The sequence below is a fragment of the Pandoraea sp. LA3 genome, assembly GCF_022696215.1.
Taxonomy (GTDB): Bacteria; Pseudomonadota; Gammaproteobacteria; order Burkholderiales; family Burkholderiaceae; genus Pandoraea; species Pandoraea capi.
Genome location: NZ_PTPY01000010.1, coordinates 1 through 44,794 on the forward strand (window position 1 = coordinate 1; position 44,794 = coordinate 44,794).

Annotated in this window: 38 protein-coding genes and 1 tRNA gene; 31 read left to right on the forward strand and 8 right to left on the reverse strand. The window is 62.5% G+C overall.

The genetic code is table 11. The features are described 5' to 3' along the window. The 12 genes from tuf to C5N93_RS00250 all read left to right on the forward strand — a co-directional run. Positions 1–969, forward strand: a 969-nt coding sequence (tuf, locus tag C5N93_RS00195; RefSeq protein WP_242557839.1) for an elongation factor Tu, incomplete at its 5' end; no start/stop codon positions are given. Positions 970–1,033: 64 nt separating this feature from the next. Continuing rightward, positions 1,034–1,109 (forward strand) — tRNA-Trp (locus C5N93_RS00200). Between the two features lie 22 nt (positions 1,110–1,131). Next, positions 1,132–1,512: a preprotein translocase subunit SecE gene (gene secE / locus C5N93_RS00205; RefSeq protein ID WP_069343891.1), complete on the forward strand. Its 381-nt coding sequence runs from the start codon at positions 1,132–1,134 to the stop codon at positions 1,510–1,512. A 1-nt stretch (position 1,513) separates the two neighbouring features. Further along, positions 1,514–2,071, forward strand: coding sequence for a transcription termination/antitermination protein NusG (gene nusG / locus C5N93_RS00210; protein WP_069343892.1), 558 nt, complete (start codon positions 1,514–1,516; stop codon positions 2,069–2,071). Positions 2,072–2,215: 144 nt separating this feature from the next. Then, positions 2,216–2,647, forward strand: a complete 432-nt coding sequence (rplK, locus tag C5N93_RS00215) for a 50S ribosomal protein L11 (protein ID WP_039393782.1) — start codon at positions 2,216–2,218, stop codon at positions 2,645–2,647. Continuing rightward, positions 2,647–3,342, forward strand: a complete 696-nt coding sequence (gene rplA / locus C5N93_RS00220; protein WP_069343893.1) for a 50S ribosomal protein L1 — start codon at positions 2,647–2,649, stop codon at positions 3,340–3,342. Before rplK ends, rplA begins: the two co-directional genes overlap by 1 nt. 321 nt (positions 3,343–3,663) lie before the next feature. Continuing rightward, positions 3,664–4,161 carry a 50S ribosomal protein L10 gene (gene rplJ, locus C5N93_RS00225; protein ID WP_010804162.1) on the forward strand — a complete coding sequence of 166 codons (498 nt, stop codon included), beginning with the start codon at positions 3,664–3,666 and terminating at the stop codon, positions 4,159–4,161. Between the two features lie 60 nt (positions 4,162–4,221). Then, a complete protein-coding gene (gene rplL, locus C5N93_RS00230) occupies positions 4,222–4,599 on the forward strand; it encodes a 50S ribosomal protein L7/L12 (protein ID WP_042113450.1) in 378 nt (125 codons plus the stop codon). Between the two features lie 105 nt (positions 4,600–4,704). Continuing rightward, positions 4,705–5,058, forward strand: a complete 354-nt coding sequence (locus tag C5N93_RS00235; protein ID WP_242557840.1) for a hypothetical protein — start codon at positions 4,705–4,707, stop codon at positions 5,056–5,058. A gap of 43 nt (positions 5,059–5,101) precedes the next feature. Continuing rightward, complete coding sequence (gene rpoB, locus C5N93_RS00240) at positions 5,102–9,208, forward strand: DNA-directed RNA polymerase subunit beta (RefSeq protein ID WP_069343894.1); 4,107 nt, start codon at positions 5,102–5,104, stop codon at positions 9,206–9,208. A gap of 27 nt (positions 9,209–9,235) precedes the next feature. After that, positions 9,236–13,447: a DNA-directed RNA polymerase subunit beta' gene (rpoC, locus tag C5N93_RS00245; RefSeq protein ID WP_069343895.1), complete on the forward strand. Its 4,212-nt coding sequence runs from the start codon at positions 9,236–9,238 to the stop codon at positions 13,445–13,447. Between the two features lie 255 nt (positions 13,448–13,702). Then, complete coding sequence (locus C5N93_RS00250) at positions 13,703–15,127, forward strand: mannose-1-phosphate guanylyltransferase/mannose-6-phosphate isomerase (protein ID WP_242557841.1); 1,425 nt, start codon at positions 13,703–13,705, stop codon at positions 15,125–15,127. Between the two features lie 156 nt (positions 15,128–15,283). Here the strand turns inward: C5N93_RS00250 and C5N93_RS00255 are convergent, their stop codons facing one another. Continuing rightward, complete coding sequence (locus tag C5N93_RS00255) at positions 15,284–17,329, reverse strand: TonB-dependent siderophore receptor (protein ID WP_242557842.1); 2,046 nt, start codon at positions 17,327–17,329, stop codon at positions 15,284–15,286. Positions 17,330–18,003: 674 nt separating this feature from the next. Between C5N93_RS00255 and hpaH the strand changes: the two genes are divergently transcribed. The 8 genes from hpaH to C5N93_RS00295 all read left to right on the forward strand — a co-directional run bounded on the left by hpaH (position 18,004) and on the right by C5N93_RS00295 (position 24,821). Beyond that, complete coding sequence (hpaH, locus tag C5N93_RS00260; RefSeq protein ID WP_242557843.1) at positions 18,004–18,813, forward strand: 2-oxo-hept-4-ene-1,7-dioate hydratase; 810 nt, start codon at positions 18,004–18,006, stop codon at positions 18,811–18,813. A gap of 91 nt (positions 18,814–18,904) precedes the next feature. Beyond that, complete coding sequence (gene hpaI / locus C5N93_RS00265; RefSeq protein ID WP_242557844.1) at positions 18,905–19,693, forward strand: 4-hydroxy-2-oxoheptanedioate aldolase; 789 nt, start codon at positions 18,905–18,907, stop codon at positions 19,691–19,693. Between the two features lie 70 nt (positions 19,694–19,763). Continuing rightward, positions 19,764–21,239, forward strand: a complete 1,476-nt coding sequence (locus tag C5N93_RS00270) for an aldehyde dehydrogenase family protein (protein WP_242557845.1) — start codon at positions 19,764–19,766, stop codon at positions 21,237–21,239. Positions 21,240–21,322: 83 nt separating this feature from the next. Continuing rightward, the gene (locus C5N93_RS00275; protein ID WP_069343901.1) at positions 21,323–22,186 is read left to right on the forward strand and encodes an extradiol ring-cleavage dioxygenase; all 864 of its coding nucleotides are present in this window, start codon (positions 21,323–21,325) and stop codon (positions 22,184–22,186) included. Positions 22,187–22,198: 12 nt separating this feature from the next. Then, the gene (locus C5N93_RS00280; protein WP_242557846.1) at positions 22,199–23,161 is read left to right on the forward strand and encodes a fumarylacetoacetate hydrolase family protein; all 963 of its coding nucleotides are present in this window, start codon (positions 22,199–22,201) and stop codon (positions 23,159–23,161) included. Between the two features lie 4 nt (positions 23,162–23,165). Further along, complete coding sequence (locus C5N93_RS00285; protein WP_242557847.1) at positions 23,166–24,149, forward strand: 2-dehydropantoate 2-reductase; 984 nt, start codon at positions 23,166–23,168, stop codon at positions 24,147–24,149. A gap of 46 nt (positions 24,150–24,195) precedes the next feature. After that, the gene (locus tag C5N93_RS00290; protein WP_242557848.1) at positions 24,196–24,486 is read left to right on the forward strand and encodes a nucleotidyltransferase family protein; all 291 of its coding nucleotides are present in this window, start codon (positions 24,196–24,198) and stop codon (positions 24,484–24,486) included. Continuing rightward, the gene (locus C5N93_RS00295) at positions 24,483–24,821 is read left to right on the forward strand and encodes a DUF86 domain-containing protein (protein ID WP_242557849.1); all 339 of its coding nucleotides are present in this window, start codon (positions 24,483–24,485) and stop codon (positions 24,819–24,821) included. Before C5N93_RS00290 ends, C5N93_RS00295 begins: the two co-directional genes overlap by 4 nt. A 57-nt stretch (positions 24,822–24,878) precedes the next feature. Here the strand turns inward: C5N93_RS00295 and C5N93_RS00300 are convergent, their stop codons facing one another. Continuing rightward, the gene (locus tag C5N93_RS00300) at positions 24,879–26,183 is read right to left on the reverse strand and encodes an MFS transporter (protein WP_242557850.1); all 1,305 of its coding nucleotides are present in this window, start codon (positions 26,181–26,183) and stop codon (positions 24,879–24,881) included. Between the two features lie 123 nt (positions 26,184–26,306). Continuing rightward, entirely contained in the window at positions 26,307–27,503 is a 1,197-nt protein-coding gene (locus C5N93_RS00305) for an amino acid aminotransferase (RefSeq protein ID WP_242557851.1), read from the reverse strand. A 159-nt stretch (positions 27,504–27,662) separates the two neighbouring features. On the opposite strand from C5N93_RS00305, the gene C5N93_RS00310 reads away from it, so the two are divergent. Beyond that, positions 27,663–28,595 carry a LysR family transcriptional regulator gene (locus C5N93_RS00310; RefSeq protein WP_242557852.1) on the forward strand — a complete coding sequence of 311 codons (933 nt, stop codon included), beginning with the start codon at positions 27,663–27,665 and terminating at the stop codon, positions 28,593–28,595. Positions 28,596–28,941: 346 nt separating this feature from the next. Continuing rightward, positions 28,942–32,340 (forward strand): autotransporter outer membrane beta-barrel domain-containing protein, encoded by a 3,399-nt coding sequence (locus C5N93_RS00315; protein WP_242557853.1) that lies wholly within the window; start codon positions 28,942–28,944, stop codon positions 32,338–32,340. 103 nt (positions 32,341–32,443) lie between these two features. Here the strand turns inward: C5N93_RS00315 and C5N93_RS00320 are convergent, their stop codons facing one another. Further along, positions 32,444–32,956: a hypothetical protein gene (locus C5N93_RS00320; protein WP_242557854.1), complete on the reverse strand. Its 513-nt coding sequence runs from the start codon at positions 32,954–32,956 to the stop codon at positions 32,444–32,446. 332 nt (positions 32,957–33,288) lie between these two features. Between C5N93_RS00320 and C5N93_RS00325 the strand changes: the two genes are divergently transcribed. The 3 genes from C5N93_RS00325 to C5N93_RS00335 all read left to right on the forward strand — a co-directional run bounded on the left by C5N93_RS00325 (position 33,289) and on the right by C5N93_RS00335 (position 34,807). Beyond that, positions 33,289–33,732, forward strand: coding sequence for a DUF302 domain-containing protein (locus tag C5N93_RS00325; protein ID WP_242557855.1), 444 nt, complete (start codon positions 33,289–33,291; stop codon positions 33,730–33,732). A gap of 47 nt (positions 33,733–33,779) precedes the next feature. Next, positions 33,780–33,971 (forward strand): hypothetical protein, encoded by a 192-nt coding sequence (locus C5N93_RS00330; protein WP_242557856.1) that lies wholly within the window; start codon positions 33,780–33,782, stop codon positions 33,969–33,971. 125 nt (positions 33,972–34,096) lie between these two features. Then, entirely contained in the window at positions 34,097–34,807 is a 711-nt protein-coding gene (locus C5N93_RS00335) for a dienelactone hydrolase family protein (protein WP_242557857.1), read from the forward strand. A 367-nt stretch (positions 34,808–35,174) separates the two neighbouring features. On the opposite strand, the gene C5N93_RS00340 is transcribed toward C5N93_RS00335, so the two are convergent. Then, complete coding sequence (locus tag C5N93_RS00340; protein ID WP_242557858.1) at positions 35,175–35,483, reverse strand: DUF4148 domain-containing protein; 309 nt, start codon at positions 35,481–35,483, stop codon at positions 35,175–35,177. 151 nt (positions 35,484–35,634) lie between these two features. On the opposite strand from C5N93_RS00340, the gene C5N93_RS00345 reads away from it, so the two are divergent. Beyond that, positions 35,635–36,033 carry a CopD family protein gene (locus C5N93_RS00345; RefSeq protein WP_242557859.1) on the forward strand — a complete coding sequence of 133 codons (399 nt, stop codon included), beginning with the start codon at positions 35,635–35,637 and terminating at the stop codon, positions 36,031–36,033. A gap of 139 nt (positions 36,034–36,172) precedes the next feature. After that, a complete protein-coding gene (locus C5N93_RS00350; protein WP_242557860.1) occupies positions 36,173–36,964 on the forward strand; it encodes a helix-turn-helix transcriptional regulator in 792 nt (263 codons plus the stop codon). Here C5N93_RS00350 and C5N93_RS00355 read toward each other — a convergent pair. The 3 genes from C5N93_RS00355 to C5N93_RS00365 form a co-directional block, all read right to left on the reverse strand. Then, positions 36,912–37,634, reverse strand: a complete 723-nt coding sequence (locus tag C5N93_RS00355; RefSeq protein ID WP_069343914.1) for an HAD family hydrolase — start codon at positions 37,632–37,634, stop codon at positions 36,912–36,914. The two genes, C5N93_RS00350 and C5N93_RS00355, sit on opposite strands and share 53 nt — an antisense overlap. Before the next feature lie 308 nt (positions 37,635–37,942). Next, positions 37,943–39,247 (reverse strand): hypothetical protein, encoded by a 1,305-nt coding sequence (locus C5N93_RS00360; RefSeq protein WP_242557861.1) that lies wholly within the window; start codon positions 39,245–39,247, stop codon positions 37,943–37,945. A 129-nt stretch (positions 39,248–39,376) separates the two neighbouring features. After that, on the reverse strand, positions 39,377–40,771 hold the full coding sequence (locus C5N93_RS00365) for a PLP-dependent aminotransferase family protein (protein ID WP_242557862.1): 1,395 nt from the start codon (positions 40,769–40,771) through the stop codon (positions 39,377–39,379). Positions 40,772–41,149: 378 nt separating this feature from the next. On the opposite strand from C5N93_RS00365, the gene rpsL reads away from it, so the two are divergent. The 4 genes from rpsL to C5N93_RS00385 form a co-directional block, all read left to right on the forward strand. Then, positions 41,150–41,524, forward strand: coding sequence for a 30S ribosomal protein S12 (rpsL, locus tag C5N93_RS00370; RefSeq protein WP_010804142.1), 375 nt, complete (start codon positions 41,150–41,152; stop codon positions 41,522–41,524). Between the two features lie 126 nt (positions 41,525–41,650). Beyond that, positions 41,651–42,121, forward strand: a complete 471-nt coding sequence (gene rpsG, locus C5N93_RS00375; protein ID WP_017232357.1) for a 30S ribosomal protein S7 — start codon at positions 41,651–41,653, stop codon at positions 42,119–42,121. Between the two features lie 117 nt (positions 42,122–42,238). Beyond that, positions 42,239–44,341 (forward strand): elongation factor G, encoded by a 2,103-nt coding sequence (fusA, locus tag C5N93_RS00380; RefSeq protein ID WP_069343917.1) that lies wholly within the window; start codon positions 42,239–42,241, stop codon positions 44,339–44,341. A gap of 82 nt (positions 44,342–44,423) precedes the next feature. Next, the coding region (locus C5N93_RS00385; RefSeq protein WP_242557863.1) for a GTP-binding protein at positions 44,424–44,794 on the forward strand (371 nt) is incomplete at its 3' end.

Consider the following 44,794-nt stretch of genomic DNA (forward strand, 5'->3'; position numbering starts at 1 on the left):
CGCCACTACGCACACGTTGACTGCCCGGGCCACGCCGACTACGTCAAGAACATGATTACCGGTGCTGCCCAGATGGACGGCGCTATCCTGGTTTGCTCGGCCGCTGACGGCCCGATGCCGCAAACGCGTGAGCACATCCTGTTGGCCCGCCAGGTTGGCGTGCCGTACATCATCGTGTTCCTGAACAAGTGCGACATGGTCGACGACGCCGAGCTGCTCGAGCTGGTCGAAATGGAAGTGCGTGAACTTCTGACCAAGTACGAGTTCCCGGGCGACGATCTGCCGATCATCAAGGGTTCGGCCAAGCTGGCGCTGGAAGGCGACAAGGGCGAACTGGGCGAAGTGGCCATCATGGCCCTGGCCGATGCACTGGATTCGTACATTCCGACGCCGGAACGTGCAATCGACAAGACGTTCCTGATGCCGGTGGAAGACGTGTTCTCGATCTCGGGTCGCGGCACGGTGGTGACGGGTCGCGTTGAATCGGGCGTGATCAAGGTCGGCGAAGAAATCGAAATCGTCGGTATCGTTCCGACGGTCAAGACGATTTGCACGGGCGTTGAAATGTTCCGCAAGCTGCTCGACCAAGGTCAAGCAGGCGACAACGTCGGTATTCTGCTGCGCGGTACGAAGCGTGAAGAAGTTCAGCGTGGTCAGGTTCTGGCCAAGCCGGGCTCGATCAAGCCGCACACGGACTTCACGGGTGAGGTATACATTCTGTCGAAGGATGAAGGTGGTCGTCACACCCCGTTCTTCAACAACTACCGCCCGCAGTTCTACTTCCGTACGACGGACGTGACGGGTTCGATCAGCCTGCCGGAAGGCAAGGAAATGGTCATGCCTGGCGATAACGTTTCGATCACGGTCAAGCTGATCGCTCCGATCGCCATGACCGAAGGTCTGCGTTTCGCAATCCGCGAAGGTGGCCGTACTGTCGGCGCCGGCGTGGTTGCAACGATCGTAGCTTAAGCCGGTACCTTAACGGTCCGCGCTTACGGGGTCAGCTTTTGGCGGCTGGCCCCTCTGCTGTTTTAGGGGTATAGCTCAACTGGCAGAGCGTCGGTCTCCAAAACCGAAGGTTGGGGGTTCGATTCCCTCTGCCCCTGCCAAACAACTGTCTGCAAGCTGGAAATGGCGAATTCTCCCGTAGAAACTGTACGTACGACTGGCGACAAGCTGCTGCTGGCTCTGGCCGGGCTGCTGGTGATTGCTGGCGTCGTGGCGTTCTACGCCCTGGAGCAACAGGCACTTTATGTGCGTGTCGCTGCCATCGTCGTCGTTCTGGCAATCGCAGCTTTTGTGGCATTGATGTCGCAAACCGGCAAGGGCTTCATGGCCTTTGCTAAAGATGCGTATCGGGAAGTGGGTAAGGTCGTTTGGCCAACCCGTAAAGAGGCCGCCCAAACGACCGCGATTGTTTTCGTGTTCGTCATCGTGATGGCGCTGTATCTGTGGATCAGCGACAAAACGATCGAATGGGCCGTGTTCTCTTTGATTCTTGGCTGGAAGTGATATGTCTGATACCGGAGCTGCACCGAGCAAGAAGCGCTGGTACGTCATTCATGCCTACTCCGGCATGGAAAAAAGCGTAGCCAAGCAACTGCAAGAGCGCATTACGCGTGAGGGCATGCAAGACTACTTCGGCCAGATTCTTGTGCCGACTGAAGAAGTTGTTGAAACCACGGCTGGCCATAAGAAGGTCACCGAGCGTCGTTTCTTCCCCGGCTACGTGCTGTGCGAGATGGAAATGACGGACGAATCGTGGCACTTGGTGAAGAACACCCCCAAGGTCACCGGTTTTATCGGTGGTACGGGTAACCGCCCGATGCCGATTCGTCAGGCAGAAGTCGACAAGATCATGTCGCAAATCAAGGATGGGGTTGAAAAGCCGCGTCCCAAGACGTTGTTCGAAGTGGGCGAGCTGGTTCGAGTCAAGGACGGTCCTTTCACGGACTTCAATGGCTCGGTGGAAGAAGTGAACTACGAAAAATCCCGCCTCCGTGTTTCCGTCACCATCTTCGGACGGGCAACTCCAGTAGAACTGGAGTTCGGACAAGTCGAAAAGATCTAAGAATAAAATGCGCCGGCGCGACGTCCGGCGCGTTTTTGCGTTGGTGACACCCGTCGCCGAGGAGCGTCAGTAGCCAGTTTGCCGGCGAAAGCGCGCTATGACTCAACCCCGAATATGCGCCACATATTCGTTACGGAGTAAACCATGGCAAAGAAAATCATCGGCTTTATCAAGCTGCAGATTCCTGCAGGTAAAGCCAACCCGTCGCCCCCCGTGGGCCCGGCCCTGGGTCAGCGTGGCCTGAACATCATGGAGTTCTGCAAGGCGTTCAACGCCCAAACGCAGAGCCTCGAACCGGGTCTGCCGATTCCGGTGGTGATCACCGCTTTCGCAGACAAGAGCTTCACGTTTGTCCTGAAGACTCCGCCGGCAACGGTGCTGATCAAGAAGGCTGCCAACCTGCAAAAGGGTTCGGCCAAGCCGCACACCGACAAGGTGGGCAAGATCACCCGCGCACAAGCGGAAGAAATCGCGAAGACCAAGATGCCTGACCTTACCGCCTCCGATCTGGACGCCGCGGTTCGCACCATCGCTGGCAGCGCACGTTCGATGGGCATCACGGTGGAGGGTCTGTAATGGCTAAGATCTCTAAGCGTCAACAAGCACTGGCCGCCAAGGTCGACCGCAACAAGCTGTACCCGGTCGGCGACGCTCTGGCCCTGGTCAAGGAATGCGCAAGCGCCAAGTTCGACGAGTCGATCGACGTCGCCGTCCAGCTGGGCGTGGACGCGAAGAAGTCGGACCAAGTGGTTCGCGGTTCGGTCGTTCTGCCGGCAGGTACCGGTAAGTCGGTTCGCGTGGCTGTTTTCGCCCAAGGCGAAAAGGCTGAGCAAGCCAAGGCTGCCGGCGCTGAAATCGTCGGTATGGAAGACCTGGCCGAGCAGATCAAGGCCGGCAACATGGACTTCGACATCGTGATCGCTTCGCCGGACACGATGCGTATCGTCGGTACGCTGGGTCAGATCCTCGGCCCGCGCGGCCTGATGCCGAACCCGAAGGTCGGTACGGTGACCCCGGACGTGGCCACGGCTGTGAAGAACGCCAAGGCTGGTCAGGTGCAATTCCGCGTCGACAAGGCCGGTATCATCCACGCCACGATCGGTCGCGCTTCGTTCGAACCGGCAGCACTGCAGCAGAACCTTTCGGCCCTGCTGGAAGCCCTGACGAAGTCGAAGCCGGCTTCGAGCAAGGGTGTCTACCTGCGCAAGATCGCCTTGTCGAGCACGATGGGCGTTGGCGTGCGCGTGGATCAGGCCAGCCTGTCGGCCTAAGCGACATCATCGCAATCGCAGGGTGATGGCGTCCCCTGCGATGGCTGAGATCCTCGAGATCGAAAGCCTGTAGCAAAAGACTTTGGGCGGAAGCGGCTTCTTTGGAAATCGCTTCCGGTTATCAAAGACCGTTGGCGGGAATGGGCATTCACTGACGCTCCCTTAATACGCCAGCCAACGCAGATGGCGAACCCGAACAAGTTATGCAGTCAAGCCGTCGTGCCAGGGAAACCGGGTGCGGGGGTTGAAACTCCAGACATGTCGGTAAGCCGTTAGTGGAACGGCATCACCATGAGGTGATGTCAATTTTGGAGGTTAACCGTGGCACTTAATCTTGATGATAAGAAAGCCGTCGTGGCAGAAGTTTCGGCGCAAGTCGCCGGTGCTTCGACCATCGTTGTGGCTGAATATCGCGGAATCACGGTTGGCGATCTGACGAAGCTTCGCGCCAATGCGCGTCAGCAAGGCGTCTACCTGCGCGTTCTGAAGAACACGCTGGCACGCCGCGCGGTGGAAAACACCCCGTTTGCTGACCTGGCTGAGCAGATGACCGGTCCTCTGATCTACGGTATCTCGACGGATCCCGTAGCCGCTGCGAAAGTCTTGAACGACTTTTCGAAGGGCAACGACAAGTTGATCTTGAAGGCCGGCTCGTACGACGGCAAGGTGATGGACAAGGCAGGCGTGCAAGCGCTGGCCTCGATCCCGAGCCGCGACGAACTGCTCGCGAAGTTGCTGGGTGTCATGCAAGCGCCGGTTTCCGGCTTTGCTCGCGTCCTGGCTGCCGTGGCAGAGAAAAAGCAAGCGGAAGCTGCTTAATTCTCTCTTCGGTTACACGATCGCTGACTTCGGTCCGAACACAATCTAGGAGTTTTACAAATGGCAATCACGAAAGACGAAATCATCGAAGCCGTAGGCGCGATGTCGGTTATGGAACTGAACGACCTGGTCAAGGCGTTCGAAGAGAAGTTCGGCGTGTCGGCTGCTGCCTTGGCAGTTGCTGGCCCGGCTGGTGCTGGCGGCGGTGCTGCTGCTGCTGAAGAGCAAACCGAATTCAACGTCATCCTGGCAGAAGTCGGTGCAAACAAGGTCGGCGTCATTAAGGCCGTCCGCGAAATCACCGGCCTGGGCCTGAAGGAAGCCAAGGATCTGGTTGATGGCGCTCCGAAGGCTGTCAAGGAAGGCGTCGACAAGGCTGCTGCTGAAGAAGCCAAGAAGAAGCTGGAAGAAGCCGGCGCCAAGGTCGAAGTTAAGTAATTCGGCTCTGCGCGTAGGGAAGGCTGGCGACGAAATGTCGTCAGCCTTTTTGTGCTTTCAGGAGATGCAAATCCCAAAATCGGGAATTCAAATTCGATAGCTGGCGTGAAGCTTCGCCAAGTTGTTGAAATAACAGTGGTTTCGCCCCATATCGAATGGTTGGCAATGTTTCAAACGCGTGTTCCGTCACCGGGATGTGCGGCTGCGGCAAGTTCACCGCAGAAAAGTGGCAACCGAGAGGCCAAAGAAAAAATCGCGACGGCAAGCGTGCAAACGCCCGTAACGGTTTTCTCTTTGTCTTCTGAAGCGACTGCAGAAGGCAAGTTTGGTCGGGCGACGGGCAACACAGGCATCCGTCGCCGTCAGCCAGCGGTTGGTAGCGGCCAACCACCAAGCTCGTTGCTCCGCGGCAAGCCCGCCGTGGGGGACGTCTGGTCTCAGTCGATGAACACCCGTTGACGATGCCTGCCGTCGTCGTCAGCGTAGTGATTCGGAGATCGTAATGCACTATTCCTTCACCGAGAAGAAACGCATTCGCAAGAGTTTTGCGAAGCGTCCGACCGTGCACAAGGTGCCGTTTTTGCTGGCCACCCAGCTCGCCTCGTACACATCGTTCTTGCAAGCCGAGGCGCTTGCATCGGAGCGGAAGCCGGAGGGTCTGCAAGCAGCCTTCTCCTCCATTTTCCCGATCGTTTCTCACAACGGGTTCGCACGCCTTGAGTTCGTCAGCTATTTGCTGGGCACTCCCGCGTTCGATGTCAAGGAATGTCAACAGCGTGGCCTGACCTTCTGCTCGGCCCTGCGCGCCAAGGTTCGTCTGGTGATTCTCGACAAGGAATCGCCGAACAAGCCGGTAGTCAAGGAAGTGAAGGAACAGGAAGTGTACATGGGCGAAATTCCGCTCATGACCTCGACGGGTTCCTTCGTCATCAATGGCACGGAACGTGTCATCGTCTCGCAGCTGCACCGTTCGCCGGGCGTGTTCTTCGAACACGACAAGGGCAAGACGCACAGCTCGGGCAAGCTGCTGTTCTCCGCGCGTATCATCCCCTACCGCGGCTCGTGGCTCGACTTCGAATTCGATCCGAAGGACATCCTGTACTTCCGCGTTGACCGCCGTCGCAAGATGCCGGTCACGATCCTGCTCAAGGCGATCGGCCTGACGCCGGAACAGATCCTCGCGAACTTCTTCGTGTTCGACAACTTCAAGCTGATGCCGGAAGGCGCGCAGATGGAGTTCGTGCCGGAGCGTCTGCGTGGTGAAGTCGCACGTTTCGACATCACGGATCGCGAAGGCAAGGTCATTGTCCAGAAGGACAAGCGCGTCAACGCCAAGCACATCCGCGATCTGGAGAACGCCAACACCAAGTTCATCTCGGTGCCGGAAGACTATCTCCTCGGCCGCGTGCTCGCGAAGAACGTGATCGATGGCGACACCGGCGAAGTGATCGCCAACGCCAACGACGAAATCACCGAAAGCGTGCTGGTCAAGCTGCGCGAGTCGGGCGTGTCGGACATCCAGACGCTGTACACGAACGATCTGGATCAGGGTTCGTACATCTCGGCCACGCTGCGTATCGACGAAACCGCCGACCAGACGGCCGCGCGTATCGCGATCTATCGCATGATGCGCCCGGGTGAGCCGCCGACCGAAGATGCGGTCGAGGCACTGTTCAACCGTCTGTTCTACAGCGAAGAAGCGTACGACCTGTCGAAGGTGGGTCGTATGAAGTTCAACCGCCGTGTCGGCCGTGACGAAGTGCTCGGACCGATGACGCTGGAAGACGACGACATTCTCGCGACCATCAAGATCCTGGTGGATCTGCGTAACGGCCGCGGCGAAGTCGACGACATCGACCACCTGGGTAACCGTCGTGTGCGTTGCGTCGGCGAACTGGCCGAGAACCAGTTCCGCGCCGGTCTGGTGCGTGTCGAGCGCGCTGTGAAGGAACGTCTGGGTCAGGCCGAGTCGGAAAACCTGATGCCGCACGACCTGATCAACAGCAAGCCGATTTCGTCGGCCATTCGCGAGTTCTTCGGTTCGTCGCAGCTGTCGCAGTTTATGGACCAGACCAACCCGCTGTCGGAAATCACGCACAAGCGTCGTGTTTCCGCACTGGGCCCGGGCGGTCTGACGCGCGAGCGTGCAGGCTTCGAAGTCCGCGACGTGCACCCGACCCACTACGGCCGCGTGTGCCCGATCGAGACGCCGGAAGGTCCGAACATTGGTCTGATCAACTCGCTGGCACTGTACGCCCGCCTGAACGAATACGGCTTCCTCGAGACGCCGTACCGCAAGGTGGTGGACGGTAAGGTCACCGACCAGATCGACTACCTGTCGGCCATTGAAGAAGGTCGTTACGTGATCGCTCAGGCGAACGCGTCGATCGGCGCCAGCGGCGAACTCACCGACGAACTGGTGTCGTCGCGTGAAGCCGGTGAAACGCTGATGGTCACGCCGGACCGCATCCAGTACATGGACGTGGCGCCGTCGCAGATCGTCTCGGTCGCTGCCTCGCTGATTCCGTTCCTCGAGCACGATGACGCGAACCGCGCATTGATGGGTTCGAACATGCAGCGCCAGGCCGTGCCTTGCCTGCGTCCGGAAAAGGCGGTCGTCGGTACGGGTATCGAACGTACGGTGGCTGTCGACTCGGGTACGACCGTGCAGGCGTTCCGTGGCGGTGTGGTCGATTACGTCGACGCAGGCCGTGTGGTGATTCGCGTGAACGACGATGAAGCCGTCGCCGGTGAAGTCGGCGTGGACATCTACAACCTGATCAAGTACACGCGTTCGAACCAGAACACCAACATCAACCAGCGCCCGATCGTGGAAGTGGGCGACAAGGTGGCGCGCGGCGATGTGATCGCCGACGGCGCGTCGACCGACCTGGGTGAATTGGCGCTCGGTCAGAACATGCTGATCGCGTTCATGCCGTGGAACGGCTACAACTTCGAAGACTCGATCCTGATCTCGGAACGTGTCGTTGCGGAAGACCGTTACACGTCGATCCACATCGAAGAACTGAACGTGGTCGCTCGCGACACGAAGCTCGGACCGGAAGAAATCACGCGCGACATCTCGAACCTGGCTGAAGTGCAACTGAGCCGTCTGGACGAGTCGGGCATCGTGTACATCGGTGCGGAAGTCGAAGCTGGCGACGTGCTGGTGGGCAAGGTCACGCCGAAGGGCGAAACCCAGCTCACGCCGGAAGAAAAGCTGCTGCGCGCGATCTTCGGCGAGAAGGCTTCGGACGTGAAGGACACCTCGCTGCGCGTGCCGTCGGGCATGAGCGGTACCGTCATCGACGTGCAGGTGTTCACGCGTGAAGGCATTCAGCGCGACAAGCGTGCTCAGCAGATCATCGACGATGAACTGAAGGGCTATCGCCTGGACCTGAACGACCAGCTGCGTATCGTGGAAGGCGACGCATTCCAGCGTCTGGAGCGTTTCCTGGTGGGCAAGACGGCCAACGGCGGTCCGAAGAAGCTCGCCAAGGGCACCAAGATCACCAAGGAATACCTGGCCGATCTGGATCGCTACCACTGGTTCGACATCCGTCTGGCGGAAGATGAAGGTGCGCAACAGCTCGAGCAGATCAAGGAATCGATCGAGCAGAAGCGTCACTCGTTCGACCTCGCCTTCGAAGAAAAGCGCAAGAAGCTCACGCAAGGCGACGAACTGCCGCCGGGCGTGCTGAAGATGGTCAAGGTGTACCTGGCGGTCAAGCGTCGTCTGCAGCCTGGCGACAAGATGGCCGGCCGTCACGGTAACAAGGGTGTGGTCTCGAAGATCGTGCCGATCGAGGATATGCCGTACATGGCCGATGGCCGTCCGGCAGACATCGTGCTCAACCCGCTCGGCGTGCCGTCGCGGATGAACGTGGGTCAGATTCTCGAGTCGCACCTCGGCTGGGCAGCGAAGGGTCTGGGCTGGCGTATCGGCGAAATGCTGCAAGCGCACACCAAGGTCCAGGAAGTTCGCAAGTTCCTGACGAAGATCTACAACGAGAGCGGTCAGCAAGAAGATATCGACAGCCTGTCGGACGACGAAGTCATGTCGCTCGCTCGCAACCTGCAGAACGGTGTCCCGTTCGCGACGCCGGTGTTCGATGGCGCGCATGAAGAGGAAATCCGTCGCATGCTGGATCTGGCGTTCCCGGATCACATCGCGAAGGAACTCGGCATGACCAAGTCGAAGAACCAGGTCACGCTGTTCGACGGTCGCACTGGCGAAGCCTTCGAGCGTACGGTCACCTGCGGCTTCATGCACATGCTCAAGCTGCACCACCTGGTCGACGACAAGATGCACGCACGTTCGACCGGTCCGTACTCGCTGGTGACGCAACAGCCGTTGGGCGGTAAGGCTCAGTTCGGTGGTCAGCGCTTCGGTGAAATGGAAGTGTGGGCACTGGAAGCTTACGGCGCATCGTATGTGCTGCAGGAAATGCTGACGGTGAAGTCGGATGACGTGACGGGCCGTACGAAGGTGTACGAGAACCTCGTCAAGGGCGATCACGTGATCGATGCCGGCATGCCGGAATCGTTCAACGTGCTGGTCAAGGAAATCCGTTCGCTCGGTATCGATATCGACCTGGAGCGCGGTTAATCGCGTTCAGGCAAATAGGAGAAAGCAATGAAAGCTTTGCTCGATCTATTCAAGCAAGTCCAGCAGGACGAACAGTTCGACGCGATCAAGATCGGTCTGGCTTCGCCGGACAAGATCCGTTCGTGGTCGTTCGGTGAAGTGAAGAAGCCGGAGACGATCAACTACCGGACTTTCAAGCCCGAGCGCGACGGTCTGTTCTGCGCAAAGATCTTCGGTCCGATCAAGGATTACGAATGCCTTTGCGGCAAGTACAAGCGTCTGAAGCACCGTGGCGTGATCTGCGAGAAGTGCGGCGTTGAAGTGACGCTGGCCAAGGTGCGTCGTGAGCGCATGGGCCACATCGAACTGGCCTCGCCGGTCGCGCACATCTGGTTCCTGAAGTCGCTCCCGTCGCGTCTGGGCATGGTGCTCGACATGACGCTGCGCGACATCGAACGCGTGCTGTACTTCGAAGCGTATGTGGTCCTCGAACCGGGCATGACGCCGCTCAAGCGTTGCCAGATCATGACCGAGGAGGATTACTACAACAAGGTCGAGGAATACGGCGACGAATTCCGTGCCGAGATGGGCGCGGAAGGCGTGCGCGAGCTGCTGCGCTCGATCGACATCGACCAGCAGGTCGAGCATCTGCGCGCCGAGCTGCAAGCCACGGGCTCGGAAGCCAAGATCAAGAAGTACGCCAAGCGCCTGAAGGTCCTTGAGGCATTCCAGCGCTCGGGCATCAAGCCCGAGTGGATGGTGCTCGAAGTGCTGCCGGTGCTGCCGCCCGAACTGCGCCCGCTGGTGCCGCTCGACGGTGGCCGCTTCGCGACCTCGGACCTGAACGATCTGTATCGCCGCGTCATCAACCGTAACAACCGTCTGAAGCGTCTGCTCGAGCTCAAGGCCCCGGACATCATCGTGCGCAACGAAAAGCGCATGCTGCAAGAGTCCGTGGACTCGCTGCTCGACAACGGCCGTCGCGGTAAGGCGATGACCGGTGCGAACAAGCGTCCGCTCAAGTCGCTGGCCGACATGATCAAGGGTAAGAGCGGTCGTTTCCGTCAGAACCTGCTGGGTAAGCGCGTCGACTACTCGGGCCGTTCGGTGATTACCGTGGGCCCGACGCTCAAGCTGCATCAGTGCGGTCTGCCGAAGCTGATGGCGCTCGAACTCTTCAAGCCGTTCATCTTCCACAAGCTGGAAGTGATGGGCGTGGCCACGACCATCAAGGCCGCGAAGAAGGAAGTCGAGAACCAGACGGCGGTGGTGTGGGACATCCTCGAAGATGTGATCCGCGAACATCCGATCATGCTGAACCGCGCACCGACGCTGCACCGCCTGGGTATTCAGGCGTTTGAGCCGGTGCTGATCGAAGGCAAGGCAATTCAGCTTCACCCGCTGGTTTGCGCGGCGTTCAACGCCGACTTCGACGGTGACCAGATGGCCGTTCACGTGCCGCTGTCGCTCGAAGCGCAGATGGAAGCGCGTACCCTGATGCTGGCCTCGAACAACGTGTTGTTCCCGGCTAACGGCGATCCGTCGATCGTGCCGTCGCAGGATATCGTGCTGGGTCTGTACTACGCGACCCGCGACAAGATCAACGGCCGCGGCGAAGGCCTGTCGTTCATCGACGTCTCGGAAGTGCTGCGTGCGTACGACAACAAGGAAGTCGAACTGGCTTCGCGTGTGAACGTGCGTATCACGGAGTACACGGTCGATCCGGAAACGGGCGAGAAGACGCCGAAGATCACGCTGTACCCGACGACCGTCGGCCGCGCGATCCTGTCGGAAATTCTGCCGCCGGGCCTGCCGTTCTCGGTGCTGAACAAGTCGCTCAAGAAGAAGGAAATCTCGAAGCTGATCAACACGGCGTTCCGCCGCTGCGGTCTGCGCGAGACGGTGATCTTCGTCGACAAGCTGATGCAGTCGGGCTTCCGCCTGGCAACGCGCGCCGGTATCTCGATCTGCGTCGACGACATGCTCGTGCCGACGAAGAAGGAAGAGCTGATCGGCGAAGCGTCGAAGAAGGTCAAGGAATACGACCGTCAGTACATGTCGGGTCTGGTCACGGCGCAAGAACGTTACAACAACGTCGTGGACATTTGGGGTGCTACCGGTGACGCCGTGGGTAAGGCGATGATGGAGCAGCTCTCGAAGGAAAAGACGACCGACCGCGATGGCAACACCGTGGATCAGGAGTCGTTCAACTCGATTTACATGATGGCCGACTCCGGTGCTCGCGGTTCGAGCGCCCAGATTCGCCAGCTCGCCGGTATGCGTGGCCTGATGGCCAAGCCGGACGGCTCGATCATCGAGACGCCGATTACCGCGAACTTCCGCGAAGGCCTGAACGTGTTGCAGTACTTCATCTCGACCCACGGTGCACGTAAGGGTCTGGCTGATACGGCACTGAAGACGGCAAACTCGGGTTACCTGACGCGTCGTCTGGTCGACGTGACGCAGGATCTGGTCGTGGTCGAAGACGATTGCGGCACGAGCAACGGCGTGGTCATGAAGGCGCTGGTCGAGGGCGGTGAAGTGGTCGAAGCCCTGCGTGACCGTATCCTGGGTCGCGTGGCCGTGTCCGACGTCGTGAATCCGGAGACGCAGGAAACGGTGTACGAAGCCGGCACGCTGCTGGACGAAGACGTCGTCGAAATGATCGAAGCGCTGGGTATCGACGAAGTGCGCGTGCGCACGCCGTTGACCTGCGATACGCGTTTCGGTCTGTGCGCCGCATGCTATGGCCGCGATCTGGGCCGTGGTACGCGTGTGAACGTCGGCGAAGCGGTCGGTGTGATCGCCGCGCAGTCGATCGGCGAACCGGGCACGCAGCTCACGATGCGTACGTTCCACATCGGTGGTGCGGCATCGCGTGCGGCAGTGGCCTCGTCGATCGAAGCCAAGTCGAACGGTACGGTGCGCTTCACGGCGACCATGCGTTACGTGACCAACGGCCGCGGCGAGCAGATCGCGATCTCGCGTTCGGGTGAAATCCTGATCACGGACGATCATGGCCGTGAGCGCGAGCGTCACAAGGTGCCGTACGGCGCCACGCTGCTGCAACTGGATGGTGCGCAGGTCAAGGCCGGCGCCCAACTGGGTACGTGGGATCCGCTGACGCGCCCGATCATTACCGAACACGGCGGCTTCGCCAAGTTCGAGAACGTCGAGGAAGGTGTCACGGTTGCCAAGCAGATCGACGATGTGACGGGTCTGTCCACGCTGGTCGTGATCGATCCGAAGCGTCGTGGTCCGGCGTCGAAGAACGTGCGTCCGCAGGTCAAGCTGCTCGACGAGAATGGTGTGGAAGTGAAGATCCCGGGTACCGATCACGCAGTGACGATCGGCTTCCAGGTGGGCGCACTGATCACCATCAAGGACGGTCAGCAGGTGCCGGTGGGCGAAGTGCTCGCACGTATCCCGACCGAAGCGCAGAAGACCCGCGACATTACCGGGGGTCTGCCGCGTGTGGCCGAACTGTTCGAAGCACGTGCACCGAAGGACGCCGGCATTCTGGCCGAAGTCACGGGTACGACGTCGTTCGGTAAGGACACGAAGGGCAAGCAGCGTCTGGTCATTACCGATCTGGACGGCAACCAGCACGAGTTCCTGATTCCGAAGGAAAAGCAGGTGCTGGTGCACGACGGTCAGGTGGTGAACAAGGGCGAAATGATCGTGGACGGCCCGGCCGACCCGCACGACATCCTGCGCTTGCAGGGTATCGAAGCGCTGTCGCGCTACATCGTCGATGAAGTTCAGGACGTGTACCGTTTGCAGGGTGTGAAGATCAACGACAAGCACATCGAGGTGATCGTTCGCCAGATGCTGCGTCGTGTGCAGATCACCGACAACGGCGATACGCGCTTCATCATCGGCGAACAGGTCGAGCGTTCGGACATGCTCTACGAGAACGACGCCATGAATGCCGCGGACAAGCGTCCGGCGCAGTACGACAACGTGCTGCTGGGTATTACGAAGGCATCGCTGTCGACGGACTCGTTCATCTCGGCCGCATCGTTCCAGGAAACGACGCGCGTGTTGACCGAAGCCGCCATCATGGGCAAGAAGGACGACCTGCGTGGCCTGAAGGAAAACGTCATCGTCGGCCGTCTGATCCCGGCAGGTACGGGTCTGGCGTATCACAAGGCCCGCAAGGCCCGCGAAACGTCGGATCGCGAGCGTCACGACCAGATCGCTCTGGAAGAGGCGTTTGCCCCGATCCCCACTTCGGTGGAAGAGCCGACGGCAGAGTAAGCCAGACGGTAGTTCCCGGAACGGCGGCGCTTGCGAAAGCGGGCACCGCCGGACTGGCGCAAGGCATCAAGAGAACGGCACCCTTTGCGGGGTGCCGTTTTTCTTTTGCGCGACGGTAAAAGTGATCGCGACTGACACGTGCGCGACATTCGGATGTCGTCGCAATGTTATTTTAAGTACTTGAAGTAACGATATAATTTCCGCTTGCTCAAAGCGATGTGACGTAGTTTTCCAAGACCTTCTACGATCCGGAATATGGCAATCACTCCTGTCATCCTGTGCGGCGGTAGCGGTACCCGTCTGTGGCCTCTGTCGCGCGCCAGCTATCCCAAGCAATACCTCGCGCTTGCCGGTTCCGACACATTGCTCCAGCAGACGGTCAAACGCATCGGCACGCTGGGCGGCGCTGCCGCACCGCTGGTCATCTCCAACAACGAGCAGCGCTTCCTCGTCGCGGAACAATTGCGCGCCATCGATACGACGCCGGGCGCCATCGTGCTCGAACCCGTCGCGCGCAATACGGCGCCGGCGGTGGCCGCAGCCGCGCTGATCGCGCTGCGCCAGGACGCCGACGCCACGCTGCTCGTGCTGCCGTCCGATCACGCCATCGCGAACACAGCGAAGTTCCACGAAGCGGTGCGTGCTGCGAAGACGCTTGCCGACGATGGCTTCCTCGTGACCTTCGGCATTCCACCGACGTCGCCGCACACCGGTTACGGCTACATCCGACGCGGTGCCGCCACGCAAGCGTGCGCGAGCGGTTACCGGATCGACCAGTTCGTCGAGAAGCCCGACGCTGCCAAGGCGGCCGAGCTGATCGCCGCCGGCAACTGCTACTGGAACAGCGGCATGTTCATGTTCAAGGCGTCGTCCTATCTGGCGGAGCTCGAACGTCTCGCACCGGAAATGCTCAAGCAGGTCACGGCTGCCGTGGACAAGGGCGCGGTCGACATCGACTTCTTCCGTCTGGACAAGGCGAGCCTGGAGGCCTGCCCGTCCGACTCGATCGATTACGCCGTGATGGAGAAAGCCCGTCACGCCGCCGTGGTCGACGCCGAAGGGCTCGGATGGAACGACATCGGTTCGTGGTCGGCGGTCGCAGAGATTGCCGAGCAGGACGAGAACGGCAATAGCCTGATCGGCGACGCCATCGTGCACGGCGTGAAGAACAGCTACGTGCGCAGCGAGAGCCGGATGGTCGCGGCCATCGGCGTGGAGAATCTCGTGATCGTCGAGACGCCGGACGTCGTGATGGTCACCTCGAAGGACCACGTGCAGGACGTCAAACGCGTGGTCGAGAAGCTCGTTGCCGACGGTCGCTCGGAGTCGGTCTTCCACCAACGGGTGTTCCGTCCGTGGGGCGACTATGAAGGCATCTGTGTGGGCGATCGCTTTCAGGTGAAGAAGATCGTGGTGAAGCCGGGCGCGTCACTGAGTTTGCAGATGCACTTCCACCGCTCGGAGCACTGGGTGGTCGTGAAGGGCACGGCGCGCGTGGTGAATGGCGACAACACGATTCTGCTCACGGAGAATCAGTCGACGTACATCCCGGTTGGCACGACGCACCGTCTCGAGAACCCCGGCAAGGTGCCGCTGGAGCTGATCGAAGTCCAGTCGGGGGCATACCTCGGCGAAGACGACATCGTGCGCTTCCAGGATGATTACGGCCGCACGAAGTAACGGGCAGTCATTGCGCGTCATCGCGAAGTCATTCCCGGCAGCGGACAAAAGCAAAACGGCTCACGCAATGTGAGCCGTTTGTCCGTGAGGGAGCGTGAGCGGTTGTGAGTCAATCGGCATCACGCCCGCCCGCCGATACCTCTGGATACCTCCCGATCAGAACCCGAAGTGCCCTTGCACGTAGACCATGCGCGGCGCACCGACCATGCGGCCTGCGTTGCCGTCGACGTTACGCGTGTAGTAGCGCTTGTCGAAGACGTTGTTCAGGCCCACGGTGACATCGGCGTTCTTGTAGAACGGGATCTTGTAGTTCGCTTGCAGGTTCCACAGGCGGAAGCCCGGCACCTTCCCGTTGCTGCCGTCGGCCGATTCGGCTTCGGTGTTGGCGAGGTCCGAGTACTGCGAGCTCTGGTGCGTGGTCGAGACGTTGAACGTCCACTGGCCGATCGTGTAGCGCGCGCCGAGCGTGTCGGTGAAGCGCGAGTAGAACGGCACATCCAGACCGGCGGTCGCGCCCGACTTCTGGATCGCACGCGTGTAGGTGAAGTTCGCGTACACGTTCAGGCCGCGCAGCACGCTGTCGCGATCGAAGGTGTAATCGATGGCGGTTTCGATACCGTCGTGGTTCGTCGCGCCGATGTTCTGGAAGGTCGCGGGGACGATGCCCGGCACTTGCAGAATCTGGTTGTCGAACTTCATCTTGAACGCGGTGAGCTCGGCCTTCCAGCGGCTATCCGTCCAGCGCGTACCGATTTCATACGTGCGGGCTAGTTCCGGCTCCAGCGGGTTCGTCGCCGACATCGAGTTCAGCTGCGTGTTCTGCACCGGACCGAACGAGGTGCTGTAGTCCGCGAAGACCGTCCACGCGCTGTTCACCAGATACGACAGGTTCACCGACGGCAACGCCTTGTTGTTATCCGAGCGGAAGGTGGCGTTGCTGGCGTTGTCCACGCGTTGCGAGTTGATGATTTCGTAACGCACGCCCGGCGTCAGACGCCAGTTGCCCCACGCCATGCGATCGTCGATATAGAACGCGTTCGCGCTGGTGTAGTTGTTGAACGTCTGCGTGGCCGAGTTCTTGCCGGTGGCGAGCGTGGTGGTCCAGTTGTTGTCGTCGCCGCGCTCATGGATGTAGCGATAGCCCACGGTCACGTCGTGCGCCGTCGGGCCGAAGAATAGACGCTGCGTGAAGCGCGGCTCGAAACCGAACGTTTCGTAGTTACGCGGCTGGTGCGTCGTCGACGTGAACGTCGAGTTGACCAGCGTGCTCTGGCGATAGCTCGAGTTGAAGAACGTGCGGACTTCGAATTCCTGCGTCTCGGAGATCGTATTCAGATAACCGAAGTCGACGCCGGTGCGGTTGCCGCTCCAGTAGTCGTTCGGACGCGTGTTCTGGAACGGATCGGCGTTGAATTGTGCGACGGTCAGGCCGCCGGGCGTCTTCGACTTCACGTCGTAGTACGAGAGCTTGCCGTACACCTGCTGGCTCGGCGTGATGTCGTAGCGCCATTTCAATGCCACGTCGTTCACGCGCTCGTCGCTGCCCTTGCGCCAGTCGCGGCCGGTCATGCCCGAGTACAGCAGCGCCAGGCCCAGACCGTTGTCCATTTGCGTGCCGAGGAACGCGCTGTATTGCGTATTGGCGCCGCCACCGGCGGTGTAGATGTTCTCGCGCACCGTGGCGTCTGCCGTCAGGCCCGGCGTATTCGGGATCGAGCGGGTCTTGAAGTTGATCACGCCGCCCACGTTTTGCGGACCGTAGCGAACGGCACCGCCACTGCGCACGACGTCGATGCTCTCGATGTTGAACAGGCTGACCGGCGCGAACGACAACTGCGGCTGGCCATACGGCGCGACCGCCATCGGAATGCCGTCGAGCAGCACGGTCGAGCGCGGCGTGTAGCGGCCGGTGAGACCACGCACGCCGATGTTCAGCGAAATCGCGCTGCCGGCGGTGCCCGAGTTGTCCGTCGACTGCACGCCCGGGATGCGACGCATCACGTCGCCGATGCTCGTGGCGCCCGATTCTTCGATCTGTTCCTTCTTCACGACCGTGCGCGCGCCGGGGAACGTCTTCGCGCTGTTGTCCAGCCCCGTGCCGAGCCAGTCGCCCGAGACATTGACGGCGCCGAGTTCGACATCGGCCTTCGCTTCGGCGGCGGTCGTCGCCTGCTGTGCATGGGCGGTGCCGAGCGTTGCCATGAGCAAAGCCGCAGCGCAGGCAGTCGCGCGGGGCAGACGGGTGTGGGCGGTAAAACGATGAATCCCCTGGACGCGGGCGATATGAGGGGTATCGGCGGCCGCAGGAGCACGGCGACTTACGGACATCTTCATCTTGGCTGACCTTCGTGACTGCAAGTGTGTGGCGAGCGGGCCGCTGGCAAAGACGCGCTAAGACGTGGTGCCGCGGCAGTCGGATCGTTATACGTCGTGACGTAATGCGTTGTAATAAAGCGTCGCGGATTATAAATGCAAATCACTCTCATTTTTAATGGGTATGGGCGAATGCAGGTAGCTATTAGTCGCGAGTCATGGGTGAGGGGGCAGGTGTCGTCGAGAAAGCACGACGTTATCGTTGAAAGGGCTTCAAAGACCGCGAGAAGTCGGACGAAATGGGGGTGATCGGTTTTATCGAACCTGATTCAACGAACAGATTAGGGTGTGGCGGCGTTGCGACAGTGGGGGTATCGAGGGGCGATCCGGACACCACTGGAGGGCATCCGATTATCCAGTTTTGCTTATCAATCGCCCAGAATCGATTGATTGTGGGTGGCGCAGCGGGCCGCAAGAATAGGGGACTGTTCAGACGTGAAAGTCGGACGATAAGGTCGGACAAAAACGTCGGACGAAAAACCAAGACAACCGGAGACAGCGCGATGCCCAGGCTCGACCCTGCGATTCATCAGTCCCTTGCCCGCGAGTTGCACGAGGCCGAGCGCACCCGCACGCCGGTGATGCAGTTCTCGCGTCGCTATCCCGAGATGACGATTGCCGACAGCTACGCGATTTCGCAGGCGTGGCTGGCGTTGAAGTTCGCCGAGGGGCGTCGCGTGATCGGGCACAAGATCGGCCTGACGTCGCGCGCGATGCAAGTGGCCGCGCAGATCACCGAACCCGATCACGGCACGCTGCTCGACGACATGCTCGTTGCCGACGGTGCCACGCTGGAAGCGGCCCGCTTCATCGTGCCGCGTCTCGAAGTGGAACTGGCGTTCATTCTCGCCAAGCCGCTCAAGGGGCCGGGCGTTACGTTGTTCGATGTGCTCGACGCCACCGCGTGGGTCACGCCGGCGCTCGAACTCATCGACGGACGCATCGAACTGTTCGACCGCGAGACGAAAGCGCCGCGCAAGGTCTTCGACACGATTGCCGACAACGCGGCGAACGCCGCCATCGTGCTCGGCGGGCGTCCGGTCAGACCCGACGCCATCGACCTGCGCTGGGCGGGCGCGCTGCTCTACCGCAACGGGGTGATCGAAGAGTCCGGCCTGAGTGCGGCGGTGCTGAACCATCCGGGGAACGGTATCGCGTGGCTCGCCAACAAACTCGGCGCCTTCGACGAAGGATTGCAGGCGGGAGAGATCGTACTCGCCGGATCGTTCACGCGCCCGGTGGCATGCGCGGCGGGGGACGTCTTCCACGCCGACTACGGCCCGCTCGGTGCCATCGGCGTGCGCTTCGTCTGACGACGGATTCCGGCCAGGGCCCCTCGTCGGGGACGGCCATTTTGACGCTATCGGGCACACCGATCCCATCGAGTGCCATGGAGCCAACCTCATGAAAACACCCCCGAACGCATTCAAGCAGGCATTGGCGCAGGGCCAGCGACAGATCGGCCTGTGGATGGGACTGGCGACGCCTTACGCCGCCGAGCTGTGTGCCGGCAGCGGTTTCGACTGGCTGGTGATCGACGGCGAGCACGCGCCCAACGACCTGCGCACGACGCTCGCGACGTTGCAGGCCGTCGCCCCCTATCCGACGCACCCGGTGGTGCGTCTGCCGCATGGCGACGCCGCGCTCATCAAGCAGGTGCTGGAAATCGGCGCGACGACGTTGCTCGTGCCGATGGTCGAGTCCGCCGCGATGGCGCGCGATCTGGCCAGCGCCACACGGTATCCACCGCAGGGCACGCGCGGTGTGGGCAGCGGGCTGGCGCGCTCGTCGCGCTGGAATCGTTACGAGGACTATCTGCACGCCGCGAACGACACGACATGCCTGCTGGTGCAGGTGGAGACCGCCGACGCTCTCGCGCAGGTCGACGAGATCGCCGCCGTCGACGGCGTGCACGGCGTCTTCATCGGCCCGGCGGATCTGGCGGCGTCGATGGGCTATCTCGGTCAGGCGACGCACCCGGAAGTGCGCAAGACCATCGAGGACGGTATCGCCCGCATCCGTCGCGCGGGCAAAGCGGCGGGAATCCTGTGTGTCGACGAGACGCTGGCGCGTCACTACCTCGACCTCGGCGTGACGTTCATCGCCGTGGGCATCGACACGACGTTGCTGGCGAGCGCGAGCCGCGCGCTGGCCAGCAAGTTCACCGACGGCGCCCGCGACGCAAGCGCGTGAGCGACAGGCGGATGGTGGTGCAGGACAGCAAGCGCCATCCGACTCCCAAGCCCTTTTAACGAGACATGGCATGAGCACTCCCCCTATCGAGATCGTCGGCGTACCGGTATCGCCGGATCACTATATCGACGGCCGTCGCGTGGCGTCCGACGAGACATTCGCGTGTGTCTCGCCCATCGACCAGACACTCCTCGGCGAGATCGCGAGCGGCAATCAGGCGCATGTCGACGCGGCAGTGACGTCGGCGGCCGCAGCGTTTCCCGCGTGGGCGGCGCTCGGTGCGGCGCAACGTCAACCGTATCTCCAGCGCTTCGCCGAGGCCATCGGCCGCCGTGCAGACGCCTTCGCCACGCTGGAGAGCGCCGACGCCGGGGTGCTGCGTTCACGCATGGCGCACGGCGTGGTGCCGCGTGCCATGCAGAACATCACGTGGTTCGCCGAGCACGCGCTCACGTTGCAGGACCGTGTCATCGAGACGCCACAGGCGCGCCATCTCGTGCGTCATGACCCGGCGGGCGTGGTCGCCGTGATCACGCCGTGGAATTCGCCGTTGATGCTCGCGACGTGGAAGATCGGCCCGGCGCTCGCATCCGGCAATACGGCGGTGCTCAAAGCGCCGGAGTGGGCGCCGCTGACGTCGTCGTTACTCGCCGATTGCGCACAGGAAGCCGGGCTGCCGCCGGGCGTCTTCAACCTGTTGCAGGGTGCGGGGGCGACGACGGGGGCGGCGCTGGTGAGCGACGCGCGTCTCGCGCGCATCTCGTTCACGGGGTCGGTCGCGACCGCGAAATGGATCGCGAAGACGGCCGCTGCGAATCTCGTGCCGTGCAGTCTGGAACTCGGCGGCAAGTCGGCGTTCATCGTACTGGCCGACGCAGATCTCGACGCCGCCGCCGCCACCGCCGCGCTGATGTATCGCAATGCCGGTCAGGTGTGCCTCGCGGGCACGCGGTTGCTGGTGCATGCGGACGTCGCCGCGGCGTTCACTGCGAAGCTGCGCGACGTGGTGGCGAACCTCGTCGTGGGCGATCCGCGCGATGCGGCGACCGAGGTCGGCCCGATCATCCACATGCGCCAGCTCGAACGGGTGCAGGGATTCGTCGAGCGCGCAGTGGCCGGCGGGGCACGCGTGTTGTGGGGCGGTGCGCCGCATTCCTTCGGTGCGCAGTACTTCGCGCCGACGTTGCTCACCGATCTGCGTCAGGACGACGAGATCGTGCAGCAGGAGGTCTTCGGCCCGGTGCTCACGTTGCAGACATTCACGAGCGACGAGGAAGTCGTGGATCTCGCCAACGGCACCGACTACGGGCTGGGCGGCGTCTGCTATGGGGACGAGGCGCATGCCATCGCGATTGCCGGGCGTGTTCGCACCGGCTTCATCTGGATCAACAGCTTCGGTATTCGCGATCTGGCCGCGCCGTTCGGCGGCATCAAACGCTCCGGTGTCGGGCGCGAAGGTGGCGACTGGAGCTTCGAATTCTTCTGCGACGTGAAGGATGTCGTCGTACCGAAACAGCCGTTCAAGGCCAGCTTCAGCCATCGCTGATCTGCGTGGTCATCGGGCTTCTATCGGGCCGCAGTCACACGTGTGCGACGGCCCGCAAAACAACAGGATGAGAGGAGAGCACTATGGGACAGATCGTCGGCGCGGCGCTGGTGTCGCATCACCCCGGCCTGATGCAGTGTGAGGAGTTTCGTGTGTTGCAGGGGGCGGGAGCGGATTCCGATCTGATCCCCGGCTACGCGCGCGTGCGGGAGCGCATCGCGGCGGTGCGCCCGGACGTCATCGTGATCTTCGATTCGCACTGGTTCACGACCGGCTATCACCTGATCGACGGCGGGCCGCGGTACTCGGGCATGTACGTCTCGGACGAGATGCCGTGGTATCTGCACGGCGTGCCGTACGACTATCGCGGCCACCCGGAGCTGGCACTCGCCATCGACGGCGTGGCGCGAGAGCGCAGCGTGCGGGCGCGAGCGGTGCAGCATCCGGATTTGCCGCGTCACTATCCGACGATCAACGTCATCAAGCAGATGCGGCTCGATGCCTGGCCCATCGTGACGGTGAGTTCGTGCCAGAACTGCGAGACGCATCACTTCCTGCAATCGGGCGAGGTGATCGGGGAAGCGATTCGTCGCAGCGATCTGCGTGTGGTGATGCTGGCGTCGGGCGCGTTGAGTCACAAGTTCAACGGTCTCGACTGGAAGCCCAATCACCCGCGCATCTTCCATGAGAGCAATGTGTCGCGTCCGGAGAACATCGAGAGCGACAAACGGGCTATTGAAGCGTTTCGCGAGGGGCGTCATGACCGGATTCTGGCCGACTGGGATACGGATTACCGGAAGCGTCCGTGGGAAGCGCACGGCGCGCATTACTTGCAGATGGTCGGTGCGCTTGGCGGCGCCGATTGCCGCAGTGCGGGCACGGTGCTGTCCGATTACGAGAACGCGCGTGGCACGGGCAACGTGCACATCTGGTTCGACACCGTTTGACGAGGCGCGACGATGGACTTCGAATTTCCGTTACAGGCACTCCCCGAGGTGATGCGCGGCCCGCGTGTCGAGCGTCGACGCATTCTGCTCGGCGGCAGCGCGTTCTGGGGCACGATCGTCGAGGCTGATGACGCACGAGGCGACCGGCAGGGCATGCTGCGGCTCGACGACGGTCGTCTTGTTGATCCGCAAACGGTGACACATCTGCCGCCCGTGGATCCGTCGAAAATTATCGCGGTGCATATCTCGTATCGCTCGCGTAGCATGGAGACGCGTAACAAGCCCAAGCCCACGGACACGCCGACATACTTCACCAAACCGCCCACATCGCTGAACGGTCACGGCGGTCAGATTCTGAAGCCGGCGGATTGCCGGTATCTGAACTACGAAAGCGAGTACGCCGTGGTGATCGGGCGGACGTGCCGTAACGTGTTGCCCGATGAGGCGTGGGATTACATCGACGGTTTCTGCCCGGCGCTAGACATGGGCTTGCAGGACTTTCGCGACACCGATCAGGGCTCGATGCTGCGGGTGAAGGGCGCGGACACGTTGCTGCCCATCGGGCCGGGTATCGTACGCGGGGTGAACCTGTTCGAGCAGACGTTGCGCACGTATCGCAACGGACGCGTAGTGCAGGAAGCGAACATCGGCGATGAGACGATCTGGGGCCCGCATTACGTGATCGCGGACATTGCGCGGCACATCACGCTGGTGCCGGGCGACGTGATCCTGATGGGCACGCCGTGCCACTCCCGCTCGGTGGATGCGGGTGATCTGGTGGAGTGCGAGATCACCGGGCTGGGGCGTCTCTCGGGGCGGGTGGTGCAGATCGATGCGCCCCGGGCGGCGGCGCTCGGGGTGGGGCATCCGCCGGGCGACAGTCCGGAAGTGCGCCGGGTGGCGCTGGGTTTCGACGAACGTGTGCCGGAGCGATTCAAGGAGAACTATCGTCTCGCGGCACAACAACCGGAGTGAACGGATGAAGGTGACGATCATTGGCGCAGGCGCCATCGGTGGCCTGATCGGGCAGAAGCTTGCCGCGACGGGAGAGGCGCAGGTGAGCGCACTCGCGCGCGGCGCGACGTTGGCGGCGCTGCGCGAGCGCGGCTGGCGCGTGCGGCAGGGCGAGTCGCTCGCCACGGCGCCCGTGGCGGCGGCGCACCCGCTGGAGGATGCAGCGAAGCTGGGCGAGCAGGATCTGGTGGTGATTGCGGTGAAGGGACCGGCACTGGCGCAGGTCGCCGCGTCGGTGGTGCCGTTGCTTGGCTCGCAGACGTTGGTGCTGCCGGCGATGAACGGGGTGCCGTGGTGGTTCTGCAAGGGGGTGGCGCCGTTTGGCGACGCACCGTTGACGAGCGTGGATCCGGACGGCGCGATCGGCGCGGCCATACCGCTGGCGCACGTGATCGGTTGCGTGGTGCACGCGAGCGCCTCGACGCCGGAGCCGGGGCTGGTCGATCACAAGATGGGCCAGGGGCTCATCATCGGCGAGCCGGGCGGTGGCGGCAGCGAGCGCGTGCAGCGGCTCGCGGGCTTGCTGACGCGGGCGGGGTTCGAGGCGAAGGCGTCGGAGAATGTGCGGCTGGACATCTGGTACAAGCTGTGGGGCAATCTGACGATGAACCCGGTGTCGGCGATCACGGGCGCGACCATCGACCGTCTGCTGGACGACCCGCTGGTGCGCGAGTTCTGTTCGGCGGCGATGCGCGAGGCGGCGGTGATCGGGGCGAAGATCGGTTGCGCGATCGACCAGTCGCCGGAGGACCGTCATCAGGTGACGGCGAAGCTGGGCGCGTTCAAGACATCGATGTTGCAGGATGTGGAAGCCAACCGCCCGATCGAGCTCGACGCGCTGGTCGGCGTCGTGCGCGAGATCGGCCAGCGCGTGTCGGTGCCGACCCCGAACATCGACGCCCTGCTCGGCCTCACCCGCCTCTTCGGACGGATGCATGGGTTATATTGACGGTTATCGCCGGTAAGGTGAGTCAGCCACGCAAGTGAGGTGAGCTATGCGACCGTCAGTTCTGTTGAAACGCCATTGCGTTGCCGTCCGCGAAGCGGCACGCCGTTATCGCACGTCCAATCCCAGGGTCTTTGGGTCCGTTCTGCATGGCACGGATCGCGACGATAGCGATCTCGACATTCTGGTCGATGCCTTGCCGGGGACGACACTCTTCGATCTGGGCGGCTTGCAGGACGAACTGGAGTCCATGCTCGGCATCCACGTCGACGTGTTGACCCCGCTGGATTTGCCCGTCAAATTCAGGGACTCTGTGTTGGCAGAGGCACGGCCGGTATGAGTCAGACGCGTTTGCCGGATTATCTCGATCACATGCGTCAGGCGGCTGCCGACGCATGTGATTTCGTTGATGGTCTGTCGAAGGAAGACTTCCTCCATGACAAGCGGACGCAGCAAGCTGTTGTGATGAGTCTGATTATCATCGGCGAAGCGGCGACCAAGGTCATGGACCAGCACAGCGAGTTCGCCCAATCCCATCCCGACATTCCCTGGCGTGCGATGCGCGGCATGCGTAACCGCATCGCTCATGGGTATTTCGACATCAACCTCGATGTGGTGTGGGACACTATTCAGATCGCATTGCCAGATCTTCTCCAGCATCTCAAAGCGCTCTAAGGGCACCGTTGCGGTGCCCTTCTTCATTTCTTACGCCCTCTCTGTTGCCTTAGCCATTTAACGCACGCCCGTATGCCGGTACACCTGGCTCAGTGCGATCAGGCCCGCGGCGGCGGCGGCCATCATGTAGAAGCTCGGGGCCAGCTTGCTGCCCGTCGCGGTGATGAGCCACGTCAGGATGAACGGGGCGAAGCCGCCGAAGCACGTCACCGACAGGTTGTACGACAGCGACAGGCCCGTCGTGCGTGTCTTCACCGGGAAAATCTCCGAGGCCAACGCCGGCAACGGTGCGAAGTAGATCGTCATCAACACGCCCAGCAGCGTTTGCAACGCGAGCATCATGCCGAAGCTCGGGTGCGTGGTGAGCAGCCAGAACATCGGCCAGATCGACACCAGCAGCAAGGCCGCAGCGATCATCATCGGTTTCGCACGTCCCACACGGTCCGACCACGCACCCACGATCGGTGACAGGACCATCTGCACGATGCCCGTGGCGAGCGTCGCCGCAAATGCCACCGACGCCGGCAATCCCAACTGCTTGATCGCATACGTCGGCATGTACAGCACCAGATACGTCGACACCGTCGCCACGACGACTGCGCCCACGGCCAGCAGCAGACGCATCTTCTGATGCCCCAGCGTGTCGCGCAGCGGCGTCTGCGTCGGTTCCGACTCCAGAAACTCCGGCGTCTCGCTCACATGGCGGCGGATGTAATAGGCCACCGGGCCAATCATCAGACCGAACAGGAACGGCACGCGCCAGCCCCAACTCTGCATCTGCTCCGGCGATAACGTGCTCGTGAGCACCGCACCGAAGCCGGCGGCCAACAGTGTCGTCAGCCCCTGACTCGCGACCTGGAAGCTCGCGAAGAAGCCGCGCCGTTGCGGCGCGTGCTCGGCAAGAAACGCCGTCGCGCTGCCGAACTCGCCACCCGCCGAGAAGCCCTGAATCATGCGTGCCAGCACGATGCCCATCGGGGCGAGTACGCCGATGGTCTCGTAAGTGGGCATGAACGCGATGATCGCCGTGCCGGCCATCATCAACAGGATGGTGAGCGTCAGCGCTTCGCGACGCCCCCGACGATCGGCATAGACACCAATCACGATGGCGCCCAGCGGACGCATGAAGAACGACACGCCGAAGGTGCCGAGCGTCAGTAGCAGCGATGTCGTATCGTCGTGCGCAGGAAAGAAGAGTCTGGCGATCGTGACGGCGAAAAAGCCGTACACCACGAGATCGAACCATTCCAGCGCATTGCCGATGGACGCCGATATCACCGCACGCCAGGTGTGCGAGGTGGAGGAAGTGGCGGACGTGGCATCTCGATCAATGCCAGCGCCCGTAGCCGAAGCAGTATTCATGTCGTCTCCAATCTTGCAGTCTTGTTTTATGTCGCGGTCACCCGCGTGGGGTCTGCATGCACTGTGGTGGCGGGCATGCGCGCCGTGTGTTGCCCGATGGCCGCGTCAGGTCCGGCAGTGGCGTCACCGCGTCAGCACATGCGCGATGGCCTGCGCCACGGTGTCGACGTTGCGCGTGTTGAGCCCGGCCACGCACATGCGCCCCGAGCGAAGCAGGTAGACGCCATGCGTCTCACGCAACGTGTCCGCCTGGTCCGCCGACAGCCCCGTGTAGGTGAACATCCCGCGCTGCGAGACATAACGCGAGAGCTTCTCGCCGCTCACATGCGGGGCGAGACGCGCGTGAATCTGCGAGCGCATCGTGGCGATGCGCGTGCGCATGCCGTCGAGCTCGGTCTCCCACGCGCGTCGCAGCGAGGGTGTCGTGAGCACCTGGGCGACGAGCCGCGCGCCGTGCGTGGGCGGATTGCTGTAGTTCGCCCGAACGGTGCCCATCAACTGACCGAACACGCGCGACGCTTCGTCCGCCGTCGCGCAAACCACGGACAGCGCGCCGCAGCGCTCGCCGTACAACGAGAAGTTCTTCGAAAAAGAGTTGGCGACGACGGTCGGCACGCCCGCGTTCGTCAAGGCGCGCACGGCGAAGGCATCGGCGTCGAGCCCTTCACCGAAGCCCTGATAAGCCATGTCGACGAACGCAATCAGTCCGCGCTCGCGCAGCACCGGCACCAGCGCCTGCCACTGCGCAGACGACAGGTCGACGCCGGTCGGGTTGTGGCAGCACGCGTGCAGCAGCACGATGCTGTGCGGGGGCAACGTGCGCAGCGTGTCCATCATGGCGTCAAAGCGCAGACCGCCCGTCGCTTCGTCGTAATACGGATACGGCTGCACGGGAAAGCCCGCGCTCTCGAACACCACGCGGTGGTTGTCCCAGCTCGGATCGCTGATCCAGACGGTGCTCTGCGGGAAGTAACGCTTGAGGAAGTCCGCGCCCACACGCAAGGCCCCGCCGCCGCCCAGCGTCTGCAACGTGGCGATGCGCTGCTCGCGACGCGCGGCGCTGTCTTCACCGAAGACGAGCGCCTGCACTGCGTGGCGATAGGCCGGCGTGCCTGCCATCGGCAGGTAGGGGCGGGGCCCGATGTCCGAGAGCACCGCCGACTCGGCTTCGCGTACCGCCTGCATTACCGGCAGACGGCCGTCGTCGTCGAAATAGATACCGATCGACAGGTTGACCTTGTGCTGGCGGGGATCATGGCCGAACGCTTCGTTCAGGCTGAGGATGGGATCGCCGGGATAGGCGTCGACGTGGGAAAACATGGGGTCTCGCTCCGTCTCGATGCTGGGTTGGCTCAGCAGGTAGGGTCTGTCGGAAAACGCCGTGAGGAATTTTGAAAATCGATTGTGGGCGACGCCCCTTTGCGGAACAATCAATCGATTCTGGTCCATTCGTAAGTGAAACTTGATAATCGAAACGCCATGCCCCTGACCCGTGTGACGCTGCGCCAGTTCGAAGCCCTGGTCGCCATTGCCGAATTGCATAGTTTTGCCGAGGCGGGCAATCGCCTCGGCCTCACGTCGTCTGCCGTGAGTCAGTTGGTCGCCGAGCTGGAATCGGTGATCGGCTTTCGGATCTTCGACCGCACCACGCGACGGGTGGCGCTCTCGAGCGCGGGACGGGATTTTCTGGCATCGGCCGAGTCGGTGCTGCGGCATGTGCAGGCGGCGGAGAAGACGGCCGACGACCTGCGCAATCGCGCCGCCGGTATCGTGCGTGTGGGCGCGCCGCTGGTGCTCGCGAGCATGGCGTTGCCGGTGGCCATTCGCGAGTACACGGCGTCGCGTCCGAAAGTGGTGGTGCGGGTCGTCGATACGCCGGTCGATGCGCTCATCGATCACGTTGCCAACGGCGATCTCGATATCGCCATCGGACCCAATCGGGCGACGGGGGCGCACGTGGCCGGCGCGCCCGCATTCGACAGTCCCTGGGTGCTGTGGTGTGCGCCGTCGCATCCGCTCGCGCAACGCAAGCGTGTGCGATGGACGGACCTGCGCGATACGCCGCTCGTGGCTGCCGGACGCGATCACGAGCGCAGCGTCGCGCAGATGCGGCTGTCGGCGCCGCCCGATGCGCGCATCACATCCATCGATGTCGTCGATAACGTGACAACGGCGCTCGGCGTGGCCTCGCAGGGGCTCGCCGCGACGCTTACGCCCGGTTACGTGGCGGCGCTCGCGCCATCGTTCGGGCTGGTGATGCGCCGCGTGATCGCGCCGGAGACGATTCGTCAGGTGTGCGTGTATCGTCCGTTGTCCCGGGCCGCGTCACCGGCAGCGGAAGGCTTCGCCGAGTTCCTGCTGGCGTGGCTGCCGCAGTGGAACGCAACGATCATGAAAACGCCGCGCGAATAGCGAATCGGCGTCGTGCGGCCTCTCAATGATTCGACTCAACGCCGAGGCGAGAACGCCACATTTCGGTAATTAAAATTACGATAATCATGCCGAAATGAAAAATATAAATCACTGATTCGCGGCGCGATTGGCGCTTGTGGCATTTCGATGTGCCGTCGCGCTGTAGTTTTCCAGGCAAGTGGTTTAGTGTTTACCCACGAAGCCACGTTCAATGCCGCGCGATTCCACGCGATTCCGTGTGTACTGCTTCGTACTACTTCCGATGTGTCCGCTTGTCTCCCTTCCCCAAGGAGTTAAAGTGACTCACGCAACGTGCGAATGCTTGCCTCGCCGCCGACCGCTGGCGATGGCTGTCTCTCTGGTGTTTCTCTCCATCGGTACTGCCCGCGCGCAGACCTACCCACTGCCGGAGATCACGTCGGGCACCACGCTGACCTACGAGCAGTATTACGACGGCAATGTCGTTCCGGTGGGCGTGATCCAGGGCAGCGTGACGATTCACCCGGTGCCGCCGTACCCGGCACAACTCGGCGGAGCGGGGATCTCGGTGTTCCGTGGCGCCACCGTCACGATCAATCCGAATCTCGGCACGCCGGGGCAGGTGTCGGTGACGTCGGACTTCCGGTCGGGCGCGCCGAACGATGCGCTCTATATTGCGCATGGCACCGTGAACATCGTGGCCAGTTCGACGGGCGTGTTGCTCACGGGTAACGGCACGTCGGTGCATGGTGTCTACATGCCGGAATCGTCTTCCGGTAATTCGCTGCTCACCGGGTCCAACGTGACCATCGTCACCAACGGGCAGACGGCGGACGGCATGCGGCCTTACGGCGCCACGTCCACCATCAATCTCAGCAACACGTCGATTACCGTCAACGGTCAGGACAGCTGGGGCGTGCGTTCCTGGGGCGGCAGCAACATCACGCTCACGAATTCAACGGTGACGGCGAACGGCGCGAAGGTCGCAGGCGGAGGGGGCGTGCAGGTCTATAACGGCTCGATCGCCACCCTCAATGGCAATTCGACGATCTCCACCGGCGTGGATGGCAACCTCGGATTGAATGCCGAGTCCGGCGGCACGCTCAACACGAACACCGATCCGGGCACGGCAGGCACGGTCACTGTCAGCACGACCGGGGCGGGCAGTCATGCCGTGCGTATCGGTACGGCATCGGGCAATCTCAACCGGCTGAGTCTGTCGACTACACAGAACGCCACGTACGGCTTGCTGGTGAACGGCACGTCGACGGTCACCGGTTCGCAGATCGCCGTGAACACGCTCGGGACGTCGGCTTACGGCATGTGGATCTCCGGCAGCACGACGGCCACGCTGAACGGCGGCTCCATCACCACCCAAGGACAGACGGCGTACGGCCTGCTCGCCGGCAGCGGGGCGGCGACGGTGAACGTGTCCGACTTCGCCATTGCGACGCATGGCACACAGGCCTACGGCATTTATGGGTGGACGGGGAGCACGACGAACTTCGCGGGCGGATCGATCACCACGGATCAGGCGAGCACCTACGGCATCTATGCCAACGCGGGGACGGTCAATCTGCTGCGCAGTAGCGCGACCGGCGCAGGAACCTCGATTACGACGGCGGGTACCAATGCTTACGCGGTGCGCATCCAGAACGGTGGGCTTTTCAACGCGACGGGCGCATCGATTCGGGCGACGGGGGCCGGAACGGCGGCCATCGTGTTCGATGCACCGCAGACCATTACCGGCGTGACGGTGTCGGCGCCGACGCCCGGCCTGCCGACACTGCCCGCCACCACGCCGCTGGTGCCGTCGAGCGATCCGCCGCCCCCGCTGGCCATCGTCACCCCGGTGCCCGCCGCGCCGACCGACCTGGGCAGCGACATCGTGGCGCCCCTCGCCGGATCGCTGCCGGGTCCGCGCGCAGCCCCGGCGCGCGCGGGCGGTTACAACATGACGTTGCAGGACACTACGGTGACGTCCGACAGCGGCGTTGCCTTGTGGGTGTACGGCGGGATCGCGAACGTCAATCTGGTGAATGCCACGCTCAGTGGGGGCGGCGGCGCCATCAACGCCACGACACGCTCGGGACTCGGCGCCACGCTGAATCTCGACGCGAGCCATGCCACGCTGACCGGACGCATCTACACGGACGCCACGAGCACGTCCGTCGTCAATCTGAGTAACAACAGCGTCTGGCATGTCACGCAGTCGTCCAACGTCACGGAGCTGAACAACACGAACAGTCTGATCGACTTTCCGGTGACGTCGTTACTGACCTCCGCGCCGACGAGTCAGGGGTCGTATCGCAACGTGAGCATCGGCAACAACTACGCGGGCAATGGCGGTACGGTCGCCCTCAACACCTATCTGAACGAAGGCGGGGCGCTGTCGAATCAATACAGCGACCGTCTGCTGATTCAGGGAGCGGCGAGCGGCAGCACGGTGCTGCAAATCAAGCCGACGTCGGGCAGTCCCGGCAAGCTGACATCGCCCAGCGGTGTGATTACCAATGACGAAGGCATTTCCGTCGTGCAGGTCGCAGGGGCGTCGACGGTCGGCGCCTTCCGTCTGTCGGGCGGGTATGCCGTAGCGCAGAACTCGCCGTATGAGTACCGTCTGTATGCCTATGGTCCCGGCTCGGTGCACGGCACGGCCGACGCGGCGCAGAATCTCGTGAGCACGGGGGGCGGGTATTGGGATTACCGTTTGCAAAGCGCTTACGTGTCGCCCGAAGGGCCCGTCGATCCGGAGGAGCCGGGCACGCCCGGTGGTGAGGTCGAGGCGCCGGTGCCGCCCGATGCGCGCCGGGAAGTGGCGCCGCAGGTGGCGTCTTATCTGAGCGCGCCGGCGGCGTTCCTGCAAGCCGGATGGGCGGATCTGGATTCACTGCACCGGCGTTTGGGCGAGGTGCGCGACGACCGTGAACTCGGGCGCGATCGCGGCCCCGGCGAGATGTTCATGCGCGGCTATGGCGGCGGTTTCAAGTACCGATCGAATCAGAGCTTCCAGACCTTCGGTTACGACATGAACGTCGACTACGGCGCGATTCAGGTCGGCGGCAATCTGCTCAAACACTTCACCGAGAACGGCACCTGGCGCTTCGGCGCCGCCGGATCGATGGGCTGGCTGCACTACGAGCCGAATGCCATCGACGGGCCGAGTTCCACGCGCGCCAGCACTTATCGTCTCTATGGCTATGGCACGTACCAGAGTCAGAAGGGCTGGTATGTCGACGGCATCGTGTCGCTCGGCTGGTTCAACGGCCGCACGACGACCGACGCGCGCGGCGACGTCGCACCGATGCGCGGCAACAGCTATGCGGCGTCCATCGAGGGCGGATATCCGCTGGCGTTGCCGTATGGCATGAGCCTCGAGCCGCAAATGCAGTTCATCGGCCAGCATCTCGCGTTCGACAACATTGTCGACGGCGACGGGCTTGCCGTGAACATCGGCTCGCAGAATCAGGTCACCGGGCGCTTCGGCGTTCGTCTTACGCGCGCGTTCGACGTCGGGACAGGTCGGGTAACGCCGTATTTCGGTGTCGACGTCATCCATGCGTTTGTCGCCGGTACGGGCGTACAAGTCGGCGAGACGATGTTTCAGACCGGCAAGTACGGCGATTCGATGCTGTTCTCGCTGGGGGTGAACAGCGTGCAGGGCAACAGCTTCTCGTTGTACGGCAGGGTGTCGTACCAGAAGAGCTTCGGCACCGCCGGTATGCGCGGCGTGCTTGTGAACGTTGGTGCGAAGTATCTGTTCTGACGCGGGCGGCGGCCTTTGTGAGCGCCGCGCCCGTCAATCCATGGCGTGCAGGCGCGTCTCCCGTGACGGTTGACGGCGGATGCGGCGCCGCGTCTAGTGACGATTAGCGACGTTTGGCATCGGGTGCGGGCAGGGTGGCGAGATCCTCGCTCAGTTGTGCCCGAAGCGTCGTGATGGCCGCCGCCGTGTCGGCAGGTTTGAGTTCCTCGCGTGCAATGGCCTCGCGCAGATGGTGGCGCAGCATCGGGTCACGTGTTTGCGTCAGCGTCTCGCGATAGAACGGCAGGACGTTCTCCGGATGTCCCCCGACACGGTAGAGATGCGCAATTTCGTCGATCGTGCGCATGGCGGCGAAGCCCGGGCCGCGCGGCCCCCCCGGCGCCATCGGGCCCATGGGACCCATCGGTCCGGGACCATGCGGGCCCATGCCCGGCGGCGGGGGCGGCATCTCACCGGTGTTGCGCAGATCGGCGGTCTGCATGGCGCTTTGCGCACGTGCCGGGGGAAGCGTGTCGGTGGTGGCGGCGGTCGCACTCACGCTCGCGGTGCCGAGGGCCGTCAGTGCGAGCATCAGGGAAAGCGCGCCCACGGTATGACGCATCGAAAATTTAATCATATGGACTCCGTATTGAATGCGTTCGCAGAAGTATCGAACGACGGGGCCAAGCGTAACGCGCAACGAATCGCCGACAGGGGGACGGTAACGACGTGTAAGGTGCACAAGGGAGCAGGCAAGGCGTGGGGTAGCGAGTTGCCGCGTAAGAGGCGGGGGAGCGGGGCGCGCGACCGGAATGCTGTCAGTCATGTCATTCCCGGTGGGCCATGGCACGCGGCGGTACACTGGCGTGGTCGCGACACGCAGGCGATCCCGGTGCAGCGGTTCAAGTGAGGCACGAGCGGCCTCGGGGCGCTTCCTGTCGATGTTGCCTCAGCGTTCAAGGAGCCTTCATGACAACCGATGCAAGTCAATCGCGCCAGCGATCCCAGGATTCCGGATTCCCGCATCCCGCCACCGTGACATCGCTGCGCAGCCCGGTGGATTTCTACGCCACGCTCACGCGCGTGATCGACGCGCTCAAGCAGCACGGCATGACGATCTTTGCGGATATCGATCAGAGCGCGGCGGCCGCTTCGGCGGGGACATCGTTGCGTCCGACGCGGCTGGTGCTCTTCGGCAATCCGAAGGGCGGCACGCCGGTCATGGCGGCAAATCCGCACGCCGGGCTGGAACTGCCGCTGAAGGTGATGGTGTGGGCGGCGTCGGCCGATGATGTGCGGGTGGACTACCTGAACCCCGGCCCGTCGCTGAGCGCGCTTTATGGCGTGGATTCGGCGCAGGTCGCCGGTTTCGGCGGCGTGGTGAAACTGCTGGAAGCCGCGCTTGCCGCATGACTGGCCATTGCCCTGATGACGCGAGGGGCATGAAGGGCTTGGGGGTCATGAAGTCGCGCTTGGCCGATTTTCCGCCGACGGGGTACATCCGGACGCATGTGGGTTCGGTCGTCGAAACGGTGTATGGGGCGCATTGCCCGAACCCGCATGCCTTTGTGCACGGCGTGCCCGCTGTCTGTCGGGAAGGGGGCCGTCAGGCCTTGTCCGGCGGGCATCTTCATCCGCTGTGCGTGAAGTGAAAAATCCCTATACTGATCCGGCCTCACTGCGTCCGGCCGCCACAAACGGCCACGTCCGATCCCCAAGGGCGTTTGCACGATGTCAGGGCGCAGGCATTTCCCCCCTTTTTGATGGAGCAACTTCCGTGTCGAACAGTCAATGGATCAAAGTCGAAACCGTAGATGGCACCTTCGACGCCTACCTCGCATTGCCGCCGACGGGTAAGACGACGAACGCCCAGGGCGTTGTGCTGGTGCAGGAAATCTTCGGCGTGAACGAACACATTCGTGGCGTGGCCGACCAGTACGCGATGGACGGCTATGTCGTGCTCGCGCCGGACATCTTCTGGCGCGCCGCACCCCGTATCGAACTCGGCTATGCGGGTGACGACATGGCGCGCGCCCTGGAGCTGCGCAAATCGGTCGATGTCGAGAAGGCCGTGAAGGATATCGAAGCCACGGTGAAAGCGCTGCGCAGCAAGCTCGACGCTGGCGCCAAGGTCGCCGCCATCGGTTACTGCTTCGGCGGTCTGCTGTCGTATCTGAGCGCGGCGCGCGGGCTGGTCGATGCCGCAGTGCCGTACTACGGCGGCGGCATCCACAACTATCTGGGCGAAGCGGCCAATCTGAATGTGCCGACGCAGTTCCACTATGGCGCGCTCGATGCCCACATCACGCCGGATATCGTCACGCAGGTGAGCGACGCGGTGAAATCGCGCCCGAACACCGAAGTGTTCGTGTACCCGAGCGCTGATCACGGCTTCAACTGCTGGTCGCGCGGGTCGTATCATCAGCCGTCGGCCGCATTGGCGCACGGCCGTGCGCTCGAATTCCTCGCGAAGTCGTTCGCGAAGTAATCGGGCGTTTCGTCTGTCGCTGGTCGCTGCGCGCCATTCGCTGCCTCGGTCGTCATTCGTGACGGCGAAGCGTGTGGCACATGGCAAAGAAGCCCGCTTCGGCGGGCTTCTTCGTTTTCGCGTGGATCGTCGGGGTGAGCGTCGGTGAACGACGGGGTTCGCGGGCTTCCCGGCTAAAAAAGCCCGTCGCCGGAGCGACGGGCAAAGTCCTGTGCGTGGAACCGCTACGCACAGCGACAGGAGTCTTGGGTCGGGGAAGACCGGAGATCACACTGTGCACCGGCTGACCGGTGCGTCGTTATGCGCAGAACGCGCGCCGCGCCGCGGCCTCTCGTCAAAGGAGAGGTGCGCGGCGCGGCGAGTTACATTACGAACCGAAGTAGGTCGTGCCGGCGCGTTGCTGGCCGCCAACCGAACCGATCGTGACCGGGGCGTTGGCCGTTGCCGGTTGAGCGCTCGGGGCTGCCTTCGGGTACACGGCGTCGTGTTGCACCACGAGACCGGCTTGTTGTGCCTGAACCAGTTCTTCACGAACCTGGGCGCGGGTCAGCACGCTGGTTTGCGGGACCCACGAAAATTCCGACGGACCGTCGAAGGCGTCGCTGGCGAAGGCCGAACCGGCCGACACAGCAAGCATTGCGGAAACCAGAGCCGAGGTAATAAGTGTGCGCTTCATGATGATTCTCCTGTCTTTTGAAGGGGGCGATGTTCAATTCATCGTCGACAGTTGAAGTGTATTAACGCGACTCTTTGCGATAAAGGCGACTTATTACAAGCAACTCTTGCTTAGATAGAAATAATCATTCGAATCCCCAAGGAGACCGTCGATGCTCTATCTGTGGATCAAGGCTGTTCACCTGATGGCGGTGATGGCGTTCGTCGCCGGGCTGGTCACGATGGCGCTGGGTGGGCGACTGGCCCAGCCCGAGTGGCGTCGGGCCGCGCGCCGCGCGGATTACGGACTGGCGTCACCCGCATTGATCGTGGTGTGGATCACGGGGCCGGTGCTGGCGTTCATGGCGAACTGGTGGCACGCCCCGTGGCTCATGGCAAAGCTGGTTTTCGTGCTCGTCGTCTCGGCGTTGCACGGACGCCTGTCGGCCACCTTGTGGCGACTGGAGCGCGACGGCAGTCAGCAACCGCCGGCCCTGTTCCGACGCGCACTGCCCGTCACGCTGATTTCGGTGGCGCTGATCGTCGTGCTGGTCATCGTCAAACCGTTCTGAGCGGTGCGCGGCTTGCAATGACGCGGTAAGGGATTCGGCTTGGTTGGCGCGAGTGGGCGGTGTTACGCTGGCGATATCGCCCTTTATGTCCCAATTCGTCCCAATTTTCGCCGTTTTGCCTTATTGAGGCTTGGTCCCAATGCCGATCACCAGTGCGATTCCCCTGGAGTTTCAGGCTCACGACCGTCCCGTCGGTGTGTTGGCGAAAGACTATCCGGATGGCCACGCGGTGCGCGCTCACAGCCATCGGCGCGCGCAATTGATGTATGCGAGCACGGGGATTCTCGAAGTCCGCACGGACACGTCGTTCTGGGTCATTCCGCCGCAACGCGCCTTATGGATTCCGGCGGACGTCACGCATGAAGTGCGGATGCGCGGCAAAGTGGAGTTGCGCACGATCTATGTCGACGTCGAGCGATGTGGCATGACGGCGCCCGACTCGCCCGTCGTCATTCGCGTCTCCGCGTTGCTGCGCGAGCTGATTCTGCGCGCGATGACACTTCCTCCCGACTGGTCGCCGCACGGCAAGGACGCGCTGGTCATCGCGCTGCTGCTCGAAGAAGTCGAGTGGAAGAGCGACTCGCCGCTGCACTTGCAGGTGCCCCGCGACGTGCGTCTGCGCAAGATATTCGATACCTATCTGACAATGCCCGCCGACGCGCGAAGCCTTCAGGACTGGGCGGTTGAGGTGGGGGCGTCGAGTCGCACGCTGGAGCGGCGCTTCATGACGGAGTTCGGATTGCCGTTCAGGGAGTGGCGTCAGCAAATGCGGCTGCTGGGGGCGTTGCCGCTGCTCGGGGCCGGGCGGCCCATTACGCAAGTGGCGCTCGAAGTCGGTTACGACACCCCGAGCGCGTTTTCCACCATGTTCCGCCGCTTTATGGGCGTGACGCCAAGCGAGTACCTGACGCGCGCCCGCGGCTCGGATTGAGCCAGTGCATGGCGTCCCACATGTCGTCGTAGACGGGTACGCCTTCGTCGAGCAACGGTGAGCGCTGGCGCTTCGAGCCGATGCCGACGAAATCGATGCCGAGCTGGCGCGCCACTTTCAGATCCCACATGCCGTCGCCGATCGAGACCACGGCGCGCGGGCGCGAGATGCCGTAACCGGCCTGCGCGCGCTTGATCGCTTCCGAGACGAGTTGCTCGCGCGAACTGTACTCGGACGCCGTGATGAGCATGGCGTCTGTGTAATCGATAGCGACCGAACGCAATTTGCGGTGGCTCACCTGACGGATGCCGCCCGTCGCGAACACCACGCCCCAGCGCGAGCGGTGGGCCGCCTCGACGAAGGCTCGTGCGCCCGGAATCTCAGCCAGTCCGTGGGCGTTGAGCAGGGCGGTGAAGCGTTCGTCGATCTCGTGCTCGAAGCGGGCGAGGTCGTGCGGTTGCGGCAGCGCGCGGCCGTTCTCTGCGTGCGCGTGAATCAGGATGCCGGTATCGGTGTGATGGGGATAGCTGCCCCAGTCCGTGTTCAGTGCCTCGAACGCCAGCGACTCCATGGCGCCGAGCAGGGCGCGCTGATGGATGCGAACCGAATCGGTCAGTGTGCCGTCGACATCGAGCACCAGAATGCTGTCTTTCTCGAAACTTGCCTGCATGGCGGATAAAGGACTCGTGTCAGCGCGTGCGGCGCGAATGCGGCCGCTGAAATGTGGGAGTGTACGAATTCGTCGCGGCAAGTAAAACGTGGCGAGTGACAGCGGCTACGTCCGATGCGACAGAAACGACTGCGAGTTTCGATAGCTTGACGCCTGGCCCGCGTGGCGCGGGTGCGTTTGCCGCGCGGGCCGCCGCCGTCAATCGATGAACTCAGTTGGCGTCAGCGACCGCCAGCCGCCATTCGCGCCAGAGTGCCGTCATCCGTCCCGTCTGATCGCGCTGCCTTGCGGTTTGTGCGATGTCGCCATTATCGACCGTAACGCGGGCGGGCTTGTGATTTGTATTGCTTGTCCAGCCTTTCGATTTCCGCAATCGCCTGTGCGAGTTCCTCGACGGAAAGCTTGTTTTGACGCGACAGGCGACGGCTGCGCGTGGCAGGCGGGGTGTCTTGCCTGGCGGGCGTCGACGGGGCGGAATTGTGGGGCGTGGTGAACACTTGCGGTGAGGGCGGTGAGGGCGGTGAGGGCGGTGAGGGCGGTGAGGGCGGTGAAGGCGGTGAAGGCGGCGCACAGGTGCGCTGCCGGACATCCGCATGCGACGTAGGTGCAAGCACCTCGCGCGACGCCCCATACGCGAACTCGCCGTAGCGCCGATGCCCGTCATGCAGATGCGTGGCGAGTGCGCGCGCGATATTGCCGTCGTGTGCCAGCCGGCGCATCTTGAGGTTCGTCGACTGAAAGTGGGCGGGCACGTTGCCGAACATCCGGTCGCGCTGCGCGTGGACATGCGCCCGCGGGTCTTGCCGGATCAGCTCGACTGTCAGCGCAGACATGAGCGACACGAGCAAGGTGTGCGTCTGGCCATCGGTCGGAATGCGGATGTAGGCCCCCAGCATCGCGTCATGCACCCTCGACTCACCCGTCGGGATGTGCAAATCGCGGTCGGTGAACGGGACGTGAATGCCATGCCGATGGGCTTCCTGTTGGCTCGTCAGGGTGTGCTGAAACGAGAGTTGCGGTATTTCAATGTACGCCCCCGTGCTGTTCAGCAGCCGAAGCATCCCCGGCGATATCTGGTTGAAGCGCTTGATCAGGCGACGTTCCAGCGTCGGAATGGCGTAACGGCCATGAGATTCGGCGACGTGCGCCTTGAGGAACGCGCGGTCCAGCTTGTGGGTGTTTCGTCCCTCATCTGCCAGCGATGCACGCACATCGACCGGGAGCGACGCCTCGCAGCCAGCCAGCAGGAGGTGCGCCGCGCTGACATCCAGATGCACGCCGGGTGGCAGGTCGAGCAGGCAATTCTCTCGGTCGTCGTGACTTCCCACGACGCACACGGGCCGCACGTCGGTCAGCCGTTCCGCGAAGACCTGCGCGCGGGTGATGGGTGGGCGTGACCAGTCGTGACGTTTGGCCGTCGAGGCCGCTGCCGGTTGTTGGCTCGGCAGGCTTGCGGGCGTCGTACTGAGGGCGATGGGGGCGGCGCTGACCTGCGCGAGCGTCGTCGAGAGTTCGTGGACATGCGCCTGTGGGGCGGGCGCGCCGTTCCATATCTGGGACACCTGGGGCAACGCCATGGCGCCCGCCAACCATCCGCCGAAAGCATGGGGCATCGTTGTAACTCCGGTTGAGGTCACGGGCCTTTTCCCGTGGTGGCCGGAGTATTGCCGCTGCGCGAATTCGGGCTGTCGCGTCGGGACGCCTGCGTTCGCAATCCCGACCTCCTGATCTCGCCCTTGTCGTCAGACGATGGCCGCGCGCAGGCTCGGCGGCGCTTCGCGCAGCAACGATCTCAGACGCTTGAGCGCGCTGGCAAGACGCTCCGGATCGCGTACCCCACCGAGCGAAATCCGGATGGCGTTGGGCGCATCGGCGCTCAGACAGAAGGCGTCCGCCGGTGTGACGGCCAGCCCTTCGGCGCGCGCGGCGATCGTCAACTCGCGGGCCGTCCACGGTGCGGGCAACGCGTGCCACAAGTGGATGCCCGGCATCGGTCGGGCCTGCCCGTCACCCAGAGTTTCGGCGGCGATGGCCTGACGTTGAGCGGCGGCTTCCTTGACGCCATCCATGATGCGATCGGCTGTGCCGTCGTGAATCCATTGCGTGGCAAGCCCCGCCATCAAGGGCGGCGCCATCAGCGCGAACGAGTGCAACGTACTCAGGAAGATGTCACGCTGACGTCCGCTCGCGAGCCGGACGTAGGCGGTGCGCAAGCCGGGCGTGAGGCATTTGGAGAGCGTGGAGATGTAGTGCACGCGGTGCGGCGCGAGACGCGCCAGCGGCGGCGGAGCGTCCGGGGTGAGTCGCCAGTACGGATCGTCTTCGATCAGCGTCAGATCGAGCCGGTCGGCGACGGCGATCAGTTCACGGCGGCGGCGCTCGGACAGCGTGCGGGTGGTCGGGTTCTGGAGCGTGGGATTCAGATAGACGAGGCGCGCGCGATGTCGCTGCGCGGTGGTGGCGAGGGCGTCGGGCAGCATGCCCTCGTCGTCGCTTTCCACGCTCTCCAACTGGCGGCCGAGCGAGCGCGCCGCACTGCGCAGGCCCGGATAGACGATCGGCTCGCACAGCACGGTTTCGTCGCGCGCCGTATCCATGAGTAGCAGCGCGGCGAGCGTGGCCTGCGCGCCCGGGCAAACGAGCACGTCGGCCGGATCGAGTTGACCGAGCATCGGCGTGAGCCAGAGTGCGCCCGCCTGCCGGTCGGCGACACCGCCGTCACCCAGTTGGTAGGCCATGAGCATCGAGGCGTCGGTGTGCCGCAGCACTTCGTCGACGCCCTTTTGCAGCAGTTCCCCCAGAAACAGGCCCGCCGGCGCAGGCGGGATATTCATCCCCAGATCCAGCACCTGATCGAGCGCCACGCGAGGCGTACTCACGAACGTGCCCAGCGGACCACGACCCTCGATGGCACTGCGGTCGCGCGCCCGATTGTAGGCACGGGTGACCGTCGTGAAATCGATACCCAGCCACGACGCCAGCTCGCGCTGCGCTGGCAAGCGATCGCCGGGGCGCAGACGTCCGTCGGCAACGGACTGCTCGATAAAGCTGGCAAGACGCAGATAGCGTGGGCCTTTGCCTGCGGTCAACGCGGGTTTCCAGAACGTGGCCCGCAGCGTGTCGTGGGAGGTTTCCATCGCAATGTCAGTATTATGTATGGATTTATGTGTATGAAAACACGGTGTATGCAGTGTAGTTTGCATACATGGGCATCGCAAGTGTTGAATTCGAGAGGGGGCGCCGCATCTTGGGCGGGTGCCTGGCCCCACGTTTGAACGTTAACAATCAACGACTTACGTGGAAGATTTGCGCGAGAGTGCGTTGACACTTGCGTAGGTCGCAGGTATACTCGCAGGCTCCGGTTTTTCCGGCGGTATGCCCGTGCCTAATGCAAAGTGCTTATGCATCAAGCGTTTAGATGCGGACAATCCGCAAGAGTCGCCGGGGAGTACGCAGTAAAGTCGCATGACGGCCCGCCTTGGCTTTCATGCTTTTGACACGTTTAGGAAATCACAATGCCAACGATTAACCAATTGGTCCGCAAGCCGCGCACCTCTGCTCAAATCAAGAGCAAGAGCCCGGCACTGCAGGACTGCCCGCAGCGTCGCGGCGTGTGCACCCGTGTGTACACCACGACGCCGAAGAAGCCGAACTCCGCTCTGCGTAAGGTTGCCAAGGTGCGCCTGACGAACGGTTTCGAAGTCATTTCGTACATCGGCGGTGAAGGCCACAACCTGCAGGAACACTCGGTCGTGCTGATTCGCGGCGGTCGTGTGAAGGACTTGCCGGGTGTGCGTTACCACATGGTGCGCGGTAGCCTCGACACGCAAGGCGTCAAGGACCGTAAGCAAGCCCGTTCGAAGTACGGCGCGAAGCGTCCGAAGGCCTAAGCGGCTTAGCGGATATACGTTCGGTGATGGTGGTACATCGTCACTGAGTAAGTGGTCACTCGGCCGAAAAACGGCTAGTAGGTGGCCTGGAGCCAGGCTCCGACTGAATTTATTAAGGAAGAAATCATGCCGCGTCGTCGCGAAGTCCCCAAGCGCGAAGTGTTGCCCGATCCGAAGTTCGGCAACGTTGATGTCGCTAAATTCATGAACGTGCTCATGCTTGCCGGCAAGAAGTCGGTTGCAGAGCGCATCGTTTATGGTGCTTTCGAGCAGATCCAAACCAAGGCGGGCAAGGATCCGCTGGAAATCTTCAACACCGCTCTCGGTAACGTGAAGCCGGTGGTTGAAGTCAAGAGCCGCCGCGTTGGCGGTGCAAACTATCAGGTTCCGGTCGAAGTGCGTCCGTCGCGTCGTATGGCATTGGCGATGCGTTGGTTGCGTGAGGCCGCGAAAAAGCGTAGCGAGAAGTCGATGGCCCTGCGCCTCGCAGGTGAGCTGATCGAAGCCTCGGAAGGCCGTGGCGGCGCCATGAAGAAGCGTGACGAAGTTCACCGCATGGCCGAAGCCAACAAGGCATTCTCGCACTTCCGCTTCTGACGCTGGCAAGCAGTACCTAGAGCAGAAACCGGGGCGGGTGCGCATGAGAAATTGCGCCTCGCCCGTTTGTGTTAGTAGCCCCCTCAAAAATGGCGGCTACATTGAAAGAGGCTTAAAGTGGCTCGTACAACCCCTATCGAGCGCTACCGCAACATCGGTATTAGCGCTCACATCGACGCAGGTAAGACCACGACGACCGAGCGCATTTTGTTCTACACCGGTGTGAACCACAAGATCGGTGAAGTGCACGATGGCGCGGCGACGATGGACTGGATGGAGCAGGAACAAGAGCGTGGCATTACGATTACGTCGGCTGCCACGACCTGCTTCTGGTCCGGCATGGCCAACAACTATCAAAAGCACCGCATCAACATCATCGACACCCCGGGTCACGTCGACTTCACGATTGAAGTCGAGCGCTCGATGCGTGTTCTCGATGGCGCCTGCATGGTGTATTGCGCCGTGGGTGGCGTGCAGCCCCAGTCGGAAACGGTTTGGCGTCAGGCCAACAAGTACGGCGTGCCGCGTCTGGCATTCGTCAACAAGATGGACCGTACCGGCGCGAACTTCTTCAAGGTCTATGACCAGCTGAAGACTCGCCTGAAGGCAAACCCGGTGCCGGTGGTGGTGCCGATCGGCGCTGAAGAAGGCTTCAAGGGCGTGGTCGACCTCATCAAGATGAAGGCGATCATTTGGGACGAAGCGTCCCAGGGCATGAAGTTCGACTACACGGACATTCCGGCCGAGCTGGCTGCCGACGCGAAGAAGTGGCGCGAAGGCATGGTCGAAGCGGCTGCCGAGTCGAGCGAAGAGATGATGAACAAGTACCTGGAAGAGGGCGACCTCTCCGAGGCTGACATCATCGAAGGCATTCGTCTGCGTACCATCGCATGCGAAATCCAGCCGATGCTGTGCGGTACCGCGTTCAAGAACAAGGGTGTGCAGCGTATGCTGGACGCCGTGATCGACTTCCTGCCGTCGCCTGTGGATATTCCGCCGGTCAAGGGCACGGACGACAAGGAACAGCCGGCTGAGCGTCGCGCTTCGGACGAAGAGAAGTTCTCGTCGCTGGCGTTCAAGATCATGACGGACCCGTTCGTCGGTCAACTGATCTTCTTCCGCGTCTACTCGGGCGTCGTGAACAAGGGCGACACGCTGCTGAACTCGGTCAAGGGCAAGAAGGAACGCCTGGGCCGTATCGTGCAGATGCACGCGAACCAGCGTGAAGAAATCGACGAAGTGCGCGCTGGCGACATCGCCGCTGCTGTCGGCCTGAAGGACGCAACGACCGGTGACACGCTGTGCGACCCGTCGGCACCGATCGTGCTCGAGCGCATGGTGTTCCCGGAGCCGGTGATTTCGCAGGCTGTCGAGCCGAAGACCAAGGTCGACCAGGAAAAGATGGGCCTCGCCCTGAACCGCCTGGCGCAGGAAGACCCGTCGTTCCGCGTGCAGACCGATGAAGAATCGGGTCAGACCATCATTTCGGGTATGGGCGAGCTCCACCTCGAAATTCTGGTGGACCGCATGAAGCGCGAATTCGGCGTGGAAGCCAACATCGGCGCTCCGCAGGTTGCCTACCGCGAAACCATTCGCGCAACGGCTGCCGACGTGGAAGGCAAGTTCGTCAAGCAGTCGGGTGGTCGTGGTCAGTTCGGTCACGCTGTCATTACGCTTGAGCCGAGCGAGCAAGGCGCTGGTTACAAGTTCCTCGACGAGATCAAGGGTGGTGTGATTCCGCGTGAATACATCCCGGCCGTTGATAAGGGTATTCAAGACACCCTCAAGAGCGGTGTTCTCGCCGGCTTCCCGGTGGTCGACGTCACGGTTCACCTGACGTTCGGTTCGTACCACGATGTGGACTCGAACGAAAACGCGTTCCGCATGGCCGGTTCGATGGCTTTCAAGGAAGCCATGCGCCGCGCCAAGCCGGTCATCCTCGAGCCGATGATGGCCGTGGAAGTCGAAACGCCGGAAGACTACATGGGTAACGTGATGGGCGACTTGTCGAGCCGTCGCGGGATTATCCAGGGCATGGACGACATGGTTGGCGGCGGCAAGATCGTGCGCGCTGAAGTCCCGCTGTCGGAAATGTTTGGTTATTCGACCGCACTGCGTTCGGCCACGCAAGGTCGCGCCACGTACACGATGGAGTTCAAGCACTACGCTGAAGCTCCGAAGAACGTGAGCGAAGCCATCATCAGCGCCAAGAGCAAGTAATTGAATTGAGGGGCGTTCGCACCATGAGGTGCGACGCTCATCACACTGTTAAATCGTCTATTCAGTATCTGAGGATTCGGAAATGGCAAAGGAAAAATTCGAGCGGACCAAGCCGCACGTGAACGTTGGTACCATCGGCCACGTTGACCACGGCAAGACCACCCTGACGGCTGCTATCGCTACGGTTCTGTCGGCCAAGTTCGGCGGCGAAGCGAAGAAGTACGACGAAATCGACGCAGCGCCGGAAGAAAAGGCACGCGGCATTACGATCAACACGGCACACATCGAGTACGAAACGGCTACGCGCCACTACGCACACGTTGACTGCCCGGGCCACGCCGACTACGTCAAGAACATGATTACCGGTGCTGCCCAGATGGACGGCGCTATCCTGGTTTGCTCGGCCGCTGACGGCCCGATGCCGCAAACGCGTGAGCACATCCTGTTGGCCCG

Coding starts and splice junctions, on each gene's coding strand:
- C5N93_RS00350 (WP_242557860.1), top strand. CDS start 36,173: ATGCCGATCACCAGTGCGATTCCCCTGGAGTTTCAGGCTCACGACCGT.
- rplL (WP_042113450.1), top strand. CDS start 4,222: ATGGCAATCACGAAAGACGAAATCATCGAAGCCGTAGGCGCGATGTCG.
- C5N93_RS00365 (WP_242557862.1), bottom strand. CDS start 40,771: ATGGAAACCTCCCACGACACGCTGCGGGCCACGTTCTGGAAACCCGCG.
- C5N93_RS00295 (WP_242557849.1), top strand. CDS start 24,483: ATGAGTCAGACGCGTTTGCCGGATTATCTCGATCACATGCGTCAGGCG.
- C5N93_RS00320 (WP_242557854.1), bottom strand. CDS start 32,956: ATGATTAAATTTTCGATGCGTCATACCGTGGGCGCGCTTTCCCTGATG.
- C5N93_RS00305 (WP_242557851.1), bottom strand. CDS start 27,503: ATGTTTTCCCACGTCGACGCCTATCCCGGCGATCCCATCCTCAGCCTG.
- C5N93_RS00255 (WP_242557842.1), bottom strand. CDS start 17,329: ATGGCAACGCTCGGCACCGCCCATGCACAGCAGGCGACGACCGCCGCC.
- rplK (WP_039393782.1), top strand. CDS start 2,216: ATGGCAAAGAAAATCATCGGCTTTATCAAGCTGCAGATTCCTGCAGGT.
- C5N93_RS00355 (WP_069343914.1), bottom strand. CDS start 37,634: ATGCAGGCAAGTTTCGAGAAAGACAGCATTCTGGTGCTCGATGTCGAC.
- rpsL (WP_010804142.1), top strand. CDS start 41,150: ATGCCAACGATTAACCAATTGGTCCGCAAGCCGCGCACCTCTGCTCAA.
- C5N93_RS00310 (WP_242557852.1), top strand. CDS start 27,663: ATGCCCCTGACCCGTGTGACGCTGCGCCAGTTCGAAGCCCTGGTCGCC.
- C5N93_RS00325 (WP_242557855.1), top strand. CDS start 33,289: ATGACAACCGATGCAAGTCAATCGCGCCAGCGATCCCAGGATTCCGGA.
- C5N93_RS00280 (WP_242557846.1), top strand. CDS start 22,199: ATGGACTTCGAATTTCCGTTACAGGCACTCCCCGAGGTGATGCGCGGC.
- C5N93_RS00315 (WP_242557853.1), top strand. CDS start 28,942: ATGGCTGTCTCTCTGGTGTTTCTCTCCATCGGTACTGCCCGCGCGCAG.
- C5N93_RS00300 (WP_242557850.1), bottom strand. CDS start 26,183: ATGAATACTGCTTCGGCTACGGGCGCTGGCATTGATCGAGATGCCACG.
- C5N93_RS00275 (WP_069343901.1), top strand. CDS start 21,323: ATGGGACAGATCGTCGGCGCGGCGCTGGTGTCGCATCACCCCGGCCTG.
- C5N93_RS00345 (WP_242557859.1), top strand. CDS start 35,635: ATGCTCTATCTGTGGATCAAGGCTGTTCACCTGATGGCGGTGATGGCG.
- nusG (WP_069343892.1), top strand. CDS start 1,514: ATGTCTGATACCGGAGCTGCACCGAGCAAGAAGCGCTGGTACGTCATT.
- C5N93_RS00285 (WP_242557847.1), top strand. CDS start 23,166: ATGAAGGTGACGATCATTGGCGCAGGCGCCATCGGTGGCCTGATCGGG.
- rpoC (WP_069343895.1), top strand. CDS start 9,236: ATGAAAGCTTTGCTCGATCTATTCAAGCAAGTCCAGCAGGACGAACAG.
- hpaH (WP_242557843.1), top strand. CDS start 18,004: ATGCCCAGGCTCGACCCTGCGATTCATCAGTCCCTTGCCCGCGAGTTG.
- hpaI (WP_242557844.1), top strand. CDS start 18,905: ATGAAAACACCCCCGAACGCATTCAAGCAGGCATTGGCGCAGGGCCAG.
- C5N93_RS00340 (WP_242557858.1), bottom strand. CDS start 35,483: ATGAAGCGCACACTTATTACCTCGGCTCTGGTTTCCGCAATGCTTGCT.
- rpsG (WP_017232357.1), top strand. CDS start 41,651: ATGCCGCGTCGTCGCGAAGTCCCCAAGCGCGAAGTGTTGCCCGATCCG.
- C5N93_RS00250 (WP_242557841.1), top strand. CDS start 13,703: ATGGCAATCACTCCTGTCATCCTGTGCGGCGGTAGCGGTACCCGTCTG.
- secE (WP_069343891.1), top strand. CDS start 1,132: ATGGCGAATTCTCCCGTAGAAACTGTACGTACGACTGGCGACAAGCTG.
- rplA (WP_069343893.1), top strand. CDS start 2,647: ATGGCTAAGATCTCTAAGCGTCAACAAGCACTGGCCGCCAAGGTCGAC.
- rpoB (WP_069343894.1), top strand. CDS start 5,102: ATGCACTATTCCTTCACCGAGAAGAAACGCATTCGCAAGAGTTTTGCG.
- C5N93_RS00270 (WP_242557845.1), top strand. CDS start 19,764: ATGAGCACTCCCCCTATCGAGATCGTCGGCGTACCGGTATCGCCGGAT.
- C5N93_RS00290 (WP_242557848.1), top strand. CDS start 24,196: ATGCGACCGTCAGTTCTGTTGAAACGCCATTGCGTTGCCGTCCGCGAA.
- C5N93_RS00360 (WP_242557861.1), bottom strand. CDS start 39,247: ATGCCCCATGCTTTCGGCGGATGGTTGGCGGGCGCCATGGCGTTGCCC.
- C5N93_RS00330 (WP_242557856.1), top strand. CDS start 33,780: ATGAAGTCGCGCTTGGCCGATTTTCCGCCGACGGGGTACATCCGGACG.